Below are 57,671 nucleotides of genomic sequence, written 5' to 3' on the forward strand. Positions count from 1 at the left end.
TTTTTTTTCTCAGGCGCAACAGAATGTGTATGGGATAAACAGGGAAGGGTAAATCTGCCGGCCAATTTAAGGCAGTATGCCAAACTGGACAAAGACTGTGTTATTCTGGGCGTTTCGAACCGGGTGGAAATCTGGAACAAAGAGCTATGGGAGCAGTACTTCGAACAGTCCGAGGAATCGTTCAACGAAATTGCCGAAAAATTGGTGGATTTCAATTTTGATCTATAAAACATAATATCGAATACTGTCCTGGAGGGATGCAGCTTGTTTCACCACATCACGGTGCTTAAAGAAGAAGCGACAGAAGGGCTGCACATCAAAAAAGACGGAATCTATGTAGATTGCACTCTCGGTGGAGCAGGCCACAGCGCATTAATTGCTTCCAAACTTAGCGGCGAAGGCCGATTAATCTGTTTGGATCAAGATGATTGGGCTTTGGAGAACGCAAAAGAAAGATTAGCGGAATACGGAGACAAGGTTGTGACTATTAAGACTAACTTCCGTGATCTGGAGAGTGTACTTAAGGATGTGCCCTTTGTGCCACAAAAAGATGGTATTCCCCAAGTAGATGGAGTGCTCTTTGATCTTGGCGTATCCTCACCCCAGTTTGACGAAGGGGAACGAGGCTTTAGTTACAATCATGATGCTCCGCTGGACATGCGCATGGATCAGTCAGCGCTTTTAACGGCTGCTGATATTGTGAATACGTGGTCCGAGCAGGAGATTGCCCGTGTGCTTTTCCAATATGGAGAAGAGAAATTCTCGCGGAGAATCGCTAAGAAAATTGTAGACAGAAGAGAAGAAAGTCCTGTGGAGACCACAGGAGAATTAGCAGAGCTTATCAAGGAAGGTATTCCGGCGGCTGCACGAAGAACGGGAGGGCATCCCGCTAAACGTAGTTTTCAAGGTTTACGGATTGCTGTTAACGACGAGTTGGGTGCTTTTGAAGAAGGATTACATAGCGCAGTGCGTTGCCTTGCACCAGAGGGTAGAGTCTCCGTTATCACTTTTCATTCACTCGAGGATCGGATTTGCAAGCAAATATTAAGCAGCTATTTAAGCAGATGTACATGCCCGCCTGACTTTCCGTTTTGTGTATGCGGCGCGAAAGGCACGCTTAAGTTAATCAACCGCAAACCGCTTGTGCCTTCTGAAGAAGAGCTTGAGCTTAATACTCGAGCCCGTTCAGCTAAGCTGCGCATTGCAGAAAAATTGTAATTGACGATAAAGGAGAGTCAGAGATGGCCTATACCCGCGGCAATTTAGCAGTTCAGCCCAAAAGAAAAGAAGAGATAAACCCCCTTTACCGCGAGAAGACAAAAGTAGTTACCAAACGAAGAGTACTTCCGCTGCAAGAGAAACTTTTGTATATGCTGACGCTAGGAGTATGCGTTTTGGTGGCTATCACCCTGATTTCACGTTACGTTCATATTTATGATTTGAACTTGCAGGCCCAGAAATTAGATATGGATATAGCGACTGCTAAGAAGCAAATTTCCACGTTTGAGATGGAGAAGCAGAATTTGGAGCAGAAGGTTGCCCAAAAGGCAAAGGATCTTGGCTACGTAGCTCCGGATGAAAATGCTACCATCTTTATTCCGGCGAGTCCGCTATCGACTGAAGGCGATAATTAGTGAGCGATTGGCAAGATCGCAATAAAAAAATTGTGAGGTTCGCTTATGGTAAAGAGAATAAAACTTCGCACGCTGTTTATAGGAGGGTGTATTACCCTCTTTTTTCTTGTTTTGATAGCTAGAGTGTTCTGGATTCAAATTATGGAGGGTTCAGAATGGCAAGAAAAGGCCGCTACACTTTGGGCGCACAGTTCGACTATCAAAGCAGAGCGAGGAACGATTTCTGACCGTAATGGGAGTGTGCTCGCAAGTGATGTCCCTGCTTATACTGTGGTTGTAAACCCGGCAGTCATTGCTGAAAAGGGAATTGGTGATGAGGTCGTAAAGGGATTGCATGAGCTACTCGGCAAGCCAGAAGATGAGCTGCGGAAGCTGGTTGAAGCTAAAGACGAGAACGGCAAATACCTCAAGAATCGTGAAGTTCGTAACGAAGGCTGGAAAATTGATCAGGATCTTGCCGATAAGGTGAAAGAATTCTATGTGGCGTTAGGTAAAGAACATAAAATTCAAGAAACTGGCATTGGTCTTGTTAGAGAGCAGAAACGATACTATCCTAAGGGTTCGCTTGCTGCGCATATATTAGGCTATACAGATCGTGATGGCAAGGCGATTATGGGGCTGGAAAAATCCTTGGATGAACAGCTTAAGGGTTCAGATGGTAAGCTGCTTTATCAAAGTGACGGTCAAGGGGTTAAGCTGCCAGATTCAAAAGATACCTATAAACCCGTAGTAAATGGCAGTGATTTCAAACTTACAATCGACAGTACGATCCAGCAATATATACAAGAGGCTATGGAAAAGGCATATGCGCAATATAAGCCGAAAAGTATGAGTGTCATTGCCGCTGATCCGAATACGATGGAAATTTTGGGGATGGCGAATATGCCTACCTTTGATCCTAATAAATATATGGATACAGGTGCTGATGCAGCGGGTTTCTACAATCATGCTATCAAATCAACTTATGAGCCTGGTTCGACCTTCAAAATTGTTACACTTGCTGCAGCTGTAGAAGAGAAGCTTTTTGATCCCGTAGCTACATTTCTGTCAGGATCTATCAGAATTAAGGGGTACAGTAAGGCGTTACATGATATTAATCGTGCCGGTTGGGGGCAAATCAGTTTCCTGGAAGGTGTGAAGCGGTCTAGTAACGTTCTTTTTGTAAAGCTTTATGAAATGCTCGGACAAGATAGACTTTTACAGTATATTGATGATTTCGGCTTCAACGGGAAGACAGGAATCGATTTGCCAGGGGAAGCTAGTGGGGTTGTTAACCCTAACCTTGGACGTCCTATCGAAATTGCTACACTCTCATATGGGCATGGTAAAGTGCTAGTTACCCCGCTTCAACAGTTAGTTGCTGTATCTGCTATCGCCAATGGTGGGAAATTGATGACTCCATATGTGGTAAAAGAGGTTACGGACCCAAACACCGGAGAGACTAAGGTTACTCAGCCTAGTGAAGTGCGTCAGGTGATTGATGAGGCAAGTGCCAAGAAAACCGGTGAATACTTGGAGCAGGTAGTTGCCGACCAAGTCAAAGGGACAGGCCGCAACGCTCACATTGAAGGTTACCGTGTGGCAGGTAAGACAGGAACAGCTATCAAAGTTGAAGGTAAGGATTACGTGAAGTCCAAAGTACTGGTCTCCTTTATTGGTTATGCACCAGTGAATGATCCAAAAATCGCTGTTATTGTTATTATTGATGAACCGAACGTTGAGGTTGGCGGTGGTAAAGCTGCAGCTCCTGTATTTAAAGAAATCGTATCTCAGTCTCTGCAATACATGGGAGTTCCAAAGTTAGCAACTGAAACTAATGATAAAGACAGTAAAAAAACGGTTAAATCTGAAGCGCCTGTACTCCGGACCACACCTGATTTGAAGGGCAAGACGATGAAGGAAGCAAGAGAGACGCTTTTGGATCAAGGTTTTGATTTTGAAGTTGTAGGTGTAGAAGCTTCTGTGGAAAGCCAGTATCCAGAATCTGGAACTAAGCTTTCTCCAGGCCAGCGTATATACTTATTAAGCAAGCAAGGGGATAAGCCTACTATTCCTAATTTGCAAGGAGAGTCGCTGCGTGATGCACTTGAGGTTCTGTCACTTCTAAAAGTGGAGATTGCAGTAGAAGGCGAAGGATATGTCTCCGAGCAGATTGAAGGAACAAAGAATGGCAAGCCACTACTTACATTGAAGCTGAAACCACTAAATGATGACAGTGAAGATGTTCCTGCAACTTCGGCTGCTGATGAGGGTACAGAATCGGATAATGGGCCATAGGCTTGTTCTAACCCCTGTTTGTCCCGAATAGTCATGAAGATAAGAGCTCATGTCTATAGGTGAAAGCGGGGGAGAACGGAATGAAGGTTTCGAAGGTCGTAACACGGCGGAGAATGTTGTGGACGCTGCTGGGGCTGGCAGTGTTATTCGGTTCGCTGGTCGTGCGTCTTGCTTATGTGCAATTATCCCAAGGCGAGAAATTAAGTGACAAGGTAGAAGATTCCTTGCGCCGCAATATTCCTTTTACAGCCAAGCGTGGTGAAATCCTGGATCGTGAAGGTATACCGCTGGCCTATAATATCAGTACGCCTACGGTTTATGCGGTGCCTGTGCAGGTGAAGGAGAAGCAAAAGACAGCGCAGCAATTGGCGCCTCTGCTTGGGATGACCGAGGAGAAGCTGATGAGCTTGCTGACTAAAAAATCAATGTCGGTGAAACTACAGCCCGGCGGCCGCAAAATTACGATGGAACTTGCCGCGAGCATCCGTGATTTGCAGTTGCCGGGCATCGTTGTCGCTGAGGATAGCAAAAGATATTATCCTTACGGTGATCTTGCCGCGCATATACTAGGCTTTACAGGGATTGATAACCAAGGGATTACCGGAGTCGAGAACATATACGATAATTTGCTTAAAGGTATAGCAGGCAATATTTCGTATTTGTCTGACGCAGGTGGAAGACTCATGCCTGGATCATCGGAGAAATATTCTGCCCCTCAGGATGGACTTAATCTGCAATTGACCATTGATAAACAGATTCAATCCATTATGGAACGTGAGCTAGATCAAGCTATGGTAAAATATCAGGCGCAGGGTGCTTGGGCGATAGCGATGAATCCGAAGAATGGTGAAATTCTGGCCATGGCTAGTAGACCGGGGTATGAACCAGGTCTATATAAGGAATACGATCCGCAGATCTATAATCGGAATTTGCCGATTTGGATGACCTACGAACCTGGTTCGACTTTCAAAATCATCACACTCGCTGCAGCACTGCAAGAAGGCAAGGTAGACCTGCAAAATGATCATTTCTATGATCCTGGTTTTATCGAAGTGGCGGGTGCGAAGCTGCGCTGTTGGAAAAAAGGCGGCCACGGCAGTCAAACCTTCCTTCAGGTGGTTGAGAACTCCTGTAACCCTGGTTTTGTTGCTCTTGGGCAACGGCTGGGTAAAGAAACACTCTTCAAATATATTCGTGATTTTGGTTTCGGCAGCAAAACGGGAATTGATCTGAACGGAGAATCTAATGGGATTCTGTTCAAGCTTAGTCAAGTAGGTCCGGTAGAGCTTTCGACTACGGCCTTCGGCCAAGGAGTCTCGGTTACACCTATTCAGCAGATTGCTGCGGTATCCGCGGCAATCAATGGTGGAAATCTATATAAACCACATGTATCGAAAGCATGGGTTAATCCTGAAACTGGAGAAACCGTATCGGAGGTAAAGCCAGAGCTTATGCGGCAAGTCATCTCGGAGGAAACATCTAAGAAGGTGCGGGCAGCACTTGAGAGCGTAGTTGCCAAAGGCACGGGACGGCCGGCTTTCATAGACGGCTATCGTGTAGGTGGTAAGACAGGTACTGCACAGAAGGTCATTAACGGACGTTATTCTCCAACGGAGCATATTGTTTCTTTTATAGGCTTTGCGCCTGCAGATGATCCTCAAATTGTTGTGTATACTGCGGTTGATAATCCGAAAGGGATTCAATTTGGTGGTGTTGTTGCGGCTCCAATTGTACAGAATATTTTGGAGGACTCGCTGCACTATATGAAGGTTCCGGAACGCAGTGACCAGCTCCCCAAAACTTATAAGTATGGGGAAACTCCGATTATGACCGTGCCTGACCTTACAGGTGCAACCGTGCAAGATATCTATGAGGATTTAAATATGAATTTTAATCTGGCGCGTTCAGGATCCGGCAATACGGTCATCAATCAGGCTCCGAAAGCTGGGGCAAGAGTTGAACAGGGCTCGACCATAAGGATTTATATGGGAGCTTCTAGTGAATAGTGATAAAGGTATAAGGTTTAAGTTCAATTATAAGAAAGTATAAGTTTCACGTTATACTTTATCCTTATAATTCTCGCATAACCGCTTACCGTCCAAGGACGCCGAAGGCGTTTTAGCTTGTTATCCGAAAATGTAGAGTGAGGGATTACTATGAAAGTTACTGAATTATCTGCTTGTCTTGCTACTTCGCGCCTATATGGGGATGGGGAGGTGGAGATTACCGATCTTCAGACGGATTCCCGCCGTGTAAGTCCGGGAGATCTGTTTATCTGTTTACCGGGTCACACCGTAGACGGACACAAATTTGCGCCGCAAGCTGTAGCCTCTGGAGCAGCCGCTATCGTATGTGAGCATAAGCTAGAGCTTGATATTCCACAGATCGTTGTGGATGACTGCCGATTTGCGATGTCTGTTATGTCGAATGCATTCTTTGGCTCACCTAGCAGCCGAATGAGAATGATCGGGGTTACGGGTACAAATGGCAAGACAACAACGACTTATCTTATTGAGCGGATTATGCAAGACCAGAATATGAAGACGGGTCTGATTGGGACCATTCAAATGCGCTATGACGGCAAAAGCTACCCTATGTCAGGCACCACTCCAGAATCGCTAGATCTTCAGCGTTCGCTTCATGATATGGCCTCCAAAGGTGTGGAATGTTGCGTAATGGAAGTTTCCTCCCACGCGCTTCAGCAAGGACGTGTGAAGGGTGCGGACTTCCGTACGGCAATATTTACGAACTTAACCCAGGATCATTTGGATTATCATCATACAATGGAGGAGTATCGGGCGGTTAAAGGTCTTTTCTTCTCTAGACTAGGAAATGTGATCTCTCCTTGGAAAGAAGAACGCAAATATGCGGTGCTTAATGCTGATGATGAAGCTAGCCATTATTTTGCAGCCCAAACTGCGGCGGAAGTGATTACATATGGCATTGATAACAACGCTAATGTCCGAGCTTCGCAAATATCGATCACCGCAAAAGGAACTTTTTTCCATGTAGATACGTTTAAGGGTGAGACGGACATTTCGCTTCGTATGGTTGGTAAGTTTAATGTCTATAATGCACTTGCAGCAATTACGGCTGCGCTGTTGGAAGATGTGTCACTGTCAGATATCAAGACTAGTCTTGAGGCGATTGATGGGGTAGCTGGACGGGTGGAGTCAGTGGATGAGGGGCAAGAATATGCCGTTATCGTGGACTATGCACATACACCAGATGGGCTGGAAAATGTATTAAGAACGGTACGCGAATTTGCTACAGGTAAAGTGCTTACTGTCTTTGGCTGCGGAGGAGATAGAGACCGCACGAAACGTCCTTTAATGGGTAAGATAGCCGCAAAATATAGCGACATGATATTCGTAACCTCTGACAACCCTCGGACGGAGGACCCTGGGCTAATTCTGAAGGATATAGAAGCGGGACTAGTAGAGGATGGAGTCACCTCTGACCGGTATCATATGATTGTTGATCGCCGAGAAGCAATCGGGAAGGCTATTGAAATGGCAAGCTCTGGCGATGTAGTATTGATTGCGGGGAAAGGTCATGAGACCTATCAACTGATTGGCGGAGTGGTTCACGATTTCGATGACCGCATCGTCGCTAAAGAAGTTATAAGGGGTCGAAGCTATTGATTACAAGAACACTGGGACAAATTGCTGCGATGTGCGCAGGTGAACCTCCTGCTGCCGAAGCTATGAATATACCTCTTACGGGCGTCGTTACTGACTCCCGTAAGATTACTACAGGCTGCCTGTTTGTCCCTTTAACGGGAGACAAATTCGACGGTCATCATTATGCTGCTGCCTCTCTTGCTGCTGGTGCTGCAGGGACCTTGTGGCAGCGTGATAAAGGTCCTGCACCTGAGGGTGGCGGAGTCATTATTGTTGAAGATACGCTAGAGGCGCTTCAGAAGTTGTCCGCTGCGTATTTGAATGAGGTCGCTCCGAAGGTTGTCGCTGTTACGGGCAGCAATGGCAAAACAACGACAAAAGATATCATTATGGCCTTGCTCGAAATGCAGTACAAGGTGCACAAGACAGAGGGAAACTTCAATAATCATATTGGTCTTCCGCTCACGATTCTATCCATGGCTGAGGATACAGAGATTGCAGTTCTTGAAATGGGTATGAGCTCGCGGGGAGAAATTGCTCTGCTGGCTTCTTTGGCTGCACCAGATATTGCAGTCATTACTAATGTAGGTGAGTCGCATCTGCTGCAACTGGGATCCCGCAAAGAAATCGCCCGTGCCAAGCTGGAAATAGTCGAAGGGCTAAAGCCAGGTGGACTGCTAATTTATAACGGTGATGAACCGCTGCTGACTGAGGTAATGCAAGAGTCCACTTTTAAGGCTCCGGAGGGGATGGTATCCTTCCGTTTCGGCCTAAACGGGGATAATGATGATTATCCGACAGGGATGATGTCCCATAGTGGTGGTATGACGTTTACGTCAAGCCTTCATAAGGAACATGCTTTTACATTACCGCTGCCAGGCCAGCATAACGTTGTTAACGCGTTGGCTGCACTAGCGGTTGCTCGCCATTTTGGGGTTACGGAACAAAATGTAGAGAATGGGTTAAGTAAACTTAAGTTGACAGGCATGCGGATTGAAGTAATTAAGACATCTTCCGGACTTACACTTTTGAATGATGCTTATAATGCTAGTCCGACTTCTATGAAGGCGGCCATTGATGTGCTTCAAACTATGAAATGCAGAGGCAAAAAAATCGCAGTACTGGGGGACATGCTGGAACTTGGGCCTGATGAAATACAGTTTCATAAAGAAATTGGCTACTACCTTGACCCCGCAGTGACTGATTTTGTATATACCTTTGGTCCATTGTCAGTCCATATTGCAGAAGCTGCAAAGGAAAGATTCGGTAACGAGCGTGTGCTGGCTTTTACGGATAAGTCAGAATTAACAGCCGTCCTTATCGAGAAATGCAGTTCCAAGGATATTGTACTGTTCAAAGGATCTAGAGGGATGAGGCTTGAGGAAGTGCTTCAGAGCCTTAATAAAGAGATTAAAGAGACCTAATTAAATGGAGGGGGTGCACCCATGGATTATCAACTATTGTTATTGACTATTGCTGTTTCTTTTATCCTTGCGGTCATTGCCGCTCCGCTCTTCATTCCGCTACTGCGCAGGATGAAATTCGGACAGCAGGTGCGAGATGACGGACCGCAATCCCATTTAAAGAAAGCGGGAACGCCGACGATGGGCGGTATCGTAATCATCGTAGCCTTTACATTGGCTTATCTGAAATTTTCTGTGGTGAATAACGATTTTTACGTACTACTAGTGGCTACGTTAGGTTTTGGACTGATCGGATTTTTGGATGATTATATCAAAATCGTATTCAAGCGTTCTTTGGGCCTTACGGCGCGTCAAAAATTGTTCGGGCAGCTATTGGTAGGTGCAGTGATGTGCGGTCTGCTGATTTCTGCTGGGCATAGCACAAGTATCAGTGTGCCAGGTACTGATTTCAGCTTCGACTGGGGCGGCTTTTTCTACTATCCATTCATTATTATTATGATGATGGCAGTAACGAATGCCGTTAACTTTACCGATGGAGTAGATGGTTTGCTGTCTGGTGTAAGTGCGATTGCTTTGGCGGCTTATGCTGTTGTAGCGATGCAGGCAACCTCAATTGCAGCTGGAGTGTGTGCAGCGGCAATGATCGGGGCCGTTCTCGGGTTTCTGGTCTTTAATGCCCATCCTGCTAAGGTATTCATGGGAGATACAGGTTCATTTGGTATTGGCGGCGCGATAGGTGCGATTGCTATTGTCACAAAGAGTGAACTGCTGTTTCTAATTATTGGCGGTGTGTTTGTGGTGGAAATGTTATCTGTCGTGATACAGGTGGTTTCTTTCAAAACCCGTGGCAAACGTGTATTCAGAATGAGCCCGATTCACCATCATTTTGAACTTGGTGGCTGGTCGGAGTGGCGAGTGGTAATTTCGTTCTGGGCGGTAAGTTTGGTATTAGCCGCTGTTGGACTATTTATTAGCAAGGGGTTGTAGCGAATGAAACATCCAGATATGTACCGTGGTGAAGAAGTTGTGGTTCTTGGGCTCGCAAAAAGCGGTGTCCAGGTTGCTAAAGTGCTGCATGATCGAGGCGCTGTAGTTACGGTGAACGATAAAAAGGAAAGAGATCAAAGTCCCGAAGCTTCCGAATTGGAATCTTTGGGAATTTGTGTTATAAGCGGTGGGCATCCGGATGGACTGATTCATGAAGGTGTAAGTCTGGTCATTAAGAACCCAGGCATTCCTTATTCTGCGCCTCCTGTGCAAAAGGCTCTTGAGCTTGGCATTGAAGTAGTTACAGAGGTAGAGGTTGCTTACCGTCTTTGTGCAGCGCCGATGATTGGCATCACGGGATCCAATGGCAAGACGACAACGACGACCTGGGTAGGTCAAATGCTGGAAGCTGCAGGTATGAATCCGATTGTTGCAGGTAACATTGGCACGCCTCTCTGTGAGGCTGCGCAAGAAGCTACAGAGGATAACTGGATGGTGGTCGAACTCAGCAGCTTCCAGCTCAAAGGTACGGAGACTTTCCGCCCCAAAATAGGTTGTTTGTTGAATATTGCGGAGACCCACCTGGATTATCATGGGAGCATGAAGGATTATGTCGATTCCAAAGCAAAGCTGTTCGCCAATCAAGTAGCTACGGATACGGCTGTGCTGAACTGGGACGATCCTTTTTGCCGGGAACTTGTGCCGTATATGAAAGCTGCTATTCTTCCGTTCTCTATGTCCGAGGAGCTCACTTATGGTGTGTTTGTTAGCCCATCTTATATTACGGGTCAAGACGACGATCTGAAGCGCCGCATCATCTATCGCGAATCTGCAGACCAAGAAACAATCATTGCTGATGTGGATTCCATTGGCCTTCCAGGACGTTTCAACGTGGGAAATGCACTGGCTGCATGTGGAATTGCCATTGCTGCTGGAGCTGACCCCTCTTTATTGGGCGAAGTGCTTGCTTCCTTTCGCGGTGTGGAGCACCGGCTGGAGTATGTGGCTGATAAGGCTGGAGCCACTTATTATAATAACTCCAAAGCAACGAACTCCAAAGCGACGATTATGGCATTAACGTCCTTCCAACGCCCCGTAGTGCTGATCGCTGGTGGATTAGACCGTGGTTCCGATTATTTGGAGCTGCTGCCTGTCCTGAGCGGACGTGTTAAAGCGTTAGTGGCGTTAGGGGAAACTAAGGACAAGCTAACGAATGTAGCGCAGCTGGCAGGATTAAAGCAGATTATCTCCGTCGATAATGGGGAGAGTGCCGCCGCCGTGCTTGAACAAGCTGTGCAGGAAGCTTCCGCTCTGGCGGAAGAAGGAGATATCGTTCTTTTGTCTCCTGCCTGTGCAAGTTGGGATATGTTTACATCCTATGAAGAGCGCGGGCGTATTTTTAAAGAGGCGGTGCATAACCTTTAAGTAGGGGGGTGGATAAGCCCCATCCCTACTACGGATGCAAGAGGTGTGCTCCTGATGAACAAAACTCGTCATGCTCCCGATATTTGGTTGCTGATTCCAATTCTATCTTTGCTGGTGATCGGCATGGTGATGGTATACAGCGCCGGGTCCGTTCTGGGCTTCCGCAATTATGGAGATTCGTTTTACTTTGTAAAAAGACAGCTTTTGTTTGCAGGACTAGGACTGGTCGCAATGTTCGTTACGGCGAATACCGATTACAGGGTGCTGAAAAAGCTGGCTAAGCCAGCGCTTCTGATCTGCTTTTTCTTACTTGTTATTGTGCTTATCCCTGGTATTGGTGTAGTACGCGGGGGGGCGCGCAGCTGGCTAGGAATTAGCTCCTTCGGGATTCAGCCTTCCGAGTTCATGAAGATGGGGATGATTCTATTCTTAGCCAATTGGCTAGGAAAAGAGGAATACGACATCACTTCCTTCACACGCGGCTTGCTCCCACCACTTGCGCTCATTGGGTCAGCCTTCGCGCTAATCATGCTGCAGCCGGATCTGGGTACAGGTACCGTTATGTTTGGTGCAGCCTTGATGATGGTCTTCACAGCAGGGGCTAGAATGAAGCATTTACTTTCACTTGGAGTAGCTGGAGCGGCAGGGTTTGTTGCTTTGATTGCAGCAGCGCCTTACCGGTTGCAGCGGATTACCGCTTTTCTTGATCCTTGGTCCGATCCCCTTGGAGCAGGCTACCAGATTATTCAGTCGCTATATGCGATCGGTCCTGGGGGGCTCGGTGGTCTTGGATTAGGAATGAGCCGGCAGAAGTACAGTTATGTACCTGAGCCGCAAACTGATTTTATTTTTTCTATATTGGCCGAAGAACTTGGATTTATTGGTGGTTTGGCTGTATTGATCCTATTTCTTATTCTAATCTGGCGCGGGATGAAGGTGGCGATGAGTCTGCCTGACCGTTTTGGAAGCTATTTGGCTGTTGGCATCGTCTGTATGGTGGCTGTGCAAGTCATTATTAATATTGGTGTTGTTATCGGTCTAATGCCTGTAACGGGCATCACGCTTCCTCTGATTAGTTATGGTGGATCTTCGCTTACACTGATGCTGACATCCCTAGGCATTCTATTGAACTTATCCCGTTTTGCGAGGTGAAAGAGATGCGTATCGTATTAAGCGGCGGGGGCACGGGTGGACATATCTATCCTGCGCTCGCTGTTGCTAGGCAAATGGAGATGGAAGATAGCAAATCTACCTTCCTGTATATTGGTGGAACGCGTGGCTTAGAGAGTAAGCTGGTCCCCCAAGAGAATATCCCTTTCAAATCTATCGACATCACTGGCTTTCGGCGCAAGCTGTCCATGGACAACGTCAAGACCGTGATGCGTTTCTTAAAGGGCGTTAAGGCTTCCAAAGAAATGTTAAGAGAGTTTAAGCCAGATGTTGTGATTGGAACAGGCGGTTATGTGTGTGGTCCGGTTGTTTATGCTGCATCCCGGTTAGGAATTCCTACTTTGATCCATGAACAAAATGCTATACCAGGTCTAACCAATCGCTTTCTGAGTCGGTATGCGAGTACAGTTGCCGTAAGCTTTGAAGGCACAGAGTCCTCTTTTCCGGGGAGCAAACATGTGATTTATACTGGTAATCCACGTGCTACAACAGTTACTACTGCAAGTCCACAACGTGGATTCGCATCGCTGGGTATTTCGGATGGCAGTACTGTTGTTTTGGTGGTTGGCGGCAGCCAGGGAGCTAAGGCTATTAATAGAGCCATGATTGAAATGGCCCCATTAGTGGGTAAGGGTAATGGAGTTCATTATGTGTATGTTACAGGTGAACCCTATTTTGAAGAGACCCGGGCGGAATTGCGTCAAAAGCTCGGTAGCTTACCAAACTGGTTGCATGTCCTTCCTTATGTTCATAATATGCCAGAGGTGTTGGCTTGTACCTCCTTGATCGTAAATCGGGCGGGAGCATCCTTTCTCGCTGAGATTACAGCGCTGGGTATTCCCTCTGTACTCATTCCGTCTCCTAATGTGACGAACAACCATCAGGAGGCGAATGCAAGACAGTTGGAAGGTGAAGGTGCTGCTGTGGTGCTGCTTGAGAAAGATTTAAACGGCACGGCTCTTTATGAGGCGGTTCAAACAATCATCGTATCTGAGGCAGTGCGGGAGCAGATGTCTGCGGCCTCCAAACGACTCGGGAAAAGAGACTCTGCCGCAGTAGTTACAAGCGAGCTCAGAAGACTTGCGGCTAAGAAGTCTTAAGATAATCATCGTTTTCCATAAGGGTTTTCCTTATTGGCAGCTCTCTGTCACACACTTGGAGGAACGAACATAGGATAATCCTATAATCGTGACAATCACCCAGGACACTTCCAAACCTGAGATGTAGTGCAGGATATTCTTGAAATATAAGAAAGTATAAGTTCACGTTATACATTATCCTTATATTTCTCGCTTAAACGCTTATCGTCCTTATAAAGGACGCCGTAGACGTTTATACTTGTACATTTCAAATGAGCTTGTAACGGAAGTGTTTGTGGTGGGTGAGCGGTAATCTCGGAGGTGATACATTGGACAAATTGGTGATTGAGGGTGGAAGTCCCCTGTCAGGCACCATTCGTATCCATGGAGCAAAAAATGCGGCGCTGCCGATTCTAGCGGCAAGCCTGCTGGCCGAAGGAGTTCACTCACTGCATAATGTGCCGAAGCTGCTGGACATCGAGACTATGCTAGACATCCTAGATCGGCTGGGCTGCAGGTGCGTGCATCAAGAGGATACGGTGACGATAGATACGTCTGCCGTCGGAACATCTCATATTCCTGAGGATTTAATGCGGCAGATGAGATCTTCCATTTTTCTAATGGGACCGCTGTTATCCAGATTTGGAGAGGTAACGATCTATCAGCCTGGGGGCTGTGCGATTGGAGAACGTAAAATCGATCTTCATCTACAGGGACTTAAGGCGCTAGGGGCAGAGATCGAGGAGAGCAACGGAAGAATATTCTGTCGGAGTTCTAAGCTTGTAGGGAGTGATATTCATCTCGACTATCCAAGTGTAGGAGCAACGGAGAATATTATGATGGCTGCCGCAAAGGCAGAGGGAACAACAACGATATCGGGGGCAGCGAGAGAGCCGGAGATACAGGACCTGCAGCAATTTTTGAATAGTATGGGTGCTCAGATTATCGGTGCAGGTACGGACACGATCACGATTCAAGGGGTGAAAAACCTATATCCCTGTACGTACGAGGTGATACCTGATCGGATTGTGGCTGGAACCGTAATGATTGCTGCAGCAGCTACACGAGGGAATGTGACTTTGACACATGCCAATGCGGGGCATCTGACTTCGCTTATTCATGTGCTAAAGCGGGCTGGTGTTCAAATCACAGTGTGCAATGATATAATTAATATCAGTTGTATGGGACGTCCACGTGCTGTTGAGAGAATTGTGACTTCTCCTTACCCTTCTTTCCCAACGGATCTGCAATCTCAGGTGATGGTGCTGTTGTCTCTCGCCGATGGCTTCAGTGTAATCAAGGAGACGGTGTTTGAGGGACGATTCAAGCATGTTGAAGAAATGGCTCGGATGGGCGCTGATATTTCTATCGATTTGAATCGTGCGTTTATTCGCGGCGTTCAGAGATTGTATGGTGCTACTGTGGAAGCTACTGACTTGCGGGCTGGCGCGGCTCTGGTTATTGCTGGGCTCGCTGCACAAGGGACTACAGTCGTTGAGCAAGCACACCACATTGACCGTGGGTATGATGGAATAGAGAAGCTGTTTCAGAAGCTTGGCGCGCGTATAAGCCGCAAGGTACCTGTACCGGATCCACTTGATTTGGCCAATTAAAGCTCCCTGTCTCCTTCAGTTCTACCAAGGAAGGAGACAGGGCCTTATTACGGAGATATGAGAATGACAACAACCCGATTACCTCTTCTTAAAGAGGACAAGCCTAAGAAAAAAATGAGCCGTAAGATTACGGCGATCCTTCTGCTGTTGTTCACTGCGCTTCTTGCTGTGATTTTTTTTAGATCGTCTATTAGTCACATTACAGTGATAGATTTTCAGGGAAGCAAGTATTCTACTAGTGAGGAATTACTTTCGCAAAGTGGAATTCATATAGGCGGACAATTTTTTGCCGTTTCTACGAAGTCTGTGGAACAATCTCTGTTGGAGCTTAAGACGGTCAAAGATGTGAGCGTAAAGAAGGATTTCCCCGGGGTAATCACAGTGAAGATTGAAGAATACCCTGCGGTGGCTTATGAACTGGAACAGGGAGGCATCTTGAAGGCGATACTGTCGAGTGGAGCAGCGGTGTCTGTTAATGAGACTGGTATTGCTGTAGAGAAACCTATATTAACCAACTGGGATCCGGCTGATCCTAATAAGGCTATCCTATGTCAAACGCTTGGAAGTATTTCTAATGAATTGACAAGTGATATCTCTGAGATTGTTCCCTCACCAACCTTGTCATTTCCGGACCGTATCAAGCTCTATACTAGATCTCGTTTCGAGGTGATTACATCCATCTCTTTATTGAAGAGCAAAGTTGCCTATTTGAATCAGGTAATAGAGACTAAGGAGCCTGGACTTATCACAATGCTTGAAGCCGACTCGTATGTTCCTTTTCAGGTCGAAAGTGACGAGCAAAAGAGCGATGAGCAAAAAGATGTGCAAGAGTAGAGTAGAGGTCAATAGTCCCTACTAATAGAGTTGAAAAAATGCTACAATCGGAGTTACGGGCAAGAAGCTATATCCCTCTTTTTTCTTCGATTTTTTTGAAATATAATCAATATATGGTTGTTAATAACTAAAAAAGGATTATATTTCTTGTGATAATTGTCATTCTTATAAAAATTATGAGTGACTATTCACATTTAGGGATGTTGGAATATTATTCCGTTCAAAAAATTTGTAGAAAAAAGAGGGAAAGGGTTAGGTATGTTGAATATGTACAGAGAAGTTTCCCGGGATCGGGGTAAGATTATGCAAATTATTTTGATTATAACAGGAGGTGCCATAGGACTTGAGCAACAATGACATCATTGTTAGTTTGGACATCGGTACATCCAAAGTTCGGGCAATAATTGGGGAAGTTACCAATGGAACCTTTAATATTATTGGCGTTGGATCTGCTGATTCGGAAGGAATACGTAAAGGCGCGATTGTAGATATCGACCAAACTGTGCAATCGATCAAAAGTGCTATAGATCATGCAGAGCAAATGGTGGGTATTCAAATATCAGAGGTTTATGTAGGCATTTCCGGTAATCATATTGGCCTGCAATCCAGCCACGGTGTCGTGGCCGTTCAGAATGAGGATCGTGAAATCGGTGAGGATGATATCGATCGCGTTATTAAAGCTGCGGAAGTCATCGCTATGCCTCCGGAGCGAGAAGTGATTGATGTTGTTCCTAAACAATTTATCGTCGATGGTCTCGAAGGTATTCAGGACCCGCGCGGGATGATTGGTGTTCGTTTAGAAGTAGACGCAACCATCGTTACGGGTGCAAAGACGCCAATACATAATCTACTACGCTGTGTTGAGAAATCAGGGCTGAAAGTGAAGGATCTTGTGCTGATGTCTCTCGGTGCTGGTGGATTGGCGCTATCCAAGGACGAGAAATCGATGGGATCTGTTCTGGTTGATATCGGTGCCGGGTCGACAACGATAGCCATATACGAAGAAAGTTCCCTTTGTGCAACCTCCACGATTCCGATCGGAGGAGAATTTGTAACTAATGACATTGCATACGGATTACGTACACTTACTGATCAAGCGGAGAAAGTAAAGCTGAAGTATGGTTGCGCATGGATTGACGATGCAGCCCCTGACGTTGTCTTCAAAGTGCTGCGCATTGGCAGTAACGTGGAGAAGGAATTTAACCAAGAGGATTTAGCGGCAATTATCGAACCACGGGTGCAAGAAATCTTCCATCTGATTAAACAGGAAGTGAAACGGCTTGGTTACAGTGAACTACCTGGAGGTTATATACTAACGGGTGGAACTGTTTCGATGCCTGGCGTATTAAAGGCGGCTCAGACTGAGTTGGCCGCATCTGTACGCATCGCTGTACCGGATTATATCGGTGTACGGGACCCTGGGTTTACCGGAGGTGTTGGTATCCTGCATAATGTTGTCCGTAGCTTCCGTGGAAGAAGTAGTGGTGGAAGCAGCAATAAAAAGACGGTCAACCGGAGTAAGCAGAATGCCACTCCAAAGCAGGAAACGGTTCAGAAGACCGGGTTTGTCGAGCGTCTAAAGAATATGTTCAGCGAGTTTATATAAGTGTAAGTCCAGATATACTTGGACCGGCCATCCAAGCACATTGAGGGGGAGATGGAACAATATGTTAGAATTTGATTTTGAAATGGAGAGCTTGGCGCAAATAAAAGTCATCGGCGTGGGCGGCGGAGGTAGTAATGCTGTCAACCGAATGATTGAAAATGGCGTTCAGGGTGTAGAATTTATTACGGTTAACACAGACGCCCAAGCGTTGCATATGGCCAAATCGGAGCACAAGCTGCAAATCGGGGACAAGCTGACCCGCGGGTTGGGTGCAGGAGCTAATCCTGAAGTCGGTAAGAAGGCAGCGGAAGAATCCCGTGACTTGATCTCTAATACCCTTAAGGGCGCAGATATGGTGTTTGTTACTGCAGGGATGGGTGGCGGTACAGGAACGGGTGCAGCACCAGTTATAGCTGAAATTGCTAGAGAGTGCGGAGCCTTGACTGTGGGTGTAGTTACTCGCCCGTTCACTTTTGAAGGAAGAAAACGTTATAACCAGGCAATGCTTGGAATCGAAGCTTTGAAAGAAAAAGTCGACACGCTAATCGTCATTCCAAATGACCGTTTGCTTGAGATCGTTGATAAGAAAACTCCGATGCTAGAAGCTTTCCGTGAAGCAGATAATGTTCTCCGGCAGGCTGTTCAAGGTATCTCTGACCTAATTAAGGTTCCTGGTCTGATTAACCTTGACTTTGCGGATGTAAAGACGATCATGACGGAGCGCGGATCAGCGCTTATGGGAATTGGTATTGCGAATGGTGAGAACCGTGCGTCAGAAGCCGCACGCAAAGCCATCATGAGTCCACTCCTAGAAACGTCTATTGAAGGTGCACGCGGCGTAATCATGAACATTACGGGAGGATCCAACCTCTCTCTATACGAAGTTAATGAAGCGGCTGAGATCGTTACATCCGCCTCTGATCCTGAAGTGAATATGATCTTTGGTGCGATTATCGATGAAGACCTGAAGGATGATATCAAAGTAACAGTAATTGCTACTGGCTTTGAACATAAACCTTCGCCTGCTGAACCAGGACGCCGTCCAGTCTCGACGAATAACGAGCCTGCAGCACCGGATAAGAGCGCAGCTAATTTACGTCCATTCGGCAATCAGAATACTTCTGACCAGCTCGATATTCCGACGTTCCTGCGTAATCGTAATCGGGGCAACAACGATTAATTAAAGAGAATCAAGATTATACGAGAACACCGTATCGCTTAGCTGATTAGCTATGGCGTTACGGTGTTTTTTGCGTAAAAGTAAGTAAGGATCAAGCAAGACTATGAACGGCACTGTGTAGCTCCAAGGGCAGGACCTACATTATTTTTCATTGTGGGACTTGGTCTGAGAACGCATGAAAGTTTTTGAAATAAAAGACTAAGAAATTCTATGAAGTAGGAATAATTCCTCACGCGCTATAACTCGACAAAAAAACCGCAAGAATGCCCCCCAAGTTTAGACAGACTTTGAATGCGAGACTTTCTATACTAATCATATCGTCCAAAAAACAGAGCCTGATCCATTTTGGCTACAGGATAGATTCCGCCATTAAGCAGGTGAATGCACTGGTTGTTTATATTGACTTGATATTCGCCGCCAATCTAGTGATCGACGGAATTCTTTTGTGGCTGACAGGCTGGATGGTTAAGCTGAGAATCTCATGGTGGCGCTTAATTCTCTCAGCTCTCGTTGGCGCACTGTATGTGGTGATGATGTTTGTACCGGAGCTGTCTTTCATGTATACCTTCCTTATTAAGTTTGGATTGTCGGTGGTTATGCTATGGATTGCCTTTGGTTTTGGGAGTCTGCAAAGCTACCTTCGCACTATGGGAGCTTTCTATATTATCAATTTTGCAGCCGCAGGTGGGATTGTTGGTATTCACTATTTGCTGCAGAGCTCCAGCGATATTTGGAATGGTATTATGTTCACTGCTTCAGGAGGGCATGCCTACGGCCTAAAGATCGGCTTTTGGTTTGTCATTGCAGTATTTCCCCTGGTATTAATCTGCTTCAAGGCAGTGCATTCTTCACGAATCAGAAGGGAGCAGCTTGAAACCTATATCGGTGAGGTGGTTGTTGAAATTGATGGAGTAAGTGTTTCCTGTCCTGGCCTGTTAGACACAGGTAATCGTCTCTGTGATCCTTTGACCCGCATACCGGTGATGGTGATGGAATCGACGCTCTGGGAGGGGCATCTGCCTGCTGCATGGAAAGGGAGACTCACTCAGGATGGTGCGGACAGACTTTTGCTAGAAACGGACGGGCAGTCGTTTGCTTGGCAGGATAGGATGCGACTAGTACCTTATAGGGGGATTAACCGTGGGGCATCATTTATGCTCGCACTGAAGCCGGACCTTGTGACGATAAAGCTTGGTGAAGATATCTTTTATACTAAAAGAGTCTTGATTGGGCTGGATGGCGGGACACTCTCAGGAGATGGAGCCTATCGGGCGGTCATACATCCGGATTTAACTCAAAAAGAGAGCGCCACTGATGCAGCACTACCTTCCTAATCTTTAAAGCTAGCTGAACCAAACTTCTGATGGCTGAAAGCGGGAATTGAAAGCTTCATACGCTAACCGTGTACTTCTTGGAGGAGGAACAATAATGGTCAAATGGAAAATTGCTCTGCAGCTGCAATATTACCGCATGCTGTTTCTACTGGGGCTGAAGAGTCAGGAAATCTACTATATTGGCGGGAGTGAGGCTCTACCTCCACCGCTGACACGGGAGGAAGAAGAGTATCTGCTTCAGCGGCTATCCAGCGGCGATGCAGCTGTTCGTGCGATGCTGATTGAGCGTAACCTGCGTCTAGTAGTGTATATCGCTCGTAAATTTGAGAATACCGGAATCAATATTGAAGACTTGGTTTCGATAGGGGCTATCGGATTAATCAAGGCGGTTAACACATTTGATCCCGAGAAAAAAATAAAATTAGCTACTTATGCATCACGTTGCATAGAGAATGAAATTTTGATGTATCTGCGGCGCAATAGCAAGACACGGAGCGAGGTTTCTTTTGATGAGCCTCTTAATATCGATTGGGATGGGAATGAGTTGCTGCTCTCAGATGTATTAGGAACGGAAAATGATACCATTTATCGGAACATTGAAGAACAGGTCGATCGCAAGCTGCTGCAAAAGGCGCTGGAAAAGCTGAGCGAACGGGAAAGACTCATTATGGAGCTGCGATTCGGACTGCGCGGAGGCGAAGAAAAGACGCAAAAAGATGTGGCGGATCTGCTCGGTATTTCCCAATCTTACATTTCTCGTCTGGAGAAACGAATTATTAAGCGGCTGCGTAAGGAGTTTAACAAGATGGTGTAAGGTGAAATTAGCAAGGAATAAAATGGCCAACCCGGGAGATAATGTACAGTAATGTTTCTCCTTGGGAGGTAAATCATCATGACCCGAAATAAAGTCGAGATTTGCGGTGTGGATACTGCTAAGCTGCCTGTTCTAACGAATGTGGAAATGCGGCAACTGTTCACTTCGCTGCAGCAGCAGGGCGAGCGATCCGCCAGAGAGAAATTGGTAAATGGTAATCTTAGGCTCGTTCTAAGTGTTATCCAGAGGTTCAATAATAGGGGAGAATTTGTTGACGATTTGTTCCAGGTGGGCTGCATCGGTCTGATGAAAGCCATCGATAATTTCGATTTATCACAAAACGTTAAGTTCTCCACATATGCGGTTCCGATGATTATTGGTGAGATCCGCCGTTACTTGCGTGATAACAACCCGATTCGAGTATCGCGTTCACTCAGAGACATTGCTTACAAGGCGCTACAGGTTCGCGATAGTCTGACCAATCAGAATTCGCGCGAACCGACGATATTCGAAATCTCTGAAGCACTTGGTGTACCGAAGGAAGATGTAGTCTTTGCCCTTGATGCTATTCAGGATCCAGTGTCCTTATTCGAACCGATCTATCATGACGGTGGCGATCCTATTTATGTAATGGACCAGATTAGCGATGATAAGAATAAGGATGTGTCGTGGATCGAAGAAATCGCCTTACGTGAAGCGATGCGTAAGTTGGGTCAAAGGGAGAAACGAATTTTATCCATGCGGTTTTTCGAAGGGAAAACTCAGATGGAGGTCGCAGATGAGATTGGTATCTCACAGGCACAGGTCTCACGTCTAGAGAAATCTGCGATTCAGCAAATGCAAAAGCATGTGAAGTCTTAAATCGTCTGAAATGAGGAGATATCTAGAATCCGTTAAAAGGATTTTAGGTGATCTCCTCTTTTTAATGGTTAAGCATCTAAGCATAGCTTCACTTTGTGGGGATATTTCATGCATGTGGCCAAGCTTTCATAACATATATTGGACTATAGGTCTGATTGTACAGGGGTGGTGAGATGAACGAGGATTATGTAGGATCAGCTAAAAAAATGAAAATCTCTGATTTTCAGACTAAGGACGTTATTAATATTGTAGACGGCAAGCGGCTGGGCCAAATCAGTGACTTAGAACTTGATTTACGCCGAGGTGTCATTGATGCCATCGTAATTCCGGGATACACTCGGTTTATGGGATTGTTCGGAGGCGGAACAGATCTGATTATTCCATGGCGAAATATTGTCAAAATCGGGTCTGATGTAGTGCTTGTGAAGATTGAAGAATCAAGAATGCCTCAAGGGCAGGACGAGCGAGAAACAATGTATTTGGAACGAGGGGACCGAAGCGAACGGCGCACTTATTAATTAGGTGCGTTTTTTGTTTTTTATAAAAGAATTGAAAGGGGTATAGCTTAAAAAGTTAGAAAATTGAGCGTTCTAGCTTAAGCAGCATTTTGTGGGGGTATTTACATGTGGTACACTAAGGCGGAGGTGAGGATATGGAACCGTTTGTGCAGGGGAAGGAAACACTGATGCTGCTCCATCTGGACCCTTGGCGTGTGGAGCATAAGGAAATTACAGCAGGTTTTACCGGTAGACAGGGAGGGGCTAGCAAAAAGCCTTATGACAGCCTGAATTGTGCATTTCATGTTGGGGATGCTCCGGAAGATGTCTTAAAGAATCGTAGGGCGCTTGCGGAAGCTCTTGATTTCAAGCCGGAAGCTTGGACCTGTGGCGAACAAACCCATGGAGCAGAAATAGCAGTGGTAAGGGAAGCTGATCGTGGTCGGGGGCAAAAGGATAGAAACTCGGCATTTCAAGCAACCGATGGTTTGCTTACAGATGTACCGGGAGTTTTACTGACTTCTTTTTATGCGGATTGCGTGCCCCTTTACTTTTATGATCCAGTGCACCAAGCCGTCGGGCTTGCGCATGCTGGCTGGAAGGGAACCGTGGCCCAGATTGCAGCCGCCATGGTGAGTAAAATGGAGACCATTTACGGAAGCCATCCACAGGACATTATTGCAGCGATCGGACCCTCCATTGGTGACTGCTGTTATGAAGTGGACGATTATGTGATGGAGCATGTCCGCCAATTGGAGGGTGATCTGAGCAAGCTAACAGAAACTGCTGGTACTGTGGGGCTATACAGAACATCTGACACAGATGAGAACAAATACATGCTAAACTTGAAAGAAATGAATCGACGCATTATGATTAAAGCAGGAATATTGCCGACTCATATCGAATGTACATCTTTGTGTACAAGCTGTAATCAAGATTTGTTTTTTTCTTATCGTAAAGAAAATGGGGTTACAGGCAGGATGACGAGCTGGATCGGAATAAAGGAGAGTTGAAAGTTGGCTTTAACACTGCAGGAAAGAATTGCTGAGGTAGAGGAACGTGTAGCACGTGCCTGCGCGGCAAGCGGCCGGGATCGAAATGACGTCAAGGTAATTGCAGTGACGAAATATGTTTCTCTGGAAATGGTGTCCTCCGTATTGGAGGCAGGCCTAGAGCATATTGCCGAGAGTCGCTGGCAGGATGCTGAGCACAAATGGAAGGTTTTAGGGAACCAAGGGACATGGCATTTTATCGGGCATTTGCAGACCAATAAGGTTAAAGACGTTATTGGCAAGTTTCAATATATACACTCTTTGGACCGCATATCCCTGGCACAAGAATTACACAAAAAGGCGATTGCCGCAGATCAAGAAGTGAATGTCTTTCTTCAAGTAAACATCTCTGGAGAAGATACGAAATTTGGTCTGTCGCCTGAGGCGGTACCTGGATTTTTACGTGAAATTGCTAGTCTCGACCATGTAAAAGTAATTGGACTAATGACAATGGCGCCTTTAGAAGGTGATCCGGAGCTTACCCGCCCTGTATTTCGCGGACTTCGTGAGCTGCGCGATGAGCTCAATCAACTTGCTTTGACACCTGAGCCGATTACGGAGCTATCGATGGGAATGTCGAATGATTTTGAAGTGGCGATACAGGAAGGAGCCACCTGGGTACGCCTGGGTACGGTGTTAGTAGGCCATTAGGAGGGATCGTGATGAGCGTTATGAACCGATTTATGAGTTTTTTGGGCTTGCAGGAGGAAGAAGAAGTTGTGGAGCGGGAGCAAATCCACGAAGAGGATGAGTATGAGCCAGCCCCTGTCGAAACCCGCAAAAATCAAAGAGGCAACGTTGTCAGTATCCATTCGCAGAAGAATGTAAAAGTTGTACTTTATGAGCCACGTTCGTATGATGAGGCGCAGGAAATTGCTGATCATCTCCGTTCTCACCGGACGGTAGTGATCAATCTTCAGCGTGTCCGTAATGATCAAGCGATGAGAATTATTGATTTTTTAAGTGGAACCGTTTATGCCCTTGGGGGAGGAATCTCTAAAATTGGGGGCAATATATTTATGTGCACGCCAGATACCGTTGAAATTCAAGGTGCTATTACGGAAATCCTAGGTGACGATCCAGACTATAACAGAATGAGGTGAATGAGCTTTGCTCCAAATTGATTCCATTATTGATATGTTGTTTAATATTTATTTTTACATGATTATTTTCTATGTACTGATGTCGTGGTTACCAAATGTTCGTGAGAACTTTATCGGAGAACTGCTAAGTAAGCTTGTTGAACCGTATTTGACGCCATTTCGTCGATTTATTCCGCCACTCTTTGGTACGCTTGATATTTCCCCGATCATTGCACTACTCGTCTTGGAATTTGCGGCAGGTGGACTCAAATCCATTTTGCACTTGATTTTTTAGGCAGAAGTGATGAAGACAGAAGTTTACGGGCATTTTCATCCCGACGAAAGACAATTTGTGGACAAGGCTTGGGAATGGGTTACCCATGCTGGAGAATATCATGAGACGAAACTGACAGAATTTCTAGATCCGCGCCAAGGATTTATTTTGCAAAGTCTCGTAAACCGTCATCCAGACGTTATCGTCAGATGGGAAGGCGGACACCCTGAGGCGGAGCGGAAGCGAGCACTCGTTGCTCCCGATTATCGTGATCTGGATCATGAGGATATGGAGCTAAAGGTTCTTGCGATAACCTCTGGTGAACAAAAGTTTCTGGCGCTTGAGCATGGAGACTACATGGGCTCTATTCTGGGTCTTGGAGTAAAACGTGGCAAGATCGGTGATATTCATGTTCTGGAAGATGGTTGTCATGTGGTAGTAGCTGCAGATATTGCAGATTATTTATCCATGAATTTAACTGGAGTGCACCGGATACAGGTGAGTACGGAGGTATTGCCACTTTCTTCCTTGCGTAATAGTGAGGTGAAGCTGGAAACGATGGATTTGACTGTAGCGTCCCTACGATTGGATGGCATTGCCGCAGATGTAACACGGCTAAGCCGAAGCAAAATTCTTGCTCCCATCAAGGCTGGACGAGTTCGGGTAAATTGGAAAGTGGAGGAAGACCCTTCCTGCGCACTTAAAGATGGTGACATGGTATCTATTCAAGGATTCGGTCGATTCAAGGTTTTAGAGGTCGGTAGTTTGACGAAAAAGGGTCGATATCGTGTTCAAGTTGGTAAATTTGTGTGAATCCCTTGCAGGAATCCGGCTTTACTTGTCGAAATTGATTATTTCGAGGGAATCAAACATTTTTAAAGCAGGACGCCGATATTTTATAAAAGAGGCGAACCATGAATGGCAGTTGGAACGTCGATACATCCTCTGCCTTTACTTGAAGTACAGTCTTTCTTCTTTGTCTGCTGCGCAGGTATGGTTCAGAGACTTAGAAGGTCCGAAATTTCTAGGAGGTGCACAGCATGCCATTAACACCGCTCGATATACATAACAAGGAGTTCTCTCGGAGACTTCGCGGTTATGATGAGGACGAGGTCAACGAATTTCTGGATCAAGTAATTAAGGATTACGAAAGCGTCATCCGTGAGAACAAAGAGCTGCAGAATCAGCTTTTATCCATTCAAGAACGTTTGGATCATTTTGTGAATATTGAAGAGAGTTTATCGAAGACAATCTTAGTCGCTCAGGAAGCGGCGGATGATGTGAAGAACAACTCCAAGAAGGAATCGCAGCTTATTATCAAGGAAGCGGAAAAGAACGCAGACCGGATTATTAACGAAGCGTTATCCAAATCCCGTAAGGTTGCTATTGAGACTGAAGAACTGCGCAAGCAAGCTTCGATCTATCGCACTCGTTTCCGTACATTGGTGGAAGCTCAGCTCGAGCTGTTGTCACAGGATGACTGGAATGCCTTGGAGAGTCGTGAGGCGAGCGAGAACGTAACTTTTAAGGATGATGTTCTACATCGTATCTAATGCATTATGATGAATGAATGCTGATTTTCTCTGAAATAGGGGTATTACTTGAATTTATAGGGGGGGAATTCCCTCTAATTTATAATTCCATGCTAAAATCGGCTAAATAGAGGGAGTTATTCCCTCTATTTTTATTGTGCGCTAAAATCGATCATAATACTTCCGCCCGCGCAGGTATACTCCTAATTGCGGATTTGGCTAGCGGTTGTTGACATTTAGACTTAAAAAGTCTATAAATAGAACATATCTGTATAATGTTTATATGTATTCGATGACGGGACAAGTACGACAAGGTAACGTTCTCCAGAGAGTCGGCGATTGCTGAGAGCCGATTGTTCGAACCCTGCCGGAAGATCTTCCCCTAGAAGTTAAGCTGAAGCGTCGATCGTGCGTAAGCTTAGCCGTCTGCCGGACGTTACACCGGACCTGTGCATGAGATTTACGCGCAGGACTGAGATTGTGCTGAATACACTCCCCTTAAGGATGTGCTCATGCACAGAATTAGGGTGGTATCGCGAGCGTCGTCTCGCCCCTTTGGGGGTGGGATGACGCTTATTTTGTTGTTCCGGGGCGGGCCATCCCCCTAAATCCCCCTTTCTAAGGGGGACCCCAAGGGCTGCCGCCCTCTGGACACCCGCTAAGTAAAGCCTCGTGCAAACCGTTACGGTGGTGGAAGCGAACGGACTCATGTGGCTGAAGGAGCGGCCCTTCTTAGGCTCCCCTGGCGGGTTCGCCTGCGGGGCCTTCACTGCTAGAGCAGGCCGGCGTTTCACTTGCCGGCCATGTGGCGCCCCGAGCCCCCGCTGCCCTAACGGGATCGCGGCTCGGGTGCCAAAGGCAAGAGCGTATGCGACCAGCTGCGCGAGGTCGCCCGAAGCCCCCGAGCCAGTGCTGCCCTAACGGGATCGCGGCTCGGGTGCCAAAGGCAAAAGCGAAGGAGACCAGCTGCGCGAGGTCGCCCGAAGCCCCCGAGCCAGTGCTGCCCTAACGGGATCGCGGCTCGGGTGCCAAAGACAAGAGCGTATGCGACCAGCTGCGCAAGGTCGCCAAAAAGACTAAACCATGAAAGGATTGACCATCACATGCAAAAAGTAGATGTCAGAGAAAAAGCACGGGCAAGAGATGTCCGCATATTGAAGAAATGGAGCGACGAAAATACGTTCCGCAAATCCATGGAGAACCGTGAAGGACGTCCGAACTATGTATTTTATGAAGGTCCTCCTACAGCGAACGGTGCACCGCATATCGGACACGTGCTGGGCCGTGTAATCAAGGATTTCATCGGTCGTTACCAAACGATGAAAGGTTACCGCGTGGTACGTAAAGCGGGCTGGGATACACACGGTTTACCAGTAGAACTAGGCGTTCAAAAGAAGCTTGGTATCTCCGGCAAACAAGAGATCGAGGAATATGGCGTAGAGAAATTCATCCAAGAATGTAAAGACAGCGTCTTCGGCTACGAGAAGCAATGGCGCGAGTTTACTGAGGGTATCGGATACTGGACGGATCTAGATAATCCTTACGTTACCTTGGATAACACATATATCGAGAGCGTATGGAACATCTTGGCTACTGTGCATGACAAAGGGCTGCTCTATCGCGGACACCGCGTTAGCCCTTACTGCCCAAGCTGCCAGACTACCTTGAGTTCCCATGAAGTAGCCCAAGGCTACAAAACCGTCAAAGATCTTAGTGCGACTGCAAAGTTCAAGCTGGATGACAGTGGAGACTACGTACTAGCTTGGACGACTACACCTTGGACGCTGCCAGCTCATATGGCTCTTGCCATGAACCCTGACATGGACTATGTACGTGTACTACAAGAGGACGGCGTCTATATCGTTGCCAAGAATTTGGTGGAAGAAGTAATGAAAGGCGAGCACACAGTCCTTTCTACACATAAAGGTTCCGAGTTTATCGGCAAAACCTATGCTCCCCCATTCGGATACATCAAGGCAGAGAAAAGCAATGTCATTGTAGGTGCTTCCTTTGTTACAGATTCCAGTGGTACAGGGATCGTACACATGGCACCAGCGCATGGTGAAGATGACTACAAGACTTGCCGCGAGAACGGCATCAGCTTCGTTAACGTAGTTGATAATTCCGGTAAGTATACGGATGTAGTGTCTGATTTTGCTGGACGTTTTGTAAAAGATTGCGATTTGGATATCGTTAAAGCTTTGTCTGAAAAAGGACTACTTTACGGCAAAGAAAAATACGAGCACAGCTATCCGTTCTGCTGGCGTTGTGATACACCACTCTTGTACTACGCAACAGACAGCTGGTTCATCAACACTACAGCGATCAAAGATCAGCTGATTGCTAACAACAACAGTGTAGATTGGTATCCTGATCATGTACGTGAAGGCCGTTTTGGGAAGTTCCTGGATGAACTGGTGGACTGGAATATCAGCCGTAACCGTTACTGGGGTACACCGCTTAATGTTTGGGTATGTCAAGAAACGGGCAAAGAGTTCGCTCCACATAGCATTGAAGAGCTGAGAGCGATGGCGATTGGCGATGTACCTGAGGATATCGAGCTGCATAAGCCTTTTGTAGATAAGATCAAGCTACGCAGTCCTTTCAGTGAAGGTGCAGAGATGGTCCGCACATCAGAAGTTATCGATGTATGGTTCGATAGTGGTTCGATGCCATTTGCGCAAAGTCATTATCCATTTGAGAACGAGGATAAGCTGAATGATCAATATCCAGCGGATATGATCTGTGAAGGGATCGACCAGACACGTGGATGGTTCTACAGCTTGCTAGCAGTATCTACCTTGTTTAAAGGTAAAGCTCCATATAAAGCTGTTATTGCTCACGGTCATATCCTTGATGAGAATGGTCAAAAAATGTCCAAATCAAAAGGAAATGTTATTGATCCTTGGGATATCATGAACGATTACGGCACGGATGCATTCCGTTGGGCGATTCTATCCGATAGTGCACCGTGGAATAACAAACGTTTCTCCCGTGGTCTTGTAGGGGAAACCAAATCCAAAGTTGTAGATACACTGGTGAATACGCATGCGTTCTTGACGCTTTATGCAGGCATCGATGGTTATGATCCAGCCGATCATCCTTTTAAAGTATCGGAACATAAGCTGGACCGCTGGATTTTGTCCCGTCTGAACAGCTTGATTCTTTTGGTGGACAAAGGACTAGCAGTAAATGACTTCGTGAATACATCCAAAGGCATTGAGAACTTTATAGATGAGCTGAGTAACTGGTATATCCGTCGTTCCCGTGACCGTTTCTGGGGTAGTGGTCTAGGTGAAGATAAGCTGGATGCTTACCGTACACTGACCCATGTGCTTTTGAAGACAGCCTCTTTGATGGCTCCATTTACACCGATGTTGTCTGAAGATATCTTCACGAATCTTGGCGGCGGGGAAAGTGTGCATTTAGCAGATTATCCGGTTGCTGATGAGAGCTTGATCGATAAAGAGCTGGAAGAGGATATGGAAAGTGCGAGACAGATCGTTGAGCTGGCGCGTAACGTGCGTAACGAGACTGGTATCAAGAATCGTCAACCGTTGTCCGAGCTGATCGTTTCGATGAACCGCGACTTCCATTTGGCTGAGTATGAAGAGATCATCAAAGACGAGATCAACATCAAGAACATCGTGCTAGAGACTAGCGACAGTGGTTTTGTTGATTTCACACTCAAGCTCAATCTTAAAGTTGCTGGTAAAAAATACGGTAAAAACGTCGGCTTCCTGCAAGGCTTCCTGAAAGCTCTGGATAGTGACGCTACCCGCAAAGCGGTGCAAGGCGGCTTAATCACGATTCCGACGCCAGAAGGAGAAGAGCTGGTGATTACTTCTGAAGAGCTACTCGTTGAAAAACAAGCCAAAGCAGGTTTCGCCGCAGCTTCCGGATATGGAATTACGGTTGCGCTCAATACCGAAATCACGCCTGAGCTTGAACAAGAAGGCTGGGTTCGTGAGATCATTCGTGCGGTTCAAGATTACCGTAAACGTTTGGATCTACCGATCGAGAAACGGATCGCTCTTACGCTGAATCTAGATGATGAGCTTAAAGCGGCAGTTACAGCCTTTGAGAATGTATTGCGAGACAATGTACTTGTGACTACGGTTGATTTTGGCGGAGAACATGCTTTTGAAACGGTAGATGTTGGTGGTAAATCTATCGGTATCCATATTGGAGCGTAAATCTGCATTACCTGTCCCAAAACAGCATATACTAGCGGCACAAGTGTAAACGGAGAACTTCTGTTTATGCGAGAAATATAGTCTTTATATTTCGTCGCAAAAAATAACGAGCCTCGTGCTCAAGGAGATTCATTCTCTTTGACCGGGCTCGTTTACTTTGTAACGAGTGTAGGGCGTATGAGAGGAGCTGTGGCTGTGGAGGATCAGAAGAACAGAATCTCCGTCAAGACATCCGGTAGCAAGAACAGCCCAGATAAGGGAGCGGAGAAAAAGGTTATTCCTGAGGCAAACCCTGAGCGTTTAACAGCAGATCATCGAAATCCAGAAGATATTCCATTGGAAGAAAAAATGAATACGATGTATCGGTTAACCTTTGAATGGGCCCATATCTTAGAGAAATCACGAATTTATCAGTATACAGAGCTGTTATATTCACCTTGGAATCTCATTTGGCGAAACATCTTATATGGAGCGGCTCGTGGAGTTGGGATCGCGCTAGGTTTTACTTTTTTCGCAGCAACGATCATATATGTCCTTCAGGGGCTAGGAGCCTTGAATTTGCCGATCATCGGAGATTATATTGCGGATATTGTACGAATTGTACAGCGTCAACTGGAATTAAAATAGCTTTTTTAGGGTGAAGCCGTCTTTACTTGGGTTATAGGAGAGATTAGGGTTCGGTTGCGTAAACCTCTCCACTCCTTGTATGTCGATTTCATCATCCGTCAGGTCAGTTAACAGCTGAATCTGAACATTTTCTTAACAAAATGGCATAGAGCAGAAAAAAAAACAGCGGGCCATTCCACAATGAAACTGGAACCGCACGCTGTTGATTTTTCTTGAAATATAAGGAAGTATACGTTTCACACGATACTTTATTTCTTATATTTCTCGCATAAACACCTACCGTCTTATAGGACGCCGAAGGCGTTTATGCTTGTAGGGACAATGCTTTTACTCCTCACCTTCGAGCGGATCAAGCATGTAACTTCCCTCGCCACTATCCTTATAACGCTCGTAGCTACGTCCCGGTACTACAATTAAATGGTTACCTGTAATATCGGTGGCGATAAAGTTCTCCCAAGGCTCCACGCAGCCTTCCAACTCATCAGCTTCAATCCCAATATCATTATAGGAGTCAATATTGTTGCCCTCCGCCATGGCGGGGGAATCAGAGTTGCCATAGCTTTCTACAATCTGCCAAGCATCCTCACCGTCAAAGCCGTTTTGATCCTCTCGCTCATCGAGACTAGTACGTCCAAATGGAGGAGACAGAAATTCTTCTTCAATTGGCCGAGTAAAAGGTGCATTTTGACGTGGGGCGTGCTCCTTACAAAAAAGCGTGGAGGGAATGGCGGATAGACGCTCAAAAGGGATCGGTTTACCGCTAGCCTTACAGATCCCATAGGTGCCTTCATCCATAGCGTTGAGAGCAGCTTCAATATCATCCAGCTCATGCTCGTCCCGCTCTAGCAGTGAAATATCCATGGAGCGATTATACAAATCGGTGGCTGCATCCCCTGGGTGGTTGTCATTCTCGGAAAGTTCTCCGGTGCCATCCCGCATGGATTCCTGTAAGCCGTAATTTTCATTACTCTGAAGCCTGTGCTGAATAGTATCACGATCTTTTTCTAATCGGGCGCGTAGCTCTGAGAGCTGCTGTACTGTCAGGTGCGTCATGATGAGTAAGCTCCTTTCTGTACTTTTTTAAGAATCCTTCCGACTTACCGGTTTGCACCGGATGGTTCTTTGTTAGGTTGACCTTAGAGGCGTTATTTTAGCGATGGAAAATAGTCCCCAAGATTAAGCGCTGGAGAGATGTCACGCAATAGACGACCTTCTAAGGGCTGTGCTACAATATACAAGTCTTATAACAGTATTCTTACCGCATTTTGCGGGAAAAATAAGAACGGAGTGACAACTTCTGTGGTGTACTATTTGATTGCTCTTATTGTATTTTTGGTGGATCAGGGAACGAAATATCTCATTGCCACACGTCTGGAGCTTGGGGAACAGATTCCGGTCGTCGGGAATTTCTTCCTTATTACCTCACATCGTAATCGCGGGGCTGCTTTTGGGATTCTACAAGGTCAGCAATGGTTCTTCTTTTTAGTTACGGTTGTAGTGGTCGCAGGTATCGTTTGGTACTTGAACAAGATTAGACATTCGCGGAAGATGTTGTCTGTTGCCCTTGGGCTTGTATTGGGTGGAGCGATAGGTAACTTCTTGGACCGGATGATTAGTGGTGAGGTTGTTGATTTCCTTCTGTTTAATTTTGGAAGCTATAGCTTCCCGATTTTTAACGTTGCGGATTCATGTATCGTTATTGGGGTTGGGTTGATTCTTTTGGACTCTTTCCGCGATCTTAAGAACGGTGAAGAAATCACGGAAATCAAAGAAGTAAAAGAAGCAAAGGAAGTAAGAGAAGGGAATGAATGATTTGAGTAAAGACGTCAATCACCAAGCGACATCTACGAGCGAAGAAGAGAGGGACGTCACGGAGTTGACCGTTTCGGCGGAGAACGCGCGGGAGCGAATCGATAAATATATTACGGAATCCTGGGAAGAGGATATTTCTCGTTCTCAGGTGCAGCTGTGGATCAGTGGTGGCCACGTTACGGTTAATGGGGCACCCGTTAAAGCTAACTATAAGCTCTCAGAAGGGGATGTAGTTTCCATCGTCGTTCCGGAAGCAGAAGTGACAGATTTGATTCCGGAGAATATCCCCCTTGATGTTGTCTATGAGGACAGCGATGTCATTGTGATTAATAAGCCACGTGGTATGGTTGTACACCCGGCAGCTGGGCATCCGTCAGGCACCTTGGTAAATGCACTGATGTATCACTGCAAAGATCTGTCCGGTATTAATGGTGAGATTCGTCCAGGTATTGTACACCGTATTGATAAGGATACCTCGGGTCTTATTATGGTGGCTAAAAATGATGCCAGTCACGCGTCGCTCGCAGCACAGCTTAAAGAGCACAGTGTAACACGCCGCTATATAGCAGTTGTACACGGCAATTTGTCGCATGACAAAGGAACGGTTGATGCTCCGATCGGTAGAGATCCACATGATCGCAAGCTATACACTGTAACGGAAAAGAACAGCAAGAAATCTGTGACTCACTTTACGGTGATGGAACGTTTCGGTGACTGTACACTGCTGGAGCTGCAACTGGAGACTGGCCGCACGCATCAGATCAGGGTGCATATGAAATTCATTGGTCATCCGCTTGTTGGCGATCCGATTTATGGGCGCAGTAAAGGAACAGCTATGAATGGACAGGCGTTACATGCGGCGGTGCTTGGATTTATTCATCCCACAACAGGTGAATATAAAGAATTCAGCAGACCTATTCCGGAAGACATGGAAGATGTTCTGTTCACTTTGCGCAGCAGATAAGTACAAATGAAGTGATAATTAGTCTATGGTATTGAACTCTGCTTTCCATCATATTTAATAACATAAGGATAAAGAGAAGGTTATGCCTTATTCTTTATCCTTATTTTTTATCACAGAAACGGATCTCTAGAAACATAAGCCATCCAAGGGACGGCGAAGCCGTTTCTTCTAATAAGAATAGATAGCCAGGAGATGAGATGAAAGTATGAGTATTGAACAATACCAAGACAGCTTCATTCAGACTAATTTTGCAGACCGCATCGGCGGTGCGAACTACGGTAAGGACACTTCGATTTATAAATTCGAGAAAATCAAACGTGCCAAAGCATCCGCAAAACAGGATTTTCCTGAAATTGAATTGATCGACATGGGCGTAGGCGAGCCAGATGAGATGGCTGATGCTGGTATCGTGGCTAAGCTTGCTGAAGAAGCAGCGAAGGAAGAAAACCGTGGTTATGCGGACAATGGAATTGCTGAGTTTAAGACGGCTGCTGCTGAATATTTGCGGGAAGTATTCTCTGTGGAGGGTATTGATCCTGTTACGGAGGTAGTTCACTCTATCGGATCTAAGCCTGCACTAGCGATGTTGCCTTCTTGCTTCATTAATCCAGGTGATATTACGATCATGACGGTGCCGGGTTATCCAGTGCTGGGTACACATACTAAATACTTGGGTGGACAAGTATTTACAGTAGAGCTGAAGAAGGAGAATAACTTCCTTCCAGATCTGAACGAAATTCCGGAAGAGGTTGCTCATAAAGCTAAGCTTCTTTACTTGAACTATCCAAACAATCCAACGGGCGCTAGTGCGACTCCAGAGTTTTTTGCGGAGGTAGTTGCATGGGCTAAAAAATATGATGTAGTCGTTATCCACGATGCACCATATGCGGCTTTAACCTATGATGGATTAAAGCCACTTAGTTTCCTTTCTGTGCCGGGTGCTAAGGATGTTGGTGTGGAACTGCATTCCCTGTCTAAGTCCTACAATATGACAGGCTGGAGAATCGGTTTTGTTGCTGGGAATCCTTTAGTTGTTAAAGCCTTCAGTGATGTGAAGGATAATAATGATTCCGGTCAATTTATCGCGATTCAAAAAGCTGCGGCTTACGGTCTTGCGCATCCAGAGATTACTGAAGCAATTGCTGCCAAGTATTCACGTCGTCACAACCTGTTGGTTGATGCACTGAACAGCCTCGGCTTCCAAGCCGAGAAACCAAAGGGTTCTTTCTTCCTTTATGTTGCAGCACCTAAGGGTGTCAAAGGGGGTCGCCGTTTTGAATCTGGTGAGGATTTCTCACAATTCCTGATTCGTGAGAAGCTAATTTCCACCGTGCCTTGGGATGATGCAGGTCCGTTTGTACGGTTCTCCGTTACCTTTATTGCTAAAGGGGAAGAGGAAGAAAGACGTGTCATCTCTGAAATTCAAAGACGTCTAAGCGATGTAGAATTTGAATTTTAATCATTAGTTAGAGATTGAAGCTGCCTGGGGAAACCTTGGCGGCTTTTCTGTGTAGCTTTCACAGCAAAAGTGAGCATGGAAGTTAATCCCAGATATTAAAATTCAAAATGTAAATGATAGAACTCTACAGTATGCGTGTAGAAAAAAGGAAATATAAGCAATATTCAGCGTTAACGCTTCTCTTGTTGTTAATAGAAGCCGGCTTAGAAAGTGTTGTAGTTTACGCAGATAAAGTTGACATGCGGGGTTTGTTCTGTCATAATTCTCATTAAATGAATAGCGCCTTTAATTCAGTCCTGTGAGGCTGGCAAGGTAACGTGAATCGAGGTTCGCGACTCTTAGAAGGGTATCCGTGTGTACTACACCGGACTGTCTTTTTATGCGCGCGGCCATCATCTTCTTCTGCGGATTTCACTCCTTGCCTGTTATAGGCAAGGAGTTTTTTGATTTCCGGGAACTTAAATAGGCGAAACAAGTGGAGGGTGACAAGATTATGGTTACTGAGAAAAATGTAATTATGGACGAAACGGCGATCCGCCGGGCATTATCCCGTATTGCTCATGAGATTTTGGAGAAGAACAAAGGAATTGAGAATTGTCTGCTGGTCGGCATCCGGACAAGAGGTGTGTACCTGGCACAGCGTATCGCTGAGCGTATCAAGGAAATTGAGGGCGTCGAGATTCCTTACGGCGAACTCGACATCACGCATTACCGGGATGATCGTGAAGTAGAAGGCAGTGAAGCGGTAGTGAAGAGTAACGTCATTATTACTTCCGGCAGTGATGGCATCCATGATAAGAAGGTTATTTTGTTCGACGATGTACTTTACACCGGACGCACCATCCGCGCAGCGATGGACGCTTTAATGGACTGCGGACGCCCACGAATGATTCAACTGGCAGTACTGGCTGACCGTGGACACCGCGAGCTGCCGATCCGGCCGGACTACATCGGTAAGAATGTACCTACCTCAAAGCATGAGCAGATTGAAGTGGCGCTGAAGGAATACGACGGCAAAGACGAGGTCTACATTATTTCAAACCGGGAGGAACGATAACATCATGACACTTACCAAGGTAAAGGAACGTAGTCTGCTGGGAATAAAAGAGCTTGATCGGTCGGAAATCACTGGGCTGCTGGACAGAACTGCATACTGGGACAATCAAAGTGAGAAGCTAACTCCCATTTTGAACTCGCATTTTATTTCTAACATGTTCTTCGAGAACAGCACACGCACACGCTTCTCTTTTGAAATGGCAGAGAAACGACTGGGTGCACAAGTGCTTAATTTTACGGCTGCAGCTTCTAGTGTAGAAAAAGGGGAGTCGATCTACGATACAGTACGCACACTGGAATCGATGGGGATCGATGCCGGAGTTGTGCGTTTGAAGCCTGCAGGTGTGCTGCAGCAGTTAGCTGAGAAGGTGTCCATACCGCTTATAAATGCGGGCGACGGCAACAATGAACATCCAACGCAAGCGCTGCTTGACCTTTACACCATGACCAAAACGTTTGGAGATTTAAAGGGTCTCACGGTTTCTATTATCGGGGATATCATGCATAGCCGGGTAGCACGCTCCAATCTGTGGGGACTTACAAAGCTGGGAGCTAAAGTGCAATTCTGCGCGCCGGAGAATATGAAGGCTCCTGAGCTTATGGAATACGCACCTTATGTAACCATTGAGGAAGCTCTTAAAGCAGATGTGGTCATGATGCTTCGTGTGCAGCTGGAACGCCATGCTTCTGGTATCATACTTTCTGCGGAAGATTACCGTAGACAGTACGGTTTAACGGAAGAACGCGCAGCTAAGCTCGCAAAAGATACAATCATTATGCATCCAGCTCCGGTTAACCGGAATGTCGAGATTGATGATGCGGTTGTAGAGTGCAGTCAATCAAGGATTTTCCCGCAAATGTCTAATGGGGTACCGGTTCGGATGGCAGTTCTAGAAAGAGCTTTACAATAAATTAAAAGAATGATGATGTATAGGAACTAATAAATATACACAAACATGAATTTTTATTATATAATAATGAGAGGGCCCGCAGCCGGGATCTGAGGGTAAAGGTAGAATCATGACAGTGATAATTAGAAACGCCAGCGTATTGAATCAGGAAGGCTTGTTAGAGCGGAAACATATTGTACTTGAAGAAGGTGTTATCTCGGCCTTAATCGATGGAAATGAAGCTGCTCCAGAAGCTGGGGAGATCATTGATGCTGAAGGCAAGCTGCTCATTCCGGGACTCATTGATATGCATGTGCACTTACGCGAACCGGGATTTGAACACAAGGAAACAGTGGAAACCGGAAGTCGCTCGGCTGCCAAAGGCGGATTTACAACCATCGCTTGTATGCCTAATACCCGTCCAGTAACAGATACGCCGGAAATCGTGCAATTTGTGAAAGACAAAGCACGTGAAGCAGGACTAGTTAAAGTACTTCCTTATGCAGCCATTACGAAAAATGAGCTCGGACGTGAGCTGACTGATTTTGCGGCGCTTAAAGAAGCTGGAGCTATTGGTTATACCGATGACGGCGTGGGCGTGCAAAGTGCCCAAATGATGAAAGATGCAATGAACATCGCCGCAGCACTGGATATGCCAGTCATCGCTCACTGCGAGGATAATTCACTGGTTGAAGGCTGCTGTGTAGCCGAAGGTGAGTTCGCAAGAAAGCATGGCCTGAAAGGAATTCCAAATGAGTCGGAAGCGATCCATGTTGGACGCGATATTTTGCTGGCTGAAGCGACAGGCGTTCATTACCATGTATGCCATGTAAGTACTGAACAATCGGTGCGACTGATTCGCCAAGCGAAAGAGATCGGGATTAAAGTAACTGCTGAGGTGTGTCCGCATCACTTACTGCTCTCTGAAGAAGATATTCCAGGCCTTGATGCGAATTGGAAAATGAACCCGCCGCTACGCTCCCGCCGCGATGTTAAGGCGTGTATCGAAGGTTTGCTTGATGGCACACTGGATATGATTGTTACGGATCATGCGCCTCATAGTGAGGAAGAGAAAGCTAAAGGCATGCAACTTGCACCTTTTGGTATCGTTGGATTCGAAACAGCTTTTCCACTACTATACACAGCGTTTGTAGCAACCGGAAAATGGGATTTATCCTTACTAGTACAAAGAATGACCGCTGATCCTGCACGGGTATTCAGACTGAACACCGGTGTGATGGATATCGGAGCTCCTGCAGATTTGACATTGATTGATCTGGAGCAAGAAAAAGAAGTAGACCCAGGTTCTTTTGCAAGTAAAGGACGGAATACTCCTTTTGGTGGCTGGAAGCTTAAGGGCTGGCCAGTAATGACATGGGTAGACGGTAAAGCGGTATGGACTGAGAAAAACTAGCAGACTGGTGGGGCGGAGTTGCTGATCTTTACGGATAGCGATTGTGTACACGTTCACTCCGGAAGGCTTGCAAGGCATAAGCATTAGACTACAGAAACATGAAGGAGTGGAATGGAATGCAGGCGAGATTGCTGCTGCAAGACGGAACTTTATTTACAGGTACCGCATTTGGCGCTGAGGGCGAAAAGACAGGCGAGGTTGTTTTTAATACAGGAATTACAGGATATCAAGAGGTGCTGTCTGACCCTTCATATTGCGGACAAATCGTTACAATGACTTACCCACTGATCGGGAACTACGGGATTACTCGGGATGACTTTGAATCGGTTAGACCTTTCGTACACGGCTTTGTAGTGCGTCGTCATGAAGAAGTACCTAGTAACTGGCGTGCTGAATATAGTGTGGACGACTTGTTGAAAGAATACGATATTCCAGGGATCAGCGAGATTGATACTCGGATGTTGACTCGGATTATTCGCCACTACGGAACAATGAAAGCAATCCTGACCACCTCTAACAAACGTGTAGAGGAACTGATGGAAATGATGGGAAATACTACGATTGAGGAATTGCGCAATCAGGTAGCCCGTACATCAACTGCAAGTTCGTACAGCAGCCCCGGCAACAAAGAAAGAATTGTGCTTGTGGATTATGGTGCGAAGGCTGGTATTCTACGTGAGCTTAACGACCGTGGTTGTGATGTGGTTGTTGTGCCACATGATGTTAAAGCGGAAGAAGTTCGCCGTCTGAACCCAGATGGTATTCTACTTTCCAACGGCCCTGGGGACCCGAAAGATGTGCCTCACGCTGTCAAGACGATTTCCGAATTGCTTGGCGAATATCCGATCTTCGGTATCTGCCTAGGTCATCAGTTGTTTGCGCTGGCTTGTGGAGCAGATACAGAGAAGCTGAAATTCGGTCACCGCGGTGGGAATCACCCTGTGAAGGAACTGGAAAGCGGACGCTGCTTCATCACTTCCCAGAACCATGGTTATACCGTGAATGAGGAATCTGTGAAGAACACTGAACTAGAAGTTACTCACATTAATAATAATGATAAGACTGTTGAAGGAATTAAACATACTCGTTACCCAGCATTTTCGGTGCAATATCATCCAGAAGCGGCGCCAGGACCACATGACAGCAGCTACTTGTTCGATCGCTTCCTGCAAATGATTGCTGATCATAAAGCAAAGACACCTGTTGTATCGCGTCAGGCACAACTTGCGGCAAACGCCAGAATCACGGCGCCAAAAACGAACCTACAGCTTGAAGCCGTGAAAGGAGCTCTATAACATGCCAAAGAATGATAAGCTTAAAAAAATACTCGTGATTGGTTCCGGACCGATCGTCATCGGTCAAGCAGCAGAGTTTGACTACGCAGGAACTCAGGCTTGCCAAGCCCTTAAAGAAGAAGGCGTAGAAGTCGTACTGATTAACAGCAATCCAGCAACAATTATGACAGATACAAATATTGCAGATAAAGTGTACATCGAGCCTATTACACTTGAATTCGTGACTGCGATTATTCGCCAGGAGCGTCCAGATGGATTGCTTCCAACACTGGGCGGTCAGACCGGCCTGAACATGGCTGTAGAATTAGCTCGTGCAGGTGTACTTGAGCAAGAGAATGTTAAGCTTCTTGGTACACAGCTGGATTCCATCGAGAAAGCAGAAGATCGCGATTTGTTCCGTGATCTAATGCGTGAATTGGAACAACCTGTACCTGATAGCACCATTATCACCACTGTAGATGAAGCGATGAAATTCGCTGAGGAAATTGGTTTCCCTCTGATTGTACGTCCAGCCTATACACTTGGCGGCACCGGCGGCGGGATCTGCGATAACGAAGAAGAACTGCGTGAAACCGTAAAAGCAGGTATTCGTTATAGCCCAATCGGACAATGTCTGGTTGAGAAGAGTATTGCCGGCATGAAGGAAGTTGAATACGAGGTTATGCGTGATGCCAATGACAACTGTATCGTTGTCTGCAACATGGAAAACTTTGATCCTGTAGGCGTACATACAGGTGACAGTATTGTTGTAGCACCCAGCCAGACGTTGTCAGATCGCGAATACCAAATGCTGCGTACTGCTTCGCTCAAAATCATTCGCGCCCTGAATATTGAGGGTGGATGTAACGTACAGTTCGCACTTGATCCACGAAGTTATCAATACTATGTAATCGAAGTAAACCCGCGGGTTAGCCGTTCCTCGGCTTTGGCTTCCAAAGCAACTGGATATCCAATTGCCAAAATGGCTGCCAAAATCGCGATGGGTTACACGCTGGATGAAATCGTCAATCCGGTTACCGGACAGACCTATGCATGCTTTGAGCCTACACTTGACTATATTGTAAGTAAAATTCCACGCTGGCCGTTCGACAAGTTCATTCATGCGAACCGTAAGCTGGGTACGCAAATGAAAGCGACAGGCGAAGTAATGGCGATCGGCCGTACTTTTGAAGAGTCGATTCATAAAGCGATTCGTTCCTTGGAAATTGGTGTCCATCGTTTCCGTCTGCCAGGGGCAGAGACACTGGAAGAGGGCGTGCTGCGTGAACGTCTTGCAAAGCCTGACGATGAGCGTCTGTTCCTGATTGCTGAAGCTTTCCGTCGTGGTTACGGTTTGCAGGACATCCAGGATATTACGAACGTGGACTGGTGGTTCCTCTCTAAAATTGAAGGTTTGATTAACTTTGAAGAGGTTATTCGCGGCGAAGAAACTTTGTCTGCGGAAACTTTATACCAAGCGAAACGCAGAGGTTTTACAGACCGTGCGATTGCTGAGATTCGTGCAGAAGGGCAAGCGGACGGCAAGTTTACTAAAGAAGCTGATGTGCGTGCGCTACGTTTGGAGCAAGGTTTAACACCTGTGTTCAAAATGGTAGATACTTGTGCGGCTGAGTTCGAAGCCACTACACCGTACTACTACTCGACTTATGAGACTGAGAATGAAGTTATTCAATCTGATAAGCAAAAGGTTATCGTGCTGGGATCTGGGCCAATCCGGATCGGTCAAGGGATTGAGTTCGATTACTCCACAGTGCATGCGGTATGGGCTATTCAGAAGGCTGGATATGAAGCGGTTATCATTAACAATAACCCTGAGACGGTATCTACAGACTTTAATACTTCGGACCGGTTGTATTTTGAGCCTTTATTCTTCGAAGATGTTATGAACGTAATTGCGCAAGAGAATCCGATTGGGGTTATCGTTCAATTCGGTGGTCAGACAGCGATTAACCTTGCGGCACCGCTAAGTGCTGCTGGTGTGAAGATTCTTGGAACTAGTCTAGACAGCATTGATGAAGCTGAGAACCGTAAGAAATTCGAAGCTTTGCTGGCACGTCTTGATATCGCTCAACCAAAAGGTAAGACGGTTACCGACGTGGATCAGGCTGTAGAAACTGCACAGTCCCTTGGATATCCGGTGCTTGTTCGTCCTTCCTACGTACTAGGCGGACGTGCAATGGAGATTGTATATAACGATACTGAGCTGCTCAGCTACATGGTAGAAGCGGTGAAGGTGAATCCAGAGCATCCGGTATTGATTGACCGTTACATGCTAGGTAAAGAGGTTGAGGTAGATGCGATTTGTGATGGTGAGACAGTAGTTATTCCAGGTATCATGGAACATGTCGAGCGCGCAGGTGTTCACTCCGGTGACTCCATCGCTGTATATCCTCCGCAATATCTGGATGAAGGTCTAAAAGAGAAAATCGCTGAAATCACGATCAAGATCGCTAAGGAACTAAAGACCATTGGATTGGTAAACATCCAGTTTGTTATCTATCAGAACGAAGTGTACGTAATCGAAGTAAATCCACGCTCCTCACGTACGGTTCCTTTCCTAAGTAAGGTGACAGGAATTCCAATGGCGCATTTGGCAACCAAAATCATTCTCGGAAGCAAGCTGAAGGATGACGGTTATACAGAAGGTTTGTGGCCGGAAAGCGATTATGTATCGGTTAAAGTGCCAGTGTTCTCTTTTGCCAAACTGCGCAGAGTAGAACCTACACTCGGACCTGAAATGAAATCGACCGGTGAAGTTATGGGGCGTGATAAGTTGTACGCAAAAGCTTTATACAAAGGTCTGATCGGAGCAGGGATGAAAATTCCAGCTACAGGCGCTATCATCGTTACGGTGGCAGATAAAGATAAAGCAGAAGCTGTAGAACTTATGAAAGGCTTCCACTCCATGGGTTACAAAATCATTGCTACTGGAGGCACGGCACAAGCGCTTGAAGAAGCAGGCCTCAACGTAATGAATGTAAATAAGCTGGATGAAGGTGCGCCAAACATTCTCGACTTGATTCGTGGTGGGCAAGCTAACTTCGTCTTTAATACACTGACTAAAGGCAAAACGCCAGAACGTGACGGATTCCGTATCCGCCGTGAAGCGGTTGAGAATGGCGTCGTATGTATGACTTCACTGGATACAGTGACGGCTTTGCTCAGAATGCTGCAGACGATCAACTTCTCGTCACAGTCCATGCCTGCTTTTGTCGGACAATTGAACTAATCTCATAAAGATGCATAGGGCGGTTTGCGTTTACGCAGACCGCTCCGCTATGCCTAGGGTCTAACAAATATAGGGTGTGGATTAGTCTGCACTGGATAGGAGCATGGTTATGGGAGTTGGAGATGTAGAGTGGAAAGAAATGGCGAATCGACTGATGATCGCTTTGGATTATCCTGATGTTACTGGTGCAAGAGCCTTGATCGACAAGCTGGAAGGAATTCCTTGCTATATGAAGGTAGGCATGCAGCTGTTCTATGCGGCAGGACCGGAATTTATTCAAGAGCTGAAATCTCGTGGTTATTCTGTGTTCGTTGACGTGAAAATGCATGATATTCCTAACACAGTAAAAGGTGGCGCACAAAGTCTCACTAATCTTGGTTCTGATATGTTTAACGTACATGCGGCGGGGGGCTCAGCAATGATGGCTGCAGCTCGCGAAGGTGCGGCTTCAGCAGTTAGTGCAAATGCAGCCCTCAAGATGCCTTTGATTATTGCAGTTACCCAGCTAACGAGTACGAGTCAAGAAGTGATGAATAACGAAATTGGAATCGCAGGTGAGGTAGCGGATACTGTGGTAAGATACGCCAAGCTGGCAGCAGATGCAGGTCTAGATGGCGTAGTGGCTTCACCACAAGAGTCTGCAGCTATCGCAGAAGCTTGCGGCCCAGCATTTTGCACGGTTACACCGGGTATCCGGCCTGCAGGTGCTTCCTTGGACGACCAGTCCCGGGTTATGACACCCGGAAAAGCTATTCGTCAGGGTAGTCACTACCTTGTTGTAGGACGGCCGATTACTGCTTCGCCGGATCCGCGTCAAGCAGCACTAAATATTATTGAGGAGATGACCCTAGCATGAGCTCATTAAATAGAAGTGAACAAGTAGCAAGTTATTTGCTGGAGATTGGAGCAGTAGCACTGCGTCCACAGGAGCCTTTTACATGGACCTCCGGCATTAAATCGCCGATCTATTGCGACAACCGTCTGACTATGGCTTACCCAGAGGTTCGTAACTATATTGCAAATGCCTTCGCTCAGCTTATTAAGAGTGAGTATCCGGACGCTGAAGTGATCGCAGGTACAGCAACTGCAGGTATTCCACACGCGGCTTGGGTAGCAGATAAGCTCAATCTGCCTATGGCTTATATCCGTGATAAAGCTAAAGGCCACGGCAAGCAGAATCAGATCGAAGGACTGATTAAGCCGGGACAAAAGGTTGTTGTTATTGAAGACTTGATCTCCACAGGTGGAAGCTCCATCAAAGCGGCTCAGGCCGTGCAAGAAGCTGGCGCAGAAGTGCTGGCTGTACTCGCAATCTTCAGCTATGAGCTGGACCGTGCGGTGGATGCTTTTGCTGCAGCTGAAATGCCATTACAAAGCTTGTCCAACTACAGCACATTGATTGATGTGGCTCTTGCACAAGGCAAAATTGAATCGACGGACGTAGAAGTACTGAAGTCTTGGAGAAAAGATCCGTCATCATTTGGAGTTTAATCTTATATACATTAGCCTAGTTTAGGCGAGCCTCTCACTTTTTAGTGAGGGGCTTTTATTTTTTTCTGCACAGAGTGCGATTAAAAAGAGAATTGTTCTATACCCTGTTGCTCTGCTCTACGCACTGACACTCGGTAACTTAACTGTGACCCTCTGTCATGCAAGACACGAATAGTTGTATTTCGTACACTTAAACTAACTTTCCTTAGAGGAATCGGCACTATAGTTGCACTTTGTGCAATTATAATCAGCCTCGTATCTTTAGAAAGCTCCTAGTAACATTTTTATAAGAATAATATGAAGAAATCGTAGTATAACTTTAAACGTCCTGTAACTTCCCTTCTTGATTAAAGCTTTATACTGTTACTAGGATTATGGATTATTTATCCATAGGATGTAGAAGAATCAAGTATTTTATGGGAGGATACAATAATGAATCATATAAACAACAATAAACGGCTGTGGCGCCGCTGGTTAAGCTTTGGGGTGTGTGCTGCGCTGTTCCTACCACTAATCTCAGATGGGTGGAATACGGCTTGGGCTGAGCCTTCTAAGGCTTCAGTAGAGCAGCGTGTATTGCGTATTGGGAGTTTATGGTCTGGGGAGGACGATTCGTTTTTTCGTCAGCAGTTTACGGATATGTATGAATTGCAGCATCCTGAAATCAAATTGGAGATTATTCCGGCTATAGATACGAATGAACTTCGTTATAATAACACCTCTTCAGACGCAAGCTCTGACAATTTAGAAAATATCCGAGCGATCATGGGCGGGGATAAGCCTGTTGATGTGATCATCGGTGATAGCGCATTAGTGAAGAGTTTGGTGGATCATAATCTTGTCCAATCGTTGGAGCCGCTTATAGCGCGTGATCAGTATGATTTAAGCAATATGGCGCCTACAATGCTAAATGGAGTTCGTGAACTGGGTAGAGGAAGTCTTTTTGCGTTGGCGCCAACCTTCTCGTCTAGTGCACTTTTTTATAACAAGGGAATCTTTGATGCTGCTGGTGTGGGTTACCCAACAGACAAGATGACTTGGAATGAACTGTTTACGCTGGCAGGTAAGGTGACGAAGAAATCATCTAATAAAGAAACTCGGATATACGGGTTCTCGATGAACCGTTACTTAAGTGATCCATTCTGGGATATGCAGAGCTATATCGCACCGCTAGAGCTTACGATGTATGATAATAAGGGTCAGCATATGACTGTAAATACTACACAGTGGAATCAGGCTTGGACTACTTACAGCCAGTTAGTTAAGAAACAAATTGTACCTGAGTTAAATGGGTTGGATTTTACAGGAACAGAAGGGAATGCCTACAGTCCAATCCAAGGCGACCTGTTCCTCACAGGAAAAGCTGCAATGGTCGTTGGAGAATACGGTTATCTCAATGAACTGGCGGGAGTGGCCCGTAATGCTGCTAAGATCAAAAATTACAGTCCCATCAAATGGGGCGTGGTTACTGTACCTACCTTTCAGGAAAAACCGGATGTTGCCATTGGAACGTGGCTTGGTAATATGATGGCTATTAGTTCTACGGCTACTAATAAGGAAGATGCTTGGGATTTGATCAAGTTCGTCAACAGTAATGAGGTTGCGAAAATTAAAGCCCATAACAAGAGTGAACTGACTTCCCGTAAGGATTATATTACCGCTCAGACCCCTTCTGTAAATTTGGAAGCTTTTTATACGCTCAAGCCATTACCTGCAACGGATCCTTCATTGATCAGTTTACAGATGCAGAAGCCTGGGATTAGCCGGATTAGCGATGTTGGACGTCAACTATTCATTGATGTTTATCTGGGTAAGAAAACCGTCGAGAATGCGCTCAAAGCTTGGGAGAAGCAAGGGAATACTATGCTGGATACACTTGAAAAAGATCCCACGGTCTATTTCGACTCGATCGGTGAATGACTCTGGAATATGCCCTAAGCCACCAGTTTTCTGGTGGCTTATTTTGTGGAACTTGGGCATGATAAGTTCAGATCGGTGTATCATAAAATTTCGAAAAGGAGAAGAGGGCATCATGAATTGGATATACTTCGCGAAACTGTTCAGAACCAGATTTCAGGCAGGTTGTTTGGCTAAAAGATTGGAGCAAGATGGCTGGATATACGGCTATCATGACCCACGTTTTGTAGAAATTTATCGATCCCGCAAAGGAAAATACGGGGTCAGATTTCTGCCCTGAGAACTTTTATAAATTCATCCTTGACGTAGACCCATTTTGTACTGTATATTATTTATTGTCGCTGTTTGAATATTTTTTCTGACGCGGGGTGGAGCAGCCCGGTAGCTCGTCGGGCTCATAACCCGAAGGCCGCAGGTTCAAATCCTGCCCCCGCAACCAATTTATTTACAACAGCAATTGTACATTCGGATATTTTTAGATCCGGGCCCTTAGCTCAGTTGGTTAGAGCGGTCGGCTCATAACCGATTGGTCGGGGGTTCGAGTCCCTCAGGGCCCACTTAGAGAAAACCCTTACCTAGTAAGGGTTTTTTGCTGTCTAATGGTTCCCTTGTAAGTAAAAGTGGAAGAGTTGGAAAAGCGACAAAATTGGAAATGGTCACATTTTGGTCACGGCGTTGTTTGATCCTCTGGTTTCTTGCTCATTTTCATCTTCGTATCTATCAGGTCCGCAGCATCTCTCTGCATATCGGGGAGCAGGTGGGAATAACGATCAAGATAGATCTGAACACTGCTATGTCCGAGACGTTCTGCTCCGATTTTCGCATTGATACCGTTATTCAGTAGCATTGATGCGTGTGAATGTCTGAGATCGTGAAACCTAATTTTTGGTAGTTCCGATTTTTCTGTTAAGAAAGCAAAGGTCTCCGTGACCCGCCGTGGTTTGATCGGCTCTCCGTTACCATAGCAGCAAACCAGGTCGTGGTCTTTGTAATTCTCAACCCCGATTTCTTGCTTGTCATTTTCTATAATTTGCAGTCGCTCATTTAGATCACTAATCAGCATATCTCCTATCGGTATTCTTCGTGCTGAGCTTGATGTTTTGGTATCTTGAATGATAATTCCTTTAGATGGTGTCCAGTTTACAGTTTGCTGAATCTTCAAGCTCTTGCCTTCCCAATCGATGTCTCCCCATCGGAGTCCAAGAACTTCTCCTTTACGCATGCCTGTATGGATGGCCAGGGAAAAAACAATATAGTGAACGTGACCTTCAGCGGTATCAAGAAAGTGGAGGCACTGTTCCATACTCCAGGTCTTCATCTCCTTTCGCCGCAGCTTAGGAGCCTCTACCTTTTCCATGGGGTTCGAAGCAATCATCTCCCACTTCACAGCCTGTCTGAAAGCTTTACGCAGGATAGCATGGATATGGCGGACATAATCCGGGGAATACTTTTCAAGTAGCCCATTATAAAACCTGTTGATGGTCAGGGGTTTTATTTGCTGCAGCTTTTGCCTTCCGATAACTGGAATAATCCGGCTATTAATAATCGATTCTTCAACATCGAAAACCGTGGCTTTATACTTCTGCAGGGCGTATTCTTTTAGCCATATCTCGAAAAAGGCTGTGATAGTCAGATTGTTTTCTGGAACGTAGTCGCCTTTGTGCACGCTGGCGAGAAGTGCAACCAATGCTCGATCTGCTTCTTTTTGTGAAGGGAATCCCCCCTTCTTTTTTTGGTTTCTTTGGCCAGTTGCTGGATCTGGTGGCAGATCAACAACATAAGTCCAGGTCTTTCCTCTTTTAAAAACTTTCCCTTTCATGATGTCCTCCTTCATGGGATTTATTATTCCATCCTTTATTACATCACTCCCTTCAAATCCTTACTTCAGAAGTTAATCGCATCATCAATTGCATCCATAGGGAGAATCAACCGTGTTACGCTCTGGCCATGACGCCAGGCCACTCGAGATAAGTTGATGGTCACATATCCTTTCCGATTCGGAAGTAGAGAGAGGTCTCCAGGCAGAACGGTAGCATCATGTCGAGAACGGTGGAATGACGAACTATGTAGTTTATAGTTTCGCTCGACATTAAGGTCCAGTGGCTTATTCCAATTGAAACCCTGACGCTGCTCAATGACTAAGGCTTGGGGGCGAGAGAAGTCTTCTAGACCATACAATGAATGAATACGGGGCTCCTGAAGGTAGCTGAGGCCTGAAACAGGGGATTCGTGGATTGTAGTTTCAAGACTGGACGTAATCTGGTTGTTGTATGTAAAGGTAGATATAAACTCCGAATCGCTTATTCGATCTTCCACTTGTTTGAGACGCAATTCTACTAATTCTGGATAGGCATGGAATTCTAAAGCGAGTAAGCTAATGGCTTCACTCCTGTGAATAGGAAGTGTTATCTGCTCAAGCATAAAGAATGGGATCGTGGCGTATAACGCAAAACGGTTAGCGTCAATCTCTTGAGCTTCACGAAACAAATCTGGCATCCAGCGTTGATCACCAGAGTGACGAATTACATGACAAAGCTCATGAAAAAAAACCTTACGCTGTTCTGTACGATCATTGCGATTGTCTATAAAAATGACTCTTTCTTCATTCTCACTAAATGTTGTTTTGTCGTAATAAACAATATCTACCCCGAAACTCAGTGCGATCTTGTCTATATCAAGATCATTAGGAGTGAAAACACCGTTTGATCGGTATTGTTCTTCAATCCATTGTTCCAGAGGAGTTTTGGAATAGTTGGAATAATTCATATAATGGCCCCCGTTTTACGTACATATGTTCTGTTTTATTGTGAAAAGAAAAGCCATTGCTGGCTTAAGTAATTCAGTCCTTATCAGGTTTATTCTCGTTAACTTTAAATCCTCTTATAAAGCCTAATATTAAAACTAGTAACATGCTAGAGATAAAGAGGATGTCAATGATTTTCCCCCACCAAGCAAATTCCCACAAAAACAAAGCTACAAATCCAAGGAAGAGGAAAGATATTATATTTTTCAAACTTCTACTATAAAGTACCGCTAATATAAGAATAATTATGAGTACCACACGTATTACCAACCTTATAATTCTCCATCGGATGGAGGATTTTATTATTTCTTTTGAGTTTGTTCGGCCGCGCGTTTTTTCATTTCTCGGTAACGCAAGAGAGCGGCTTCCATTTCTTCTATCTCGTCTTCAGTATAATTCTCTGGACCTCCGAAAAAGGACATATTTGTATCAGGTCTTTTACGTATGTCTGACCGACCACTTAAATAATCAGTATCGACATCGAATACGTCAGCAAGCCTACTCAACGTATCTATTGGCGGGAGTTTAGTTGCGTTTTCATAGGCAGTATATGTAGGTCTTGCTACACCAACAAGATCAGCCACATATTCTTGTGTCCATTTAGAATCCGACTTCTTAAGGTTTTCTCTCTCACCCTTTAATCGTTTAGCGACTATTTCCATATACACCACACCATCTATAAGAATAAAACTATTATAACGTTCCTTACAGGAACAATAAATAAATGTTCCTATAAGAATCAAATTATGTTGACATGTTTCTTTAAGTAACATATAATCAATTCATAAAGTTACTTATAGGAACAATGGAGGTGTTGATCATGCGAAACTGGTTGAAGGAACTTCGTGAATTATTAGGAAAGACACAAGAACAAGTAGCTGACGAAGCTGGGATTTCTCGAAGTTACTATACAAATATCGAAGCTGGAATTAAAACACCAGCAGTTCCAGCAGCAAAAGCTATTGGAAAATCATTAAATTTCCCTTGGGAAAATTTTTTTAATGATGAATGTTCCTTTAAAGAACAAATTAAGGAGGAGGTGATTTGATTGGAAATTCAAGATATCCGTGAAGTGAAGGAAACAAGGAAGTCTGAGGAAGTTAACCGGCTGATCAATGAAGGCTGGCTTCTCGATTACCGAGAGCATGGTCAAGGCTATTCTCGTTATGTGCTAATCAAAGTTAAGTAAGGAGGTACCGTCATGGCTAAGGCTGTAAAAACACCAGCGACCTTCGCGGAAGCCCTCCGCCTGGCGGCTGATCTTGCCGAGCAGAATGAAAAATTGGAAATGCAGCTTGCGGAACTACGGTTGAATGGAGAATATCCGGAAGTGCTCCGACCAGCTCATATTATGAAGCTACTGAGAATGAGCGCTCCAAAAGTTCAAGAGCTTACCAATCATCCTACCTTTCCACATTTGAATCGGAACAGGAAGAAGGGCGATGCAGTAACTGTTCTTAAATCGGATCTGTACCACTGGTTAAAAACAGAGCGTTATGAATGAGGAAACCCGCCGAGCTGTACCTGCATCGGCGGGTGGGGGATTCGGCAAGGGGAATTGCTTAACAACATCATACATCAGGCCTCTGTCCGATAGCATCCCATAAAACGGACAAAGGAGTTGAAATCTAGTTGGCAATCGGACAATTTGGAACCGCACTACAAGACGTATTGAAACGTGCTGGTGATAACCGGCATATTGCTGGAAAAGTAGCTAATGTCGATGCTTCTCAAATCGGGAAAATCGTTAAAGGAACGCGTAAAGCTTCCAGGCCAGTCATGAAGGCAGCGGTTGAGCACTACGATGATGGGCAGCTTTTCTTGGCAGCAGTAGCAGATGTTTCTGGGGGAGCCTTCTCACCTTGGCTGGACAATGTTGATCTGCATAGAGCAAGCGTCCTAATAAAAACCGTCGAGGAGATGAAGGAAGTACTTGTGGCATCGGGACAAGCACCAATCAGCAAAACAAATGAACAAATAACGGATGCAGAGCGACATCAAATAAAGCGACTGCTTATGGAAACGGTGGAAGCTATCACGGCCCTGACTCATCTGGCTGCAGTGCTATGTAAAGAGTATTCCTTTAGTTGGTTGGGAACTTGGAAGGAGCATCGAGCTGAGCTGAAAGTTAAAAAATATTTGAAATGAGGGAGCGCTTTGGAAAGGAAACAGTTGGTTGCTGAGGCAAGAGAAGCGGGTCAGCATGCAGTGCATAACCTTCAGATGATCCGGAAGAATCCGGATGTGATGCTACCAGGAAGGATTGAGAATGCTGAAGACTATCTGAATAATATGATCCGCATCGCTGATGTAGAAATGAAAAATGACCGCCTGGCAGGGCAGTCACTTGGTTTGAAATCTCGGTTAGAGAATCTCTTGATGTCCATTTTAAACCCGAAGCGTGAAAAGCACAAGGCTACCCTTTGAGATTCAAGTGCATTTATAAACTCTAAAAAATAATCCTACGGAGGCTAATAATATGAAATCAACTGGAATTGTACGTAAATTGGACGAGCTTGGACGGATAGTTATCCCTATTGAATTACGTCGCACTATGAATTTGGAGATCAAAGACCCTGTAGAGATCTTTGTTGACGACGACAAGATCATCTTCCGCAAGTATGCGCCCGGCTGTGCGATCACTGGTAGCCAGGAAGATTTGGTTCCTTTTGAAGGGAAACTGTACAGCCGCTCAGTTATTCAGAAAATGGCAGCAGCAGCAAAGATTTAAGAAGGACAGGCACGGGCTTCGGCCCCTGTCTTGGAATGTCGGACCTTAGAAATAACCTTTCCTCCGTCCGGGATTCCAAGATGCGGCTGACGCATCCAAGGTGGTGGCGGATCACATAGGTCAAGGGAGCTGAAAAGGCCGTCTTTATTGGTGCAGTTACTCCCTCGCCCACCTTGCAAATACATAGAAAGGAGGTAGCTTATGCAAATCATTCAAAAGTTAACAGTGGTTAGTAATCCTACACGAGTATTTGAAGTTGGAACCGAGATTGATAGCAGTGAAGTAATTGAGATTAAGCAGGTTGGTTCTGAGTATGAGGACCATGTTCATTCTGAGTATGTCGTTCTGGACGAAGACGGCCACATGATAGCCAGTGTCGAAAACGCTCCTGTAATCGTGGATTACAAGCAAATTGCTGAACACGACAACGAAAAATAGCCCACTGGCATGGGCTATCTCAGTTCTTTGAAAATCAAATTTTCTTGCCCCCACTATATCATGCTGGGGGCGGACTACACAAGAGGGGGAGTTCATCCATGCGTGGAACGCACACATTTCTCTTACATGAGGAAACCGTTGACTTCATCATCGATGCGGAGACCTATTTTAATCCTCCGGTTCTAAATATCCAGCAAGGCGGGGAATCCATTCAGCATCATTTTAGCAATGAGCAATTGGCTGAGCTGGAATACAAAATCCGGACTTATTTGGATGGTATCCGCTATCCAGAAACACCTGACCAACAATTACTGCTGCACGATGAATGCATTGCAGCCATCGAGGAGGGAATCGCTTGAAACGTATCGTTTTGGAACGCCTGATGCTCCGTAATTTCAAAGGTATTAAAGAACTTTTCCTCGCCGCTAATGGCGGGGACGCTGATGTCTATGGTGACAATGCTACTGGGAAGACCACTATGTTCGACGGCTTTGTCTGGCTCTTGTTCGGTAAGGACAGCCAAAACAAGGCTGACTTCGAGATTAAGGGGTTGGATGGAGCAGGAAAGGTTCTTCAGCACAAGTTGGAGCATGAGGTCGAGGGAGTTTTCCTGATCGATGGACGTCGACGCACTTTCCGTCGTGTCTTCTCCGAGAAGTGGACTAAGAAACGTGGTTCCGCGACGGACGCCTTCGAAGGGCATGAAACGAACTACTTCCTTGATGGTGTTCCTGTGAAAAAGGGAGAGTACACAGCCGAAGTCGATTCCATCATCAAAGAGGATTTATTCAAACTATTGACTTCACCTTCTTACTTCAATGAACAGCTAAAGAAAGAAGAGCGCCGAAAGACATTACTGGAGGTATGCGGTGATCTTACGGACGCCGAGGTCATTCACGGTAACAAGGAACTTGCTTCATTACCAGGTATCCTGGGAGATCGCGACCTTGAGTCACATAAAAAGGTTATCTCTTCCCGATGCACTGTGATTAATAAGGAGATCAAGGAGCTGCCAGTCCGGATCAGTGAAGTGCAGCGTCAAATGCCGGATGTTGCGGAGCTGGATGAAGAGCTCCTCAAGGAAGATATCGCGATCCTACGTAATCGGGTGGAATCAGGGGAGGCCGAGCTTTCCCGGATTCTTTCAGGTGGTGAGGTAGCGGTTAAGGAAAAGCGGCTTCGTGAAATTGAAGGCGAGCTGATCGATATTAAGAGTCTTATGCAGTCCAATGTGTTGGATAAGTTGGCTCTTAAACGTGATGAAGTGAACCGGATGCATAACGAGCTGGATAAGTACCGCCGTACAGTAGAGGACAAAGAGCAACGTATCAAGCAGAATGAGCGCTTAGTTTCTGATCGTCGGCAAGAAGCAGATCGCTTGAGAACAGAATTTGCTGAGCTGAAGAGTCTTACCTTCGAACATCCTGAAGGTCATGATGCCAATTGCCCGGCCTGTGGTCAGTCACTTCCAGAAGATCAAATTAAGGCAGCTCACGACAAAGCAGAGGCTGAATTTAATCGTCGGCTAGCGGAGCGTAAGGAGCGTATCAATAATTCGGGTAAAGCGGCGGTGGCAGAAGCTCAAAAATTCGAGCAGGAAATCATTCGGCTACGGGAAGAAATCGAAGGTTTGACCAGTACCCTCCAAACCCTGCAGGCTGAGGTCGCATCCGCTGATGATCAGCTAACTGTGCTTCGTGCAGGCGTCAAAGATCCTGCTTCTGATCCGAAATATGCCAGTAAGCTTGCCGAAGCTACTCAAGTTAAACAGCAGATTGAAGTATTGAGAACTTCAGGTGAAGATGCTGCTGCGACAGCCCGTTCCGAAATTCGCCGGCAACGTGTTGAGATCGAAGAAATGGAACGCGATCTCGCTAAATTCGATGGTGTCCGCCGGGCGCAGATGCGGGTGATGGAGCTAGAGAAACAAGAGCAGGAACTTGCAGCGGAGTATGAGCGCCTGCAGCATGAACTGTTCCTCTGTGAGGAATTCACTAAGACCAAGGTCAGCATGCTGGATGCCAAGATCAACAGCAAATTCAAGCTTGCCCGGTTCCGCCTCTTCGAAGATCAAATTAACGGCGGGATCAAGGAAGTCTGCGACACGCTTTATAAGGGAGTTCCTTATGATGGTGGGCTCAACAATGCGGCTCGTATCAATGTCGGTTTGGATATCATCAATACGCTAGGTGAACATTACGGATTTTCGGCTCCGATCTTCGTAGATAATGCCGAGGCAGTGACGAGGTTGATTGATACAGATGCCCAGGTCATTCGGCTGGTAGTAAGTGAAGCAGATAAGAAGCTACGGATTGAAACGGCAGCTATACAGGAGGCGATTTAATTGAGTACAGCACAACTTGCTTTAGTAAAACGCGACACCGTCGATGTGGTGGCGGAGAAAGTAAGGCAGTTTCAGGAACGCGGGGAAATTCACTTCCCCGCAAACTATAGTCCGGAGAATGCTATGAAATCCGCATGGCTGCTCCTTCAAACTGTTCAGGATAAGAATTATAAGCCCGCTCTTGAGACATGCACGAAGGATAGTATAGCGAACTCATTGCTGGATATGGTTGTTCAGGGTTTGAATCCGGCTAAGAAACAAGGTTACTTCATCGTGTACGGTACAAAGCTCACATTCCAGCGGAGTTACTTTGGGACGATGGCAGTCACAAAAAATGTTACAGGAGCTTCTGACATCGATGCTCAGAACATCTACCAGGATGATGAATTTGAATTCGAAATTGTTCGCGGTCGTAAGAAAATCACTAAGCATAAATCAGCGTTTAAAAACATCGATGATAGCAAGATTATTGGAGCATACTGCACGATCTATTGGGAAGACGGTAATGAGTACACCGAGATTATGACCATGAGTGAGATTCGTCAATCATGGAAGAAGTCGAAGCAAGGACCCGACAAGGAGAACAGCACACATAATGAATTCCCTGGTGAGATGGCAAAGCGTACTGTCATTAATCGAGCATGCAAGGCTTATATGAATACCTCCGATGATAGCAGCTTGATCATGAAACATTTCAAGGCACAGGATAAAATGATTGCTGAAGCTGAGGTGGAAGCAGAGATTGCAGAACATGCGAACGGAGAGATTATTGATATCACACCGGAAGCAGCAGTAGATAAAAAGGCTACTGAAGCTCCAATAGCAGAGAAGTCAAAAACTACTGAGACCAAACGACAACCGACTAGAAATAAGGCTCAAGCTGGTAATGATCTTAACAATTTTGCTGATGATGTCCCTCCTCTTGAACAAGAGATGCAGTTCTGATGATTGACATCCAATGTCTCGGCTCTAGCAGCGCCGGTAACGCCTATCGCATATCTGACGGGCATACCGTGCTTCTGCTGGAAGCCGGTTTTCCTTATAAGTCCATACAGCGTGCACTAAATTTTAGAATGTCGGACATTGCAGGTTGCCTCATCACTCACGAGCACCTTGATCATAGCAAGGCTGCTCCTGACATTATGCGAGCTGGTATCAACATTTACACCAGCGCAGGCACGGCAACTGCCAGGGGGTTGTCAGGACATCGCCTGAAGGTCATTAAAGCACTGGAACAGTTCACAATTGGTTCCTGGACGATATTACCGTTTGATATTCAGCATGATGTGGAGGAGCCACTAGGCTTCCTGCTAGCGAATACAGAGGGAGATAAACTAGTCTTCCTGACTGATACCTACTATTGCCGGCATCGATTCAAAGACCTTACTCACATCATGGTGGAGTGCAATTATTCCTTAGATATCGTTAATAAACGGGTGACTGCAGGTCACTTGCATCCTGTCCAAAAGAAACGGCTGCTTCGTTCTCACTTCGGATTGGAACATGTGAAAGATTTTTTGAAAGCCAATGATACCCGTAATGTTGAGGAGATTTGGTTACTGCATCTATCTGACGGTAATAGTGACGCAGAGCGCTTTAAGAGAGAGATTCAGGAGACTACCGGAGCTCTTGTTAGGGTGGCAGATCGATGATCAACGATAAACCTATGATGCAGAGCATGATGGGGGAGCGGATCTGGAAGTTGATGAAGGTAGATCAAGAGGAGTTTAAACGGGAAACTCGAGAATACTTCGCTCGAGCTTGTCCAGGCTGGACGGTGAAGCGGGTGAAATATCCGATTGTTTATCTTCAAGATGATAGACCCGGCCATTAAATAAGGAGGCGGTGCCGGTGGATTCCAACGTGAACCCCCAACCCACGGATGCCCATATACGAATCAACCACGAAATTCATAGAGAGCTGATCCGGCGGAAGTTCACTCAGCGACAGCGCGACATTATTGATTTCATTTTAACGTTGAGCTGGGGGTGCGGGAAGCCATCGGCGATTATACCGCAGCTGAAGCATTTTGAATTATGTGGTATTCGTAAAAATCATATTCGAGCTGAACTCATAGCTTTGTGTGGAAAAAAGGTGATTCTATGGGAGCAAAGTTTGAATATTTTCCAAATTAACAAGCACTATGACCAGTGGAGTGTTGATCCTATAGAGAGTTTTGATCTCAAAAAAATGAAAGAATTAATCAACTTAAATATCGAAAATCATTCACCAAATCTCACAAAAATGGTTCCTAAAAAGGGAACTCAGTTCCCAAATAAGGAACCGAAAATTGGTTCCCGAAAAGGGAACTCAGTTACACATTCGGGAACCAAGTTCCTAAAAAGGGAACTGTGCGGTTCCCAAAAAGGGAACTTTCCGGTTCCCAATTCGGGAACCGTGAGGCGCCACTATCCCAGTCATATCAAGGCTTTCAGCGTCTCTAAAGAAAGTATTAAAGCAATTATTAAAAGAAGCAGTAGTAATAAGAGTATTTTATCTGAAATAGATACAGAGCCAAAAACCATCAACAGCAGCCCTAATTATTCCTTCGGATACCTGTACCAAGCCTATGAAAAAAACTTCACAGAAGACGGTAAGGTAACTCCTTTTGAAACTGAAGAATTTGGAGCGCTCTTCGATGAATATGGCGGAGAGTGGATGCTGAAGGCAATGAGGGAGGCCAGTAGGCATAAGGTCTTGACCCTCG

At 45.8% G+C, this 57,671-nt stretch carries 56 protein-coding genes, 2 tRNA genes and 1 other annotated feature (1 of these 59 running past the window's edge); of the genes, 54 read left to right on the forward strand and 4 right to left on the reverse strand.

From position 1 onward, the window contains the following. From UQ64_RS02995 to UQ64_RS03125, 27 genes are all read left to right on the forward strand, one after another. Positions 1 to 228: division/cell wall cluster transcriptional repressor MraZ (locus tag UQ64_RS02995; RefSeq protein ID WP_425339565.1), on the forward strand; the 228-nt coding region annotated here is incomplete at its 5' end. A gap of 36 nt (positions 229 to 264) precedes the next feature. Further along, positions 265 to 1,218, forward strand: coding sequence for a 16S rRNA (cytosine(1402)-N(4))-methyltransferase RsmH (gene rsmH / locus UQ64_RS03000; RefSeq protein WP_060622043.1), 954 nt, complete (start codon positions 265 to 267; stop codon positions 1,216 to 1,218). Positions 1,219 to 1,241: 23 nt separating this feature from the next. Then, positions 1,242 to 1,634 carry a hypothetical protein gene (locus UQ64_RS03005; RefSeq protein ID WP_060622044.1) on the forward strand — a complete coding sequence of 131 codons (393 nt, stop codon included), beginning with the start codon at positions 1,242 to 1,244 and terminating at the stop codon, positions 1,632 to 1,634. Positions 1,635 to 1,679: 45 nt separating this feature from the next. Continuing rightward, positions 1,680 to 3,911, forward strand: a complete 2,232-nt coding sequence (locus UQ64_RS03010; protein WP_060622045.1) for a penicillin-binding transpeptidase domain-containing protein — start codon at positions 1,680 to 1,682, stop codon at positions 3,909 to 3,911. Positions 3,912 to 3,991: 80 nt separating this feature from the next. Then, positions 3,992 to 5,917, forward strand: coding sequence for a stage V sporulation protein D (locus UQ64_RS03015; protein ID WP_060622046.1), 1,926 nt, complete (start codon positions 3,992 to 3,994; stop codon positions 5,915 to 5,917). Positions 5,918 to 6,067: 150 nt separating this feature from the next. Then, positions 6,068 to 7,555 (forward strand): UDP-N-acetylmuramoyl-L-alanyl-D-glutamate--2,6-diaminopimelate ligase, encoded by a 1,488-nt coding sequence (locus UQ64_RS03020; RefSeq protein WP_060622047.1) that lies wholly within the window; start codon positions 6,068 to 6,070, stop codon positions 7,553 to 7,555. Then, positions 7,552 to 8,958 (forward strand): UDP-N-acetylmuramoyl-tripeptide--D-alanyl-D-alanine ligase, encoded by a 1,407-nt coding sequence (locus UQ64_RS03025; RefSeq protein ID WP_060622048.1) that lies wholly within the window; start codon positions 7,552 to 7,554, stop codon positions 8,956 to 8,958. Before UQ64_RS03020 ends, UQ64_RS03025 begins: the two co-directional genes overlap by 4 nt. Before the next feature lie 21 nt (positions 8,959 to 8,979). Further along, on the forward strand, positions 8,980 to 9,945 hold the full coding sequence (gene mraY / locus UQ64_RS03030) for a phospho-N-acetylmuramoyl-pentapeptide-transferase (protein ID WP_042130241.1): 966 nt from the start codon (positions 8,980 to 8,982) through the stop codon (positions 9,943 to 9,945). Positions 9,946 to 9,948: 3 nt separating this feature from the next. Next, positions 9,949 to 11,370, forward strand: a complete 1,422-nt coding sequence (murD, locus tag UQ64_RS03035) for a UDP-N-acetylmuramoyl-L-alanine--D-glutamate ligase (protein WP_060622049.1) — start codon at positions 9,949 to 9,951, stop codon at positions 11,368 to 11,370. A gap of 54 nt (positions 11,371 to 11,424) precedes the next feature. After that, entirely contained in the window at positions 11,425 to 12,522 is a 1,098-nt protein-coding gene (gene spoVE / locus UQ64_RS03040; protein WP_042130238.1) for a stage V sporulation protein E, read from the forward strand. 5 nt (positions 12,523 to 12,527) lie between these two features. Continuing rightward, a complete protein-coding gene (gene murG, locus UQ64_RS03045; RefSeq protein WP_060622050.1) occupies positions 12,528 to 13,640 on the forward strand; it encodes an undecaprenyldiphospho-muramoylpentapeptide beta-N-acetylglucosaminyltransferase in 1,113 nt (370 codons plus the stop codon). A 308-nt stretch (positions 13,641 to 13,948) separates the two neighbouring features. Beyond that, positions 13,949 to 15,232 carry a UDP-N-acetylglucosamine 1-carboxyvinyltransferase gene (murA, locus tag UQ64_RS03050; protein ID WP_060622051.1) on the forward strand — a complete coding sequence of 428 codons (1,284 nt, stop codon included), beginning with the start codon at positions 13,949 to 13,951 and terminating at the stop codon, positions 15,230 to 15,232. A 63-nt stretch (positions 15,233 to 15,295) separates the two neighbouring features. Further along, the gene (locus UQ64_RS03055; protein ID WP_060622052.1) at positions 15,296 to 16,066 is read left to right on the forward strand and encodes a cell division protein FtsQ/DivIB; all 771 of its coding nucleotides are present in this window, start codon (positions 15,296 to 15,298) and stop codon (positions 16,064 to 16,066) included. A gap of 343 nt (positions 16,067 to 16,409) precedes the next feature. Further along, positions 16,410 to 17,672: a cell division protein FtsA gene (ftsA, locus tag UQ64_RS03060; RefSeq protein ID WP_060622053.1), complete on the forward strand. Its 1,263-nt coding sequence runs from the start codon at positions 16,410 to 16,412 to the stop codon at positions 17,670 to 17,672. Positions 17,673 to 17,733: 61 nt separating this feature from the next. Further along, the gene (gene ftsZ / locus UQ64_RS03065; RefSeq protein ID WP_060622054.1) at positions 17,734 to 18,852 is read left to right on the forward strand and encodes a cell division protein FtsZ; all 1,119 of its coding nucleotides are present in this window, start codon (positions 17,734 to 17,736) and stop codon (positions 18,850 to 18,852) included. Positions 18,853 to 19,238: 386 nt separating this feature from the next. Next, positions 19,239 to 20,186 (forward strand): sigma-E processing peptidase SpoIIGA, encoded by a 948-nt coding sequence (spoIIGA, locus tag UQ64_RS03070; RefSeq protein WP_060622149.1) that lies wholly within the window; start codon positions 19,239 to 19,241, stop codon positions 20,184 to 20,186. A gap of 91 nt (positions 20,187 to 20,277) precedes the next feature. Then, positions 20,278 to 21,000, forward strand: coding sequence for an RNA polymerase sporulation sigma factor SigE (sigE, locus tag UQ64_RS03075; RefSeq protein ID WP_028530613.1), 723 nt, complete (start codon positions 20,278 to 20,280; stop codon positions 20,998 to 21,000). A gap of 78 nt (positions 21,001 to 21,078) precedes the next feature. Beyond that, positions 21,079 to 21,861 (forward strand): RNA polymerase sporulation sigma factor SigG, encoded by a 783-nt coding sequence (gene sigG / locus UQ64_RS03080; protein ID WP_036683631.1) that lies wholly within the window; start codon positions 21,079 to 21,081, stop codon positions 21,859 to 21,861. Positions 21,862 to 22,034: 173 nt separating this feature from the next. Continuing rightward, positions 22,035 to 22,379: a YlmC/YmxH family sporulation protein gene (locus tag UQ64_RS03085; RefSeq protein ID WP_060622055.1), complete on the forward strand. Its 345-nt coding sequence runs from the start codon at positions 22,035 to 22,037 to the stop codon at positions 22,377 to 22,379. Positions 22,380 to 22,513: 134 nt separating this feature from the next. Beyond that, positions 22,514 to 23,371, forward strand: a complete 858-nt coding sequence (pgeF, locus tag UQ64_RS03090; RefSeq protein WP_060622056.1) for a peptidoglycan editing factor PgeF — start codon at positions 22,514 to 22,516, stop codon at positions 23,369 to 23,371. A 3-nt stretch (positions 23,372 to 23,374) separates the two neighbouring features. Further along, on the forward strand, positions 23,375 to 24,061 hold the full coding sequence (locus UQ64_RS03095; RefSeq protein ID WP_060622057.1) for a YggS family pyridoxal phosphate-dependent enzyme: 687 nt from the start codon (positions 23,375 to 23,377) through the stop codon (positions 24,059 to 24,061). Between the two features lie 11 nt (positions 24,062 to 24,072). Beyond that, a complete protein-coding gene (locus UQ64_RS03100; protein WP_042190833.1) occupies positions 24,073 to 24,513 on the forward strand; it encodes a cell division protein SepF in 441 nt (146 codons plus the stop codon). Positions 24,514 to 24,547: 34 nt separating this feature from the next. Then, positions 24,548 to 24,787, forward strand: coding sequence for a YggT family protein (locus UQ64_RS03105; RefSeq protein WP_060622150.1), 240 nt, complete (start codon positions 24,548 to 24,550; stop codon positions 24,785 to 24,787). Positions 24,788 to 24,796: 9 nt separating this feature from the next. After that, positions 24,797 to 25,579, forward strand: a complete 783-nt coding sequence (locus tag UQ64_RS03110; RefSeq protein ID WP_060622058.1) for a YlmH family RNA-binding protein — start codon at positions 24,797 to 24,799, stop codon at positions 25,577 to 25,579. Positions 25,580 to 25,806: 227 nt separating this feature from the next. Continuing rightward, a complete protein-coding gene (locus tag UQ64_RS03115; protein WP_042130215.1) occupies positions 25,807 to 26,319 on the forward strand; it encodes a DivIVA domain-containing protein in 513 nt (170 codons plus the stop codon). 262 nt (positions 26,320 to 26,581) lie between these two features. Continuing rightward, positions 26,582 to 26,856 (forward strand) — a binding site (T-box leader). 545 nt (positions 26,857 to 27,401) lie between these two features. Continuing rightward, positions 27,402 to 30,494: an isoleucine--tRNA ligase gene (ileS, locus tag UQ64_RS03120; RefSeq protein WP_060622059.1), complete on the forward strand. Its 3,093-nt coding sequence runs from the start codon at positions 27,402 to 27,404 to the stop codon at positions 30,492 to 30,494. 336 nt (positions 30,495 to 30,830) lie between these two features. Further along, positions 30,831 to 31,121 (forward strand): DUF5665 domain-containing protein, encoded by a 291-nt coding sequence (locus tag UQ64_RS03125; protein ID WP_425339567.1) that lies wholly within the window; start codon positions 30,831 to 30,833, stop codon positions 31,119 to 31,121. Positions 31,122 to 31,448: 327 nt separating this feature from the next. Here the strand turns inward: UQ64_RS03125 and UQ64_RS03130 are convergent, their stop codons facing one another. Next, on the reverse strand, positions 31,449 to 32,174 hold the full coding sequence (locus UQ64_RS03130; RefSeq protein ID WP_060622060.1) for a TraR/DksA C4-type zinc finger protein: 726 nt from the start codon (positions 32,172 to 32,174) through the stop codon (positions 31,449 to 31,451). Positions 32,175 to 32,420: 246 nt separating this feature from the next. Between UQ64_RS03130 and lspA the strand changes: the two genes are divergently transcribed. From lspA to UQ64_RS03195, 14 genes are all read left to right on the forward strand, one after another. Beyond that, positions 32,421 to 32,933, forward strand: a complete 513-nt coding sequence (lspA, locus tag UQ64_RS03135) for a signal peptidase II (RefSeq protein WP_060622061.1) — start codon at positions 32,421 to 32,423, stop codon at positions 32,931 to 32,933. Further along, a complete protein-coding gene (locus tag UQ64_RS03140; protein ID WP_060622062.1) occupies positions 32,926 to 33,897 on the forward strand; it encodes an RluA family pseudouridine synthase in 972 nt (323 codons plus the stop codon). The genes lspA and UQ64_RS03140 overlap by 8 nt, the downstream gene beginning before the upstream one ends. 205 nt (positions 33,898 to 34,102) lie before the next feature. Then, on the forward strand, positions 34,103 to 35,356 hold the full coding sequence (locus UQ64_RS03145) for an LL-diaminopimelate aminotransferase (protein WP_060622063.1): 1,254 nt from the start codon (positions 34,103 to 34,105) through the stop codon (positions 35,354 to 35,356). Between the two features lie 493 nt (positions 35,357 to 35,849). Beyond that, on the forward strand, positions 35,850 to 36,413 hold the full coding sequence (pyrR, locus tag UQ64_RS03150) for a bifunctional pyr operon transcriptional regulator/uracil phosphoribosyltransferase PyrR (RefSeq protein WP_060622064.1): 564 nt from the start codon (positions 35,850 to 35,852) through the stop codon (positions 36,411 to 36,413). 4 nt (positions 36,414 to 36,417) lie between these two features. Beyond that, on the forward strand, positions 36,418 to 37,323 hold the full coding sequence (locus tag UQ64_RS03155; protein WP_060622065.1) for an aspartate carbamoyltransferase catalytic subunit: 906 nt from the start codon (positions 36,418 to 36,420) through the stop codon (positions 37,321 to 37,323). A gap of 109 nt (positions 37,324 to 37,432) precedes the next feature. Further along, positions 37,433 to 38,716 carry a dihydroorotase gene (locus UQ64_RS03160; RefSeq protein WP_060622066.1) on the forward strand — a complete coding sequence of 428 codons (1,284 nt, stop codon included), beginning with the start codon at positions 37,433 to 37,435 and terminating at the stop codon, positions 38,714 to 38,716. Positions 38,717 to 38,832: 116 nt separating this feature from the next. Then, complete coding sequence (gene carA, locus UQ64_RS03165) at positions 38,833 to 40,011, forward strand: glutamine-hydrolyzing carbamoyl-phosphate synthase small subunit (RefSeq protein ID WP_042130198.1); 1,179 nt, start codon at positions 38,833 to 38,835, stop codon at positions 40,009 to 40,011. Between the two features lies 1 nt (position 40,012). Next, the gene (gene carB / locus UQ64_RS03170; protein ID WP_060622067.1) at positions 40,013 to 43,240 is read left to right on the forward strand and encodes a carbamoyl-phosphate synthase large subunit; all 3,228 of its coding nucleotides are present in this window, start codon (positions 40,013 to 40,015) and stop codon (positions 43,238 to 43,240) included. A 109-nt stretch (positions 43,241 to 43,349) separates the two neighbouring features. Then, positions 43,350 to 44,096: an orotidine-5'-phosphate decarboxylase gene (gene pyrF, locus UQ64_RS03175; RefSeq protein ID WP_060622068.1), complete on the forward strand. Its 747-nt coding sequence runs from the start codon at positions 43,350 to 43,352 to the stop codon at positions 44,094 to 44,096. Next, positions 44,093 to 44,731 carry an orotate phosphoribosyltransferase gene (gene pyrE, locus UQ64_RS03180; protein WP_060622069.1) on the forward strand — a complete coding sequence of 213 codons (639 nt, stop codon included), beginning with the start codon at positions 44,093 to 44,095 and terminating at the stop codon, positions 44,729 to 44,731. The genes pyrF and pyrE overlap by 4 nt, the downstream gene beginning before the upstream one ends. A gap of 432 nt (positions 44,732 to 45,163) precedes the next feature. Further along, positions 45,164 to 46,651 (forward strand): ABC transporter substrate-binding protein, encoded by a 1,488-nt coding sequence (locus tag UQ64_RS03185; RefSeq protein WP_060622070.1) that lies wholly within the window; start codon positions 45,164 to 45,166, stop codon positions 46,649 to 46,651. Between the two features lie 112 nt (positions 46,652 to 46,763). Then, positions 46,764 to 46,928, forward strand: a complete 165-nt coding sequence (locus tag UQ64_RS31195) for a hypothetical protein (protein ID WP_167348449.1) — start codon at positions 46,764 to 46,766, stop codon at positions 46,926 to 46,928. Between the two features lie 82 nt (positions 46,929 to 47,010). Continuing rightward, a tRNA-Met gene (locus UQ64_RS03190) sits at positions 47,011 to 47,087 on the forward strand. 44 nt (positions 47,088 to 47,131) lie between these two features. Continuing rightward, positions 47,132 to 47,205, forward strand: a tRNA-Ile gene (locus tag UQ64_RS03195). Between the two features lie 110 nt (positions 47,206 to 47,315). On the opposite strand, the gene UQ64_RS03200 is transcribed toward UQ64_RS03195, so the two are convergent. The 3 genes from UQ64_RS03200 to UQ64_RS31935 form a co-directional block, all read right to left on the reverse strand. After that, positions 47,316 to 48,467, reverse strand: a complete 1,152-nt coding sequence (locus UQ64_RS03200) for a tyrosine-type recombinase/integrase (RefSeq protein WP_060622071.1) — start codon at positions 48,465 to 48,467, stop codon at positions 47,316 to 47,318. 65 nt (positions 48,468 to 48,532) lie between these two features. Continuing rightward, positions 48,533 to 49,414, reverse strand: a complete 882-nt coding sequence (locus UQ64_RS03205) for an ImmA/IrrE family metallo-endopeptidase (protein WP_060622072.1) — start codon at positions 49,412 to 49,414, stop codon at positions 48,533 to 48,535. Between the two features lie 339 nt (positions 49,415 to 49,753). Further along, positions 49,754 to 50,224 (reverse strand): helix-turn-helix domain-containing protein, encoded by a 471-nt coding sequence (locus UQ64_RS31935; protein ID WP_342447564.1) that lies wholly within the window; start codon positions 50,222 to 50,224, stop codon positions 49,754 to 49,756. A gap of 47 nt (positions 50,225 to 50,271) precedes the next feature. On the opposite strand from UQ64_RS31935, the gene UQ64_RS03220 reads away from it, so the two are divergent. The 13 genes from UQ64_RS03220 to UQ64_RS03275 all read left to right on the forward strand — a co-directional run. Next, complete coding sequence (locus UQ64_RS03220; protein WP_060622075.1) at positions 50,272 to 50,499, forward strand: helix-turn-helix transcriptional regulator; 228 nt, start codon at positions 50,272 to 50,274, stop codon at positions 50,497 to 50,499. Further along, complete coding sequence (locus UQ64_RS30625) at positions 50,500 to 50,640, forward strand: hypothetical protein (RefSeq protein WP_156417429.1); 141 nt, start codon at positions 50,500 to 50,502, stop codon at positions 50,638 to 50,640. A gap of 12 nt (positions 50,641 to 50,652) precedes the next feature. After that, a complete protein-coding gene (locus UQ64_RS03225; RefSeq protein WP_060622076.1) occupies positions 50,653 to 50,955 on the forward strand; it encodes a hypothetical protein in 303 nt (100 codons plus the stop codon). A gap of 128 nt (positions 50,956 to 51,083) precedes the next feature. Continuing rightward, on the forward strand, positions 51,084 to 51,599 hold the full coding sequence (locus UQ64_RS03230) for a hypothetical protein (protein ID WP_060622077.1): 516 nt from the start codon (positions 51,084 to 51,086) through the stop codon (positions 51,597 to 51,599). Positions 51,600 to 51,608: 9 nt separating this feature from the next. Then, complete coding sequence (locus tag UQ64_RS03235; protein WP_060622078.1) at positions 51,609 to 51,878, forward strand: hypothetical protein; 270 nt, start codon at positions 51,609 to 51,611, stop codon at positions 51,876 to 51,878. Between the two features lie 52 nt (positions 51,879 to 51,930). Beyond that, positions 51,931 to 52,182 (forward strand): AbrB/MazE/SpoVT family DNA-binding domain-containing protein, encoded by a 252-nt coding sequence (locus UQ64_RS03240; protein ID WP_060622079.1) that lies wholly within the window; start codon positions 51,931 to 51,933, stop codon positions 52,180 to 52,182. 201 nt (positions 52,183 to 52,383) lie between these two features. Next, positions 52,384 to 52,620, forward strand: coding sequence for a hypothetical protein (locus UQ64_RS03245; protein ID WP_060622080.1), 237 nt, complete (start codon positions 52,384 to 52,386; stop codon positions 52,618 to 52,620). A gap of 98 nt (positions 52,621 to 52,718) precedes the next feature. Beyond that, positions 52,719 to 52,979: a hypothetical protein gene (locus UQ64_RS03250; RefSeq protein WP_060622081.1), complete on the forward strand. Its 261-nt coding sequence runs from the start codon at positions 52,719 to 52,721 to the stop codon at positions 52,977 to 52,979. Further along, positions 52,976 to 54,964, forward strand: coding sequence for a hypothetical protein (locus UQ64_RS03255; protein WP_060622082.1), 1,989 nt, complete (start codon positions 52,976 to 52,978; stop codon positions 54,962 to 54,964). The genes UQ64_RS03250 and UQ64_RS03255 overlap by 4 nt, the downstream gene beginning before the upstream one ends. Next, positions 54,965 to 55,909: a recombinase RecT gene (locus UQ64_RS03260; RefSeq protein ID WP_060622083.1), complete on the forward strand. Its 945-nt coding sequence runs from the start codon at positions 54,965 to 54,967 to the stop codon at positions 55,907 to 55,909. Next, on the forward strand, positions 55,909 to 56,616 hold the full coding sequence (locus UQ64_RS03265) for an MBL fold metallo-hydrolase (RefSeq protein WP_060622084.1): 708 nt from the start codon (positions 55,909 to 55,911) through the stop codon (positions 56,614 to 56,616). The genes UQ64_RS03260 and UQ64_RS03265 overlap by 1 nt, the downstream gene beginning before the upstream one ends. Next, on the forward strand, positions 56,613 to 56,798 hold the full coding sequence (locus UQ64_RS03270; RefSeq protein ID WP_060622085.1) for a hypothetical protein: 186 nt from the start codon (positions 56,613 to 56,615) through the stop codon (positions 56,796 to 56,798). The genes UQ64_RS03265 and UQ64_RS03270 overlap by 4 nt, the downstream gene beginning before the upstream one ends. Positions 56,799 to 56,827: 29 nt before the next feature. Beyond that, on the forward strand, positions 56,828 to 57,671 hold the 5' portion of the coding sequence (locus UQ64_RS03275; RefSeq protein ID WP_280818146.1) for a replication protein. 170 nt of this gene lie beyond the right edge of the window; only the first 844 of its 1,014 coding nucleotides appear in the window; its start codon is at positions 56,828 to 56,830; its stop codon lies beyond the right edge, outside the window.

It is taken from the genome of Paenibacillus etheri, assembly GCF_001012825.1.
GTDB lineage: Bacteria > Bacillota > Bacilli > Paenibacillales > Paenibacillaceae > Paenibacillus_AQ > Paenibacillus_AQ etheri.

Bases quoted from the DNA above. Each gene is read 5' to 3' on its own strand.
- UQ64_RS03005 (WP_060622044.1), top strand. From the start codon at position 1,242: ATGGCCTATACCCGCGGCAATTTAGCAGTTCAGCCCAAAAGAAAAGAA.
- carB (WP_060622067.1), top strand. From the start codon at position 40,013: ATGCCAAAGAATGATAAGCTTAAAAAAATACTCGTGATTGGTTCCGGA.
- ftsZ (WP_060622054.1), top strand. From the start codon at position 17,734: ATGTTAGAATTTGATTTTGAAATGGAGAGCTTGGCGCAAATAAAAGTC.
- UQ64_RS03155 (WP_060622065.1), top strand. From the start codon at position 36,418: ATGACACTTACCAAGGTAAAGGAACGTAGTCTGCTGGGAATAAAAGAG.
- UQ64_RS03250 (WP_060622081.1), top strand. From the start codon at position 52,719: ATGCGTGGAACGCACACATTTCTCTTACATGAGGAAACCGTTGACTTC.
- UQ64_RS03205 (WP_060622072.1), bottom strand. From the start codon at position 49,414: ATGAATTATTCCAACTATTCCAAAACTCCTCTGGAACAATGGATTGAA.
- UQ64_RS03015 (WP_060622046.1), top strand. From the start codon at position 3,992: ATGAAGGTTTCGAAGGTCGTAACACGGCGGAGAATGTTGTGGACGCTG.
- UQ64_RS03110 (WP_060622058.1), top strand. From the start codon at position 24,797: ATGAAGACAGAAGTTTACGGGCATTTTCATCCCGACGAAAGACAATTT.
- UQ64_RS03115 (WP_042130215.1), top strand. From the start codon at position 25,807: ATGCCATTAACACCGCTCGATATACATAACAAGGAGTTCTCTCGGAGA.
- UQ64_RS03105 (WP_060622150.1), top strand. From the start codon at position 24,548: ATGTTGTTTAATATTTATTTTTACATGATTATTTTCTATGTACTGATG.
- murG (WP_060622050.1), top strand. From the start codon at position 12,528: ATGCGTATCGTATTAAGCGGCGGGGGCACGGGTGGACATATCTATCCT.
- UQ64_RS03160 (WP_060622066.1), top strand. From the start codon at position 37,433: ATGACAGTGATAATTAGAAACGCCAGCGTATTGAATCAGGAAGGCTTG.
- UQ64_RS03055 (WP_060622052.1), top strand. From the start codon at position 15,296: ATGACAACAACCCGATTACCTCTTCTTAAAGAGGACAAGCCTAAGAAA.
- pyrE (WP_060622069.1), top strand. From the start codon at position 44,093: ATGAGCTCATTAAATAGAAGTGAACAAGTAGCAAGTTATTTGCTGGAG.
- UQ64_RS03220 (WP_060622075.1), top strand. From the start codon at position 50,272: ATGCGAAACTGGTTGAAGGAACTTCGTGAATTATTAGGAAAGACACAA.
- UQ64_RS03020 (WP_060622047.1), top strand. From the start codon at position 6,068: ATGAAAGTTACTGAATTATCTGCTTGTCTTGCTACTTCGCGCCTATAT.
- mraY (WP_042130241.1), top strand. From the start codon at position 8,980: ATGGATTATCAACTATTGTTATTGACTATTGCTGTTTCTTTTATCCTT.
- ileS (WP_060622059.1), top strand. From the start codon at position 27,402: ATGCAAAAAGTAGATGTCAGAGAAAAAGCACGGGCAAGAGATGTCCGC.
- UQ64_RS03145 (WP_060622063.1), top strand. From the start codon at position 34,103: ATGAGTATTGAACAATACCAAGACAGCTTCATTCAGACTAATTTTGCA.
- UQ64_RS03085 (WP_060622055.1), top strand. From the start codon at position 22,035: ATGAACGAGGATTATGTAGGATCAGCTAAAAAAATGAAAATCTCTGAT.
- pyrR (WP_060622064.1), top strand. From the start codon at position 35,850: ATGGTTACTGAGAAAAATGTAATTATGGACGAAACGGCGATCCGCCGG.
- UQ64_RS03245 (WP_060622080.1), top strand. From the start codon at position 52,384: ATGCAAATCATTCAAAAGTTAACAGTGGTTAGTAATCCTACACGAGTA.
- sigG (WP_036683631.1), top strand. From the start codon at position 21,079: ATGACCCGAAATAAAGTCGAGATTTGCGGTGTGGATACTGCTAAGCTG.
- UQ64_RS03130 (WP_060622060.1), bottom strand. From the start codon at position 32,174: ATGACGCACCTGACAGTACAGCAGCTCTCAGAGCTACGCGCCCGATTA.
- murD (WP_060622049.1), top strand. From the start codon at position 9,949: ATGAAACATCCAGATATGTACCGTGGTGAAGAAGTTGTGGTTCTTGGG.
- UQ64_RS03270 (WP_060622085.1), top strand. From the start codon at position 56,613: ATGATCAACGATAAACCTATGATGCAGAGCATGATGGGGGAGCGGATC.
- UQ64_RS03140 (WP_060622062.1), top strand. From the start codon at position 32,926: ATGAATGATTTGAGTAAAGACGTCAATCACCAAGCGACATCTACGAGC.
- UQ64_RS31935 (WP_342447564.1), bottom strand. From the start codon at position 50,224: ATGTTACTTAAAGAAACATGTCAACATAATTTGATTCTTATAGGAACA.
- UQ64_RS03265 (WP_060622084.1), top strand. From the start codon at position 55,909: ATGATTGACATCCAATGTCTCGGCTCTAGCAGCGCCGGTAACGCCTAT.
- UQ64_RS03225 (WP_060622076.1), top strand. From the start codon at position 50,653: ATGGCTAAGGCTGTAAAAACACCAGCGACCTTCGCGGAAGCCCTCCGC.
- UQ64_RS03200 (WP_060622071.1), bottom strand. From the start codon at position 48,467: ATGAAAGGGAAAGTTTTTAAAAGAGGAAAGACCTGGACTTATGTTGTT.
- pgeF (WP_060622056.1), top strand. From the start codon at position 22,514: ATGGAACCGTTTGTGCAGGGGAAGGAAACACTGATGCTGCTCCATCTG.
- UQ64_RS03100 (WP_042190833.1), top strand. From the start codon at position 24,073: ATGAGCGTTATGAACCGATTTATGAGTTTTTTGGGCTTGCAGGAGGAA.
- pyrF (WP_060622068.1), top strand. From the start codon at position 43,350: ATGGGAGTTGGAGATGTAGAGTGGAAAGAAATGGCGAATCGACTGATG.
- spoVE (WP_042130238.1), top strand. From the start codon at position 11,425: ATGAACAAAACTCGTCATGCTCCCGATATTTGGTTGCTGATTCCAATT.
- UQ64_RS03185 (WP_060622070.1), top strand. From the start codon at position 45,164: ATGAATCATATAAACAACAATAAACGGCTGTGGCGCCGCTGGTTAAGC.
- UQ64_RS03240 (WP_060622079.1), top strand. From the start codon at position 51,931: ATGAAATCAACTGGAATTGTACGTAAATTGGACGAGCTTGGACGGATA.
- UQ64_RS03010 (WP_060622045.1), top strand. From the start codon at position 1,680: ATGGTAAAGAGAATAAAACTTCGCACGCTGTTTATAGGAGGGTGTATT.
- UQ64_RS31195 (WP_167348449.1), top strand. From the start codon at position 46,764: ATGAATTGGATATACTTCGCGAAACTGTTCAGAACCAGATTTCAGGCA.
- carA (WP_042130198.1), top strand. From the start codon at position 38,833: ATGCAGGCGAGATTGCTGCTGCAAGACGGAACTTTATTTACAGGTACC.